Here is a 57,671-nt window from a genome sequence, read left to right as displayed (position 1 = left end):
GCTCAAGGGCCTTTTTTAGAACGAATTTAGTTTGTGGCATAGCTCCTTCATAAGCATCTACTACAAGTAAAACACTATCTACCATTTTAAGTACACGCTCAACTTCTCCACCAAAATCAGCATGGCCTGGAGTATCTATAATGTTTATTTTAACTCCATTATACATTACTGCAGTATTTTTTGAAAGAATAGTTATTCCTCTTTCTCTCTCTAAATCATTCGAGTCCATAACTCTCTCTTGCATTACTTCATTTTCTCTAAATACTTTACTCTGCTTTAAAAGCGCATCCACTAAAGTTGTCTTACCATGGTCAACGTGAGCTATTATAGCGATGTTTCTTATATCTTCTCTTGTATATAAATTCATATTTTTCCTCCAAAATTTTATTTTAATAATAAACCACAAAATAAAATTGGATACTTAAGTATCCAATTTAAATTAACTATTTCAATTCTAATATTATGTGGATAAAAAGTCAATGTTATTAAAACATTATTAAATCCCAATACAGAATAGATTTGTCATTAATTACTATTTGTGTAATCTTAACTTATAGCAATTAATGAAAAATGAAGCTTTTTAAACTTCCATAATTATAGGTAAAATCATTGGTCTTCTCTTAGTCTTTTCATAAAGGTACTCTCTAAGAGCTTCTCTAATTGTTGCTTTTATAGTAGGCCATTCAGTAATGTGTTTTTCTTCACAATGTGCAAGGGCCTCTTTAACAACTTCTCTAGCCTTTTCCATTAAATCCTCAGATTCTCTAACATAGACAAAGCCTCTTGAAATTATATCTGGACCTGCAATAACACTTCCAGTATCTTTACCCATGGTAACTACAACAGTTAGAATACCATCTTGTGATAGATGTTTTCTATCCCTTAGAACAATATTTCCTACATCTCCAACTCCAAGTCCATCTACAAAAACTTGCCCTGAAGCTACCGTACCTGCTTTTCTTATAGATGTTCTACTTACTTCAATAAGATCTCCATTTTCTCCTATATACACATTTTTTTCTGACAAACCTAACTTAACAGCTAGTTCACCATGTTGTTTTAAATGTCTATATTCCCCATGAACTGGGATGAAAAATCTCGGTTTTACTAAAGAATGCATAAGTTTTAACTCTTCCTGGCATGCATGACCTGATACGTGAACTTCTGCTAGTGATTCATATACTACTTCCGCCCCTTGTTTAAACAACTGGTTTATAACCTTAGAAACTAATTTTTCGTTTCCTGGTATAGGCGATGCAGATAATATTACTAGGTCTCCCTTTTGTATATTTACCTTCTTATGTTCAGAAGCTGCCATTCTTGAAAGAGCTGCCATAGGTTCTCCTTGACTTCCAGTAGTTATCATAACTATTTCATCATCACGATATTTTCCCATAGAATCTATACTTATTAATGCATCTTCTTCTATAGTAATATATCCAAGTTCTATAGCAACTGCGATTATATTTTCCATACTTCTACCAGAAAGTGCAACTTTTCTATTATACTTTCTAGCTGCTGTTATTATCTGTTGAACCCTATGAATATTAGAAGCAAAAGTTGCAACAATAACCCTTCCCTTAGCACCATGGAAAATCTTTTCGAAACTTTCTCCAACTATGCTTTCAGACATAGTGTATCCTGGTCTCTCTACGTTAGTACTGTCTGCTAAGAGTACAGTTACTCCTTTTTTCCCTAGCTCTGCAAATCTAGTTAAATCTGTAACCTTGCCATCTATAGGTGTAAAGTCAATCTTAAAATCTCCAGTATGAAGTACTACACCTAATGGTGTGTGTATAGCTATAGCTACCGAATCTGCTATACTGTGATTTGTTTTAATAAATTCTACAGATACACTAGTAAGCTTTATGATATCCTTTGGCTTAACTTCTCTTAAGTCAACCACTCCTAATAATGCATGCTCTCTTAATTTACTTTCCACAATTCCCAGTGTAAGTTTAGTCCCATAAACAGGAACATTAATTTGCTTTAATACATATGGTAAAGCACCAATATGATCTTCATGAGCATGGGTTAAAAATATTCCAGTTACTCTATCAACATTCTTAACTAGATAAGTAACATCTGGTATAACTACGTCAATTCCCAACATCTCATCATCTGGAAATTTCAATCCGCAATCGATAACAACTATATCATTCTTATATTCTATAGCAGTTAGATTTTTACCTATCTCATTTAATCCCCCTAAAGGAATTATTTTAATCTTCTCTTTTTCTTTTTTCAAAACCTACCCTCCTTTTCTACAAAATTTACTTTATGCTCTGCCTAACTTTATTAATATAAAAGATAAGGTTTTTGAGCATCTTAATCTAATCTGTACATATATGTATTTAATTTCTAACAGAAATTTTAATATCATATAGTATAGATTTATATAACATCTCTACTAATAATAAAGTTATTATTGTAAAGAACAATTATCACAAATTCCATAAAACTTTAAACTATGATTTTTTATTTTAAAGTTATACTTTTTTTCTATTCCCTGCTCTAACTCCTCTAAAAGATCTCCTTCAACCTCAATGACTTTACCACAATTTTGACAAATCAAATGATGATGTTGATGACTTTCATCTTCATCACAAAGTTCGTATCTACTGCATCCATCATCTAAATCAAGTTTATATAGCACTCCCATTTCTTCTAATAACTGAACAGTTCTATACACAGTTGCAAGTCCAATTTCCGGACAATTAACCTTTACTAAATCATATATTTCTTCTGTGGTTAAGTGGCTACCTTCATTTTTAATAATTTCATCAAGTATAGACCTTCTTTGAGGTGTCAATTTATAGCCCTTTTCTTTTAGAATAAGTTTTAAATTTTCAATTTTCTCATTAGACATAAATTAACACTACTCCTTTCACCACTAGGTGAAGTATATTTATTCTATAACGCCTTCATCATATAGAGTTTCAAAAGCATCATTAACCATGTTAAACTCTTCTTCATCCTCTACGGTTGCAAAGTATTCTTCTCCATCTTCATCCTTAAGAACCTTCAATGCAATAGCATCCTCATTTTCATCATCAATAGGGGCTACTATAAAATACTCTGTATCTTCTATTTCTAACTTGGTTATAACTTCAAACTCAACGTCATTACCTTCTTCGTCAGTTAATGTTATATTTTCTAAAAAATTTTCCATAAAAATTCCCTCCTTCTACATATTTGTAGTATTTTTCTATATAGAAATTATCTATATTATAATTCTATTCTGTAAGCTATAAGTGCCTATTTAAGTTTATACTATATATTATCTTATTCATGATAATATTATTTACTAAGACTATCTAGGTACCCTTGTAAAATATAAGTAGCAGCTATCTTATCAACCAAGCCTTTTCTTTTTTTTCTTGACATATCAGCTTCTAACATAGCCATATGTGCTGCCCTAGTAGTAAGTCTTTCATCCCAAAATTTAATTTCTATGTTTACGTGCTCCCTTAAAGCTTCACAAAATCTTTGTACCTTTTCTGCTTGCTCACCTATAGTACCATTCATATTCTTAGGTAGTCCTGAAATTATAGTATCAACATTATATTCGTTGCATATTTTTATAATTTCTTCTATATCTGCCTCTTCCTTTTTACGTCTTATGGTAGTAATTCCTTGAGCTGTGAAGCCTAGTGGGTCACTTATAGCTACTCCAATAGTTCTATCACCCACATCTAATCCAAGTACTCTCATGCTCTTCTCCTCACTGTATATTACAAATATAGGAGCTCCATTATGATAAACAGAGTTATTTACTCCCTCTGAAGGTTACTAACAGAATTCTTAGTATCAGTATTTTCGATACTTAGAATTCGTTGTCCTTTAGGGGAAATCGTTATCCAGGGTCGTAGCCGCTCTTTACTCCCACTTTGAAGAAGATGGGAGTAAAGAGCGGGTAGTCATCGGATAAACCTCTTCTTTATCCTTATATAGGTGCTCCTTATTCTGATCATTACAAATTAATAATTATATGCTATTATAATTAACACTAATGGATAAAATCAATTTATTATTCCAACACTATATACATCTTTAACGGACCATATTACACTTTTACCTATTACATATTATGTGTAATTTTAAAATAAAAATGCCTTAAAAGGCATTTTTATTTTATATCTAGATAAGATTTTAAAACTTCTTCTAATATCTCGTCTCTCTCTAGTTTACTTACTAATGCTCTTGCGCCATTATAGTTGGTTATATAAGTTGGGTCGCCAGATATAAGATAGCCTACTAACTGGTTAACTGGATTATAGCCCTTCTCAATTAGAGCATCATATACATCAGTTAGTATAACTTTTGTCATATCTTTCTTATCTTTCATTACATCAAACTGAACTGTATGTTGTTTATCCATTATATCACCTTCTCAACCTTACTTTATTTTCTATTATACCATCATTGGATGCAAAAAGTATACTATTTTACTAAAGTTTCTACTATTTGACTTACCTTTGAAATTGCTTCATCTAGTTTTTCTGGTTTCTTTCCACCTGCTTGTGCCATGTCAGGTCTTCCACCACCACCACCACCAGTGATGATAGCTACCTCTTTAATAATCTTTCCAGCATGAGCACCCTTTGCAACTGCTTCCTTACTAGCCATTACAACAAATTGAACCTTTCCAGCAACTCTACTCCCAAGAACTACAACTGCATCTGAAACCTTATTTCTAAGTTTATCACATAGATTTCTAAGTGCATCTCCTTCAATATCATCTAGTGCAGCTGCAATTACATTGATTCCTTTAATATTTTCAGCTTTATTAATTATTTCATCTTCAATACCACTAGCTAATTTTTCCTTTAATCCTTGTATTTCTTTTTCTTTTTCTTTTAAAGTAGTAAGTAATCCATTTAACTTATTTAATAAATCTTTTTCTCCACACTTTAAAGTTGCAGATATTTCTTTTAATAATTCCTCTTTTTCATTTACATAGCTTTCAGATTTAATACCTGTAACAGCTTCAATTCTCCTGATTCCTGCTGCTACTCCACTCTCACTTAGAATCTTAAACAGCCCTATTTCGCCAGAATTCTTAACATGAATTCCACCGCATAGTTCCTTGCTATATTCACCTACAGATACAACTCTAACATCCTCTTTATATTTATCATCGAATAAAGCCACAGCTCCCTTTTCTTTAGCTTCATCTATAGTCATAATCTCCGTGTTTACATCATAAGCCTTAAGAATTTCACTATTTAAACTTTCTTCTACTTCTTTAAGTTGTTCTGAAGTCATAGCTGAGAAATGGGTAAAGTCAAATCTTAATCTATCCCCATCTACATAAGATCCAGCTTGATTTACATGGTCTCCTAAGACTTCTTTTAAAGCTTCATGAAGCATATGAGTAGCAGTATGATTTTTGCATATATTACTTCTCACAGTGGAATCTACTAACAGTTCAACAATTTCATCTATCTTAAGTTCTCCTTTAATAGCTTCTACAAAGTGAAGTATATGACCTCTGGTACTTTTTTTACAATCAAAAACTTTTCCTTGGAATTTATCAGTGTATATAGTTCCAATGTCTCCTACTTGCCCCCCCATTTCTGCATAAAATGGAGTTTTTTCAGTAACAACTACAAATTTTTCCCCTTCTCCTACTTTGCTTACAAACTCATTATCTTTTATCATAGATAAAACTTTACCTTTACTACTTATAGTGCCATAGCCTAAAAACTCAGTAGTTATTTCCATTGGAATATTGTTTAAAGCACCTTCATCATTTCCCATGTAGTTTGATGTACCTCTTGCAGCTCTTGCTGTATTCCTTTGATTTTCCATTTCTTTATTGAAAGCATCAAAATCAATTTTCATTCCCTTTTCAACTAAAATTTCTTCGGTAAGTTCAACTGGAAATCCAAAAGTATCATAAAGTTTAAATGCTTTTTCTCCACTTAATACATTTATCTTTTCAGCATTCATTTCATCGATATAGGATTTTAATATATCCATACCTTGATCTATGGTTTCCGCAAATCTTTCTTCTTCTAAGCTAATGACTTTCTTAATATAGTCTTTTTTCTCTTCTAATTCTTCATAAGCTCCCTTTGAACTATCAATAACTACGTTACAAAGTTCATTTAGGAATGTACCTGTGATTCCTAAAATTCTTCCATGTCTTGCAGCTCTTCTAAGAAGTCTTCTTAATACATATCCTCTACCTTCGTTAGATGGTAATATTCCATCTCCAATCATAAAGGTAATACTTCTTACATGGTCAGTTATTATTCTTATAGACACATCTAAATCTTTATTTTCGCCATAAGTTTTTCCAGCTTTTTTACAAACTGCACTTAAAACATCCTTAATTGTATCTACTTCAAATATATTATCTACACCTTGCATTATAGTAGATATTCTCTCAAGTCCCATTCCTGTATCTATATTAGGATTTGCTAATCTCTCATATCCACCCTTACCATCTCCATCAAACTGTGTGAAAACTAAATTCCAAAATTCAATTACTCTATCTTCATCACCAGCTTTAATAAATTCTTCAGTAGTTTCTATTTGCGGAAGATCTGATTTTCTATCATAGTGAATTTCTGTACATGGACCACATGGACCAGCACCATGTTCCCAGAAGTTATCTTCTTTACCTAATCTAAAGATCCTACTTGGCTCTATATCAGTTTTCTTAGTCCAAATATCAAAAGCCTCATCATCTTCAAGATATATAGTTACATATAGTTTATCCTTAGATATTTTTAAAACCTCTGTTATATACTCCCAAGCCCATACTATAATTTCTTCTTTGAAATAATCTCCAAAAGAAAAATTTCCTAACATCTCAAAAAAAGTACCATGTCTTGAGGTTATTCCTACATTCTCAATATCACCAGTTCTTATACACTTTTGACAAGTTGTTACTCTTTTACTTGGTGGCGTCTGAATACCAGTAAAATATGGCTTCAATGGAGCCATCCCCGCATTTATTAGTAAAAGACTCTTATCATTCTTAGGCACTAAAGAAAAGCTATTAAGTCTTAAATGTTCTTTACTTTCAAAGAACTTTAAAAAGCTTTCTCTTATTTCATTTAAACCCATATTATTCATATTACATTCCTCCTAATTCTTTCTAATAACAATGACTTTTATTCAATTTTTCTAAAATAAAATAAAAAAAAACTTCCATCCCTGAAAAGGGACGAAAGTTTTCCGCGTTACCACCCTAATTATACTAGATTAACTAGTATCTCTTAATTAATTATAGCTCCAAGACAGCTTCAATATGTTTCACTGAAAGTTTTCACCTACCACTTTCTCTCTGAAAGCTTCCCATATCTACTAATTCTTATCATAACTTCATATTTAATTGAAACTCGACTCACTACGTTCGCTGAGTAAGTGATTCACACCAAATCATAGATTTGGGTTCTCTACTTAATTGAAACTCGACTCACTGCGTTCACTGAGTAAGTGATTCACACCAAATCATAGATTCTGGTTCTCTACTTATATGATAAATTATATTTAGCATTTCAGCAATTGTCAATAATTCTAAACTAAAATAAATAATAATCTATTTCTCCTACAACTATTTTAATCATTACCCATACTGGAATTACAATAATCATCCCTAAAATTCCACCTATACTACCACCTATTATAAGTAGTAATAATATGGTTACTGGATGAGAATCTACAGTTTCACCTAAAATTTTAGGGCATATAATATCTCCTTCTAGCTGTTGAATTACAAACAACCAAAATATAACAATAACAGCTTTCTTAGTAGATGTTAAAAGTGCTATTAAAATTATTGGAATAGCTCCTATAACCGGCCCAAAATATGGTATTATATTAAACACTGCATTTACTAAAGATAATATTAAAGCATATTTTATACCACTTACCTTTAGTGCTATAAAGGTCAATATACCAATTATTCCACACAATTCAAACTGAGTTATTATATATCTTTCCATTACCTTATCCATGTGATTTAAAGCTCTTCTAATGGCATATTTATTGCTAAAAGGCATATACTTCATGATTCCCTTTGAAATACTATCTCCGTCACTTAAAAAGAAATACACTAAAGTTGGTATTATAAATAACAATAACAAATTTTCAGCTATAGATACAATTTTTGATAAAAAATTCGATACAATTACCATAAGAGCGTCTTTGAATCTTTCATAGGAATTATATAATACTTCCTTAACGAAAGGACTATCAGTAACATATTTAATATCTCCAGTAATTCTTTCATAATAACTTTTCATCTCACCTATTACTTCAGCAAAATTAGAGCTTTCATTATATATCCATGGAACTAAAATAGAAAATATTATAACTACAAATAATATAATAGATAGAATTACTATTAAAGCACTTAACTTTCTATTAAGTCCCCTTTCCATAAAGAACTTATGAAAAGGTCTAATACTATATGAAATTATAAAGGATATTATCACTACTCCTAAAACCTCAGTAAAAATAGGAAACTTCCACAATAAAAATATTATTATACCTATAATTAATAGAGCTATTGCTAACCTACCTAAGTTACTCCAATTCCAATCAATCTTTTTCATAATATACATCCTTATTAGTAGCTTTTTTCTTTCCTACATTAGGCATACATTCCAAAGCTATATTAGTGTTTTCAGCTGTATATAATATATAATCATCTCCTAGTATCAAGTATGGTTTTAATAAAATACTTCTACTTTTAAACATGCTGAATATATTATAATCTTTTACTGCAAGTCCTTTTATTTTAAAGTCATCATCACCGAATATAACCTCACTTACTAAACCTAATATATTAGAACATTTATCTATGACATGCATATTCAGAATACTTGAGAATTCTAAGTATTTATCCTTAACTATATTGTTAATTACTAGCTGAGACTTATAATATACTATATTCTCTTTTAGTACGTTAAACTCCTTACCCAATAATCTATATGGACTAATTTTAAATCCTATCACTTCCCCCTTATTAAAATCAACTAATAAATCCTTTATATATCCTATCTTTTTTCCTTGGATATTCATTACATCCATATAGATGTAATCTCTACTTTTAGCCATAAAATAAACTCCCTTCATAGGAAATGATATTTCTATCCTTGCCTATTTAAAGAGAGTTTATACTAATATTAATGTGGACTAAGTTATATAACCAAAAACATCATCTATTCATTGTTATACTTATCCTTCCACTTTTCAAGTCCATGAGATTCTCTATAGTTATTAATAGCCTTGTGTATAGTTTGTTCTGCAAGTACGGAGCAATGAATTTTAGAAGATGGTAATCCATCTAAAGCTTCTATAACAGATTCATTAGTAAGATTCCAGGCTTCTTCTAGAGTCTTTCCAATAATAAGTTCTGTGGCAATACTGGATGATGCAATAGCAGATCCACAACCAAAGGTCATAAATTTAGCCTTTTTAATCACATTATCTTCTATAATTAAATATATCTTCATTACATCTCCACACCTTACATCTCCACATTCACCTATGCCATCAGCATCAGGTAAAGTACCTACATTTCTTGGTGAATAAAAATGTTCTAGAACTTTATCACTGTAATCCATAAAAACCCCTCCTAGAATGACTTCAAGGATTGTCTTAAAGATTGCTAAACTTATATCAATAAATCTAGCTGATTCTCTTTAAGACAACCCTAAAATATCATTCAATCTTTTTATTGTACTTTAAAATTATATTTAATTTACTATTTTATAACTCTTTCAATAATTCCTCCACCAACAACAAGGTCCCCTTGATAACAAACGACAGACTGACCCTTAGTTATAGCCCGTTGAGGGGTTTCAAAGTCTAACTTAATATGATTTTCATCTAATTGAGTTAGTTTTGCAAGAGCCGGTTTAGCTGAATATCTTACCTTAGCCTCAACCATAATCTCTCCTTCTATTTTATCCATAGGAATTAAATTTATGTTTTTAGCAATAAGCGTAGTATTAAAGATTTCTGATTCTTCGCCTAAAACTACTTCATTTCTTTCTGGGATTATGTTAGTTACAAATACAGGTTTTCCAAGAGCAATTCCAAGACCTTTTCTCTGACCTATAGTATAATATACTATGCCCTTATGCTTACCTAAAATTTTTCCAGTACTATCTACAAAATTTCCTGGTACAACTTCTCTTCCACTAAATCTAGAAAGATAATTACCATGATTGTTATCAGGTATAAAGCAAATTTCTTGAGAATCTTTCTTTCTAAATACTTCCAAACCTATTTTTTCAGCGATAGCCCTGATTTCTGTTTTAGAATAAGCTCCACAAGGCATCAAAGTATGTGCCAATTGATCTTGTGTTAGAGTATATAGCGCGTAGGTCTGGTCTTTTCTATCATCTTCCGAACGCTTTAATCTATATCTTCCATCTTTGAAATCTATAGTAGCATAATGCCCAGTAGCAATATAATCAGCGCCTAGCCCTTGAACTTTTCTCAAAAATTCTTCAAACTTAATTTTTCTATTACATTCTATACAAGGATTTGGGGTTCTCCCACTAAAATATTCCTCTATAAAATTGTCTACTACATGCTCTTTAAAAGGAGCTTTAAAATTCATAACATAGAAGGGTATATCTAAAACATCTGCTACTCGTCTTGCATCATTAACTGCTGAAAGAGAACAACAACCACCTTCATTTTCTGCATATTCAGGATTATCTGGAGATAACTTCATCATTATTCCAGTGACATCATATCCTTGTTCTTTTAAAAGATATGCTGCTACAGAACTGTCAACGCCTCCACTCATCCCTATTACAACTTTTTTCTTCATCTAAGTATCACACCTATTCTCCATGAACTTGATCATGTATATCATCATGTTCTTCGTAATCCCAAGGCTGTAATCCTTGTTTCTCTCTGTAATCATTTATAGCTTTATGAATAGCTTCTTCTGCAAGAACTGAGCAATGCATTTTAACTGGTGGAAGTCCATCTAAAGCTTCTGCTACAGCTACATTGGTAAGTGTCCATGCTTCATCTAAAGTTTTTCCTTTTATTAGCTCTGTAGCCATACTAGAAGATGCTATGGCAGATCCACATCCAAAAGTCTTAAATTTACAATCTACGATTTTCTCATCTTCAACTTTTAAATAAACCCTCATTATATCTCCACATTTAGCATTTCCAACTTCTCCAATTCCGCTAGCATTTTCTATTTCTCCAACGTTTCTTGGGTTTGTAAAATGATCCATTACTTTTTCACTATATATCATAATTATTTGTCCTCCTTGTTAAAAAAACTTTTAATTTTTCCATTTAAGAAACTGTCATATAATGGTGACATATCTCTAAGCCTTTGTACTATTGCAGGTACAGTTTCTATTACATAATCTACTTCTTCTTCAGTTGTTTTAGCACCCATCGTAAGTCTTAATGAACCATGGGCAACTTCATGAGGAAGTCCTATAGATAGCAATACGTGAGATGGATCTAAAGATCCAGATGTACAAGCACTTCCACTTGATGCACATATTCCTTTAGCATCAAGCATTAAAAGAACTGACTCTCCTTCTATAAATTCAAAACTAATATTTACGTTCCCTGGCAGTCTTTTATCTCCTACAGAACCATTAAGTTTAGAATATGGGATCTCTAGTAATCCCTTTATAAGCTTATCTCTTAAATAAGTTAATCTTTCTTTTTCTTCAGTTAAATTTTCCATAGCTAGCTCTATAGCCTTTCCTAATCCAACTATTCCAGCTACGTTCTCTGTTCCAGCTCTTCTATTTCTTTCTTGAGCTCCACCATGAACCAAGTTGTGAATTTTTATGCCTTTTCTTAGGTATAAAACTCCAACACCTTTAGGACCATAAATTTTATGTCCTGATAGAGATAGTGCATCTATATCCATATTTTTAACATCCATATCTATATGACCTATAGCTTGAACTGCATCTGTATGGAAGAAAACTTTTCTTTCTTTACATATAGCGCCTATTTCTTTAATAGGTTGTACAGTTCCAATCTCATTGTTGGCAGTCATTATAGTCACTAATATAGTACTTGGCTTTATAGCATTTTTTAGTTCTTCTAATCTAATAGACCCTTCTTCATCCACATCCAAATAAGTTACTTCAAATCCTTGTTTTTCAAGATATTCACAAGTGTGAAGTACAGCATGATGCTCTATTTTAGTAGTTATAATATGATTTCCTTTATTTTTGTTAGCAAGGGCTATTCCCTTAATTGCCCAGTTATCTGCTTCTGATCCACCACCAGTGAAATATATTTCTGCTGGATCTGCATTAATAGCTTTTGCTATTCTATTTCTTGCTTTATCTATAGCTTTTTTAGTTTCCCTTGAAATCGAATATATAGATGATGGGTTACCATAAAACTCCGTAAAGTAAGGTATCATATCCTCTAATACTTCTGGTTTTGTGTATGTTGTTGCCGCATAATCCATATAAACTGTTTTATTCATTTAGGTTCACTCCTTTAATTTTCAATATGTTAGAATAATCGTCTACAATATCCTGTAAAGTTATTGCCATTGTTACAGAATCAATGCTATCCTTAATTTTTTTCCATACTATTCTAGTTGCGCAACAATCAATATTATTGCAGCCATCACTATCTAAGCAGGTTGAAATTTCGATAGGTCCTTCTAGCACCTCTAATACTTGGTATACTGTAATTTCCTTTGGATCCTTGGCTAGAATGTATCCTCCATTGGCTCCTCTTATACTCTTTATTAGCTCTGCTTTTCTTAACACAGAAAATAACTGTTCAAGATAATATTCCGAAATATTTTGTCTACTTGAAATACTCTTAATAGATATAGGGCTTTTTCCGTAGTTAATAGCTAGGTCAACCATAGCTTTAACCCCGTATCTTCCCTTAGTTGATAACTTCATAAAAATCATTCCTTAATGTTGAGTACTTTACTATGGTTTAATAATATCAAATCAGAGTATTTATGTCAACTATTCTTTTAATATCTGCACCAATAAAATATATCTTTAATATTATATAATAACAACTATTTAATTAAGGAGGTAAAAAATGAGTAACTTTAGGGATAATCCATATCGAGACTTAGTTTATGGAGTAGATATTAAAGTCCCATTGATAGATAAATCATATTGCATAGGTATCAATTTCGATAATGCAGCTACAACGCCTCCATTAAAATCTGTAATTGATGAAGTAGTAAATTTTTCTCCTTATTACTCCTCAATACATCGAGGAGATGGATATAAATCTCAGTTATCCACCTATATGTATGAAACTTCAAGGGAAATTGTGAAATTTTTCATTAATGATTATAGTGATATGATGGATGTTATATATGTAAAAAACTGTACTGAAGCTATAAATAAGCTAGCTGGTATATTAGCTAATCAAGATAAGGAGTCAATTATTCTATCCACTTCTATGGAGCATCATTCTAATGATCTACCATGGAGAAAAAATTTTGAAGTGAAATATATAGAAGTAGATGATGAAGGTTATTTAGATATGGATGATTTAAAATCTAAACTAGAACAATATAGTGGAAGAATTTCTTTAGTTGCAATAACCGGAGCTTCAAATGTTACTGGCATTAAAAATCCTATATATACCATAGCAAATTTAGCTCATAGTTATGGAGCTAAAATTTTAGTGGACGGAGCTCAACTGATTCCTCATAGTAAATTTTCTATAGGCCTTCAACTCCCTTTAGGACCTATTGACTTTGTTGCTTTTTCAGCGCATAAGATGTATGCACCCTTTGGTTGCGGTGTATTAATTGGACCTAAAGATTTTTTTAATGAGTATGAACCTGACCATACCGGCGGAGGAACCATTAAATTCGTATCTCACGATAAAGTAATATGGACTGCTTCCCCTGATAAGGAAGAAGCTGGTTCCCCAAACCTTATTGGTTCAATAACTTTAGGTGCTGCTATAAATGAGCTTTCAAAAATTGGAATGTCTAATATAGATGAATATGAAAAATATTTAACTGTATATACTACAAAACATCTTCAATCTATACATTCAGTAAAAATATATAGTAATTATTCCGATTTTCAAAATAAAGTTAGTATTATTCCATTTAATATAGAAGGAATACACCATACTATAGTGGCTAAAATACTATCCTATGAATTTGGCATTGCTGTGAGAAGTGGATGTTTCTGTGCTCATCCATATCTACAAAGGCTTTTAAAAATTCCTAAATCTATGATAGAAGAAATGACTCTTGCATCTAAGGATATTCAGCCTGGTATGGTTAGAATTAGTTTTGGTATTTACAATACAATAGATGAAATTGATAAATTCTTATATGCCATAAAGAAAATTGTAGATAATAAGGGTTATTACACAAAAAAATATAGCTCAATGAGAGGTGGCTTAGCATAATTTATTAATGTTTTTGAAAATCAAAGACTCCTTAAACCCGCATGAATAAAACAACTATTTAAATAGTTTTATATTTACCTAGTTTCTATATAAATATTTATATAGGAAACTAGGTAAAGTTTTCATACTTTAAATAAAGGATTTTCAATTTAAATTAGATGATTAAACTTATAACAGTTAAAATCACACTAATTAAGAAGTTTATTTATAGCAGACACATCCTTATCCCCTCGACCTGAAAGATTTACTACTATGACTTCATTTTTCTGTAGGGTTTTTGCTAATTTAATAGTATAGGCAATGGCATGAGCACTTTCAATTGCAGGTATTATTCCCTCTAACTTTGATAAAAGCATAAAAGCTTTTATAGCTTCATCATCTGTAATATATTTATAGTTTGCTCTACCAATCTCACTTAAAAATGCATGTTCAGGTCCAACTCCTGGATAGTCAAGTCCAGGGGAAATAGAATAAGCTTCCTTAATATCTCCACTATCATCCTTTAATACAAGGGTATTCATACCGTGAATGATAGCCTCTTTTCCTTTTGTTATTGTAGCTGCATGCATTTCTGTTTCTACTCCAAAGCCTGCTGCCTCTACTCCAATAAGATTAACATCTTTATCTTCTAGGAAAGCTGTAAAAATTCCAATGGCATTACTTCCTCCCCCAACACATGCAACTACATGATTAGGAAGTTTGTTTTCCTTTTCTAATATTTGTTTTCTAGCCTCTTCACCAATTATTTTCTGAAATTCTTTAACAATTTTTGGATAAGGATGAGGTCCCACCGCGGAACCAAGGACATAAAAAGTATCTGAAATATTTTTTACCCATTTTTCTAAAGCTTCATTCACTGCATCATTTAATGTTTTAGTACCACTAGTTGCTGGAGTAATTTTTGCTCCTAATATTTTCATTCTAAATACATTGAGCTCTTGTCTTTTTATATCTTCCTCTCCCATTACAATTTCACATTCCATTCCAAATTTTGCAGCTAAAGTTGCTGTAGCTACTCCATGCTGACCAGCTCCCGTTTCTGCAATTACTTTATTTTTTCCCATTCTTTTAGCCAATAGAATTTGTCCTAAAACATTATTTATTTTATGTGCTCCTGTATGATTTAAATCTTCTCTTTTCAAATATACCTTAGGGCCTCCACAAAATTTTGTTAGGTTCTCAGCAAAATATAAGGGTGTTTCTCTGCCGCTATAATCCTTTAAATAGTAATTATACTCCCTCATAAACTCCTTATCTTCAATAGCTTTTTCAAAAGCTTCTTCTAACTCATTTAAAGCTTTTTTCACCTCATTTGAAACAAATGCTCCACCATACTTACCAAAATATCCTTTCATGATAAAATCTCCTTCTCGCCAAAATTATTTCTATAATTTTTATTAAATATATTAAGTTTTGCTTTTAATTCTTCGCACTTTCACTTCATACATACCACCACCTAAAACATTTCAAATACTTCCATACAACAATAAAAAAAATAAAAAAACTCCGTCCTATAAAAATAGGACGGAGATACTTCCGTGGTGCCACCTAAATTGCCATTGATAAATACACTAATACAAATTTATCAATATGCCTCTTAATTTCAAGTACTTACATACTCTATCTACTGTAACGTGTAGTCTACGATATCAGGTACTCTCACCAATAATTTCCCCTTATTTCTCAAAGGTCCATTCATCTAATTCCTTCATGCTAGGATTCCACCATCCCCAACTCTCTTTATCAAAGCTAAATTAAACTACTCTTCCTTATCATCAAATTAAATTATATTTATTTTTACCATTGTATGTTTTTACTATTATATATTTTATAAAGTGGCTATGTCAACACTATATTTAAAAGATTCTGTTGAAAATTACAGTGATAAAATATACAAGCTATGTTGATACACCTTTACATGATCCCATAAAACTATTTACTTTACTATACAAGTTATTATTCACATGAATTTTTTAACATAATGTGGATATATTCCTTTGTGAGGTGTTATTTTATGAATTTTATTAAATTTACAACTAAATCAGAAGTTACAACTTCAAAGCCTATCAGAAAAAAAGTACTCTTTATTCTTTTTTTAAATATTAATGATTTGCTTTTTACTTGGCTCTTTGTGGGTAAGTACAGTGGTATATTTTACGAGGCTAATGCTATTGCAAAAGTCATTGTGACTAATTTTCCTCTATGTTTCTTTTTAAAAATATCTATAGTATTATTAGTTATCCTTTACTGGAACTATAGGCTTAAAGGCGCAACCTTAAAAGGGCTTTTCATTTCAAATATCACTGCTAATTTAGTGCTTATAATGTATATATTAATCAATGCTCTTCACCTATTTAATCTCTTAGTTTTATTATATACAAAAGGATTACTATCATAAATGCACTTATAACTAATTATCCATTTTTCATTACCATCCTCTACTTTTTATTTTATCATTAAATTTTTCATATAATTTTATCATATTAGGCTCATTACTATGTTTGTGAATTTCATCAATAGGAAGCCATTTAACACCACTATTTTCATCTTCTTTAATTTTAACTTTTTCCTCTTCATCAGCTTCTAGCAGATATGCAAGAGATAAATGAAGATGGGCTGAGACGTATTTACCTCTTTTAAAATGTCCAATAACCTCTATTATATCTAGAGATAATAGCTCTGGAGTAATAGCCCTTATATCTTCTACTCCTGTTTCTTCCTTTGCTTCCTTTATTGCTACATGAAGTAAATCTTCATCCCCATCAGCATGTCCACCTGTCCAACACCAAGTTTTATAAATATTATGGTGAACCATTAAAACTTTAGTTCTATTTTTATTAACAATATATCCTGAACTGGTTACATGAATTAATGAATTTTCTCTAGTTAACAAATTATTAAATTTACTTATACTTAATAAAGCTACATTTTTATCCTGTGCCTCTTCCTCATTATGTGGAATATAATTTTTTATATCTTCAATCCATCCCATGATTAACTCTCCTTCATAACACGCTATGATTTTAAATTTATATACTTAATAGTAACATAAAGGTTCAATACAGTGTAGAAATACTGTATTGAACCTATTATTAATCTAATTTTATATGGCAATATCCATTAGGATTTTTCTTTAAATACTTTTGATGATATTCTTCTGCTCTATAATAATTTTCTAAAGTTTTTACTTCTGTAACTATTTTCTTTATATAATTTTTCTGTATTTTTTCTATATTTTTTCGAATTATTTCTTCATCTAATTTATCAACATAATAAACTCCAGTTCTATATTGACTTCCTATATCATTTCCCTGTCTATTCAGTGCGGTTGGGTCTATTATTCCCCAAAATTTATTCAGTATTTCCTCTAAGGAAATTATATTTTCATCATAATCTATCACACATACTTCTGCAAAATATGTATTCCCGTAGCACACATCTTCGTAGGTAGGATTTGTTGTTCTACCATTGGCATATCCTACTTCTGTATTTGTTACACCGTGAATTCTAGAAAAAAATTCTTCTACTCCCCAAAAGCATCCTCCTGCTAATACAATCCTTTTCATCTTGTTAACTCCTTTATATTTTTCTTTAATCTATATTTTATATTACCATTACATATGCCGTATATTATTATTAAAGTCTTCATATAGATTCAATATAGATTCTATATTTTCCTTTTTAGCATTTTCATTTTTCCCATATACTATTAATACCTTATATCCTACCTGTATCACATATTTATTATTAATAGCTATAAATTTATTAATCTCATCATCATTGTATTGAAGATTTCTCATATATAGTTTTTGACATAAAAGCGTAGAATGGATAATCAAATCCCTTATTTCATGAATCTGCTTATTACTTTGTAAAAATTCCATACTATCTTCTATAAGCTTTTTATTCAACCTAGCAATTTTATCTATAAGTTGTTCTACTCCATCCTTTAGTCTATATGGGAAAACAACTCTATTCACTATAACCACTACAACTACCCCTATAATCACGTATACTATTCTATATAAAATCAATATATTTATATTTTCTGTTAATGAGGCTATACATATAGATGCCATAGCTGCAAATAGTGATATTTTATAGTATTCCTTAAATGCGTAGATTAAATAAAGAGATATAACTAAAATTCCCAATGTAATTATTTGAGAATCTGCCACATTAATAAGTACACCTGTAAATAGAATTCCTAATATATTCCCTATAACTCTGTCTTTAGCCTTTTTAATGGTATCTTCATAATAAGGTTGCATAATAGACATTACTGTTATTGCTGCCCATATTATTTTATAAAATCCCAAAAACCCTCCTATTAGTAATGCTATAGTAAGAGTTATTGCCATTCTACTAGCAAATTTAAACCTTATAGTGTTAGGTCTGAAATATTCTTTAAAGGTTACTCTAGTTTTATCTATGTCAGCTCTAGCCCACTCTTTATATACCTTATTAGAACCTGTTTTTTCTATGGAGTTCAATTCCTTAATACTACCAAGAAGGTTTTCTAGTATTAGGGATATCTCTAAATGGTATTCCTCACCTTTACTCCATTGTCTTATAAAGTTATCAGTAGATTCTTTTATAGTTTGAAACTCTATATTCTCTTTGCATAACTCTATTATAGCTTCTACTATTTCTTTTAGCTTTTCTACATATTCCTTGGAAATACTTAGACTTTTAATACCTCCATACAGTTGAATCATATATAAATTAAAGTATTCTACATTAATAAATATTTGAAATTGAACCTTTCCTAAATTAGTGGTCAAATATCTTCTATGCCTTGTTACATATACTTTATAAGCAATATCTCTCATTATTTTAGAACATTTATCTTCTATGGTATGATCATACTCTTCCTTTAAGATATTTTTAAATTGATTATTTATTAAAATAAAGGCCTCTTGCATACTTTTTCCTAAAACAGATCTTTCATTTACTCTATTTATATAGCTTGCTCCTACTACTATTAAAACTCCAAAGATTACAGATAAAACTCTAAAGGGAAGTTCTCCTAATGATACCTGTGCATATTGAGTAAATACATATAACATTATAAAGGGTTTGTAAAAAGTTAAATCATAGGGTGATACGATAGTATACATTATAAGAAAAATTGCAAAAAAGTTTATAGGTATCCCCCAAAATATATTCATGGATGAAAAATATGCTGTTAAAACAATGATTAAATCAATAAGGATTATTTTAATTGCTTTATTAAAGGTCTTAACCTGAAAATTTTGTCTTCCCATAACTGTTGAAGTAAGAGCTATTGGAAAAGCAATCATTATATTCTTTACTCCAAATAATATACCTACTCCAAATAGAGTTATTACAGCTACAGATCCATGCTTTATCATGGAATATGTATTTATATTGAATTTCTTTACTAGTTTATTATACATGACACTAACATCCTTATAATAAATATTTATTTACTTATTATTAGCTAATTTAATTTAGGTATTCTATATAATATTGTTATAATATTAAAAAAGACATCCTAAAATTTAGAATGTCTTTTTACATAGTAATTAATTTAAATATGTATCTTCCAGTATTAAGCCCTAGAACTATAGCAGTTCTTAAAAATCCTATGGTAGCAATACCTGCAAAAATTCCAGTTATTAACCTTCTTATATTATTACTTGTCCAATAAGTATAAAATTGTCCTATGCCGTCAATAGCTAATGGCATGATAAGTAAAATCTCAATTAAAAGATGCGGTTTTTCAGAAAATATAATATATATAATTCCAAATAAATATCCTATAAGTATTCCAGTACATCTTGCACATATTGGAAACTGCTTTCCCTTATAAAAAAAAGATCTTTCAGGTATTCTATGACAGAAAAACATATAGTATAGCAACTTATCTATAGATTTCATTTGATTTTAATAGTAATACATTGCTTCTGATGCAAATCCTATAACAATGCATATAATATAGAATACTATATAAGCCACTAATCCACCTATCATCCAATAACAAAGTGTTTTAGCTGACTTAGGCTTTTCATCTTTCCATAAGAAATATAAAATTATTCCTACTACCGGAAAACAACATGATGCAACACCTGCTAAATGAGATGGTTTATCTACCGCTCCCGATTTAACTTCCTTTACTCTTACTCCACACAGTGGACAAATTTCTGCATTATTGTCTATTTCTTTTCCACAATTTTTACAAAACATCCTTTTTACCCCCATAATGTTTAATATTATTTTATTTTTTACATTTTCTATTAATATTATATAAATTTTTTATTAATATTGCAACAAAATTTTCCAAGTTATAGCATATACATTAGGAAATAGATTACTTCTTTGATGTCATTAAGCCCATAACTTCATCTTCAGTAAGATACCTCCACATACCTTCTTCTATTCCTTCTATATTTATAGAACAAATTCTTATTCTTTTTAAATCTACCACATTATATCCTAATGTCTTACTCATTCTCCTAATTTGTCTATTTAGTCCTTGAGTTAATATAATTTTAAATGTACATTCATCTACTTTTATGATGCTACAAGGTCTAGTTCTTTCTCCTAGTATATATACTCCTGCAGACATATTCCTAAGAAAATTATCATCTATAGGTTTATCTACTTTTACTTCATATTCCTTTTCGTGGTAATTATCTGAATTTAATATTTTATTCGCTAGTTCACCATCATTAGTCATGAGAATTAATCCATGAGATTCTTTATCTAATCTTCCTACTGGAAATATATATTCTTCATAGTTTATAAAATCAATGATGTTATTTTCCACATCACTAGCTGCAGTGCATGTAACTCTCATGGGCTTATTAAAAGCTATGTAAATTTTCTTTTTAGCTACGATAGGCTTATCATCAATTAAAATTTCATCCTCTAGTTCTACCCACTGCCCAGGAATAGACAGTTCTCCATTTACTTTTACTCTTCCTTCTTCTATAAGCCTATTAGTATCTTTTCTTGAGCAAATTCCAAGATTACTAAATAATTTATTTATCCTCATATGTTATCCATTCCTTTGTTATACTAATATTTATTAAATAGACCAAATAAAAAAATATGATTACTATATATTTAGTATAGCAATCATATTTAAACAATTATATCATTTTATATTTATATTTTTCTAAAGTTTTTTAATGAAATATCGAAGGCTTTTACAGAATGCGTTAATTCTCCAGAGGAAATATAATCTACTCCTGTTTTGCCGTAGTCTGTAACAGTATCTAAGGTGATATTTCCTGAGCACTCTGTTAATGCTCTTCCATTAATTAGTTTAACCATATCCCTTGCTAAGTCTGGACTCATATTATCAAGCATAATTATATCCGCTCCTGCTTCTAGAGCCTCTAAAACCTGATCTTTAGTTTCAGTTTCAACTTCTATTTTTCTTACAAAAGAAGAATTCTTTTTAGCAAGCTCAATAGCTTCCTTTATACCACCTGCATATCCAATGTGATTATCTTTAATTAGTATTCCATCGGATAAGGAAAATCTATGATTTACTCCTCCTCCAATTTTAACTGCATACTTTTCAAGAGCTCTTAAATTAGGTGTAGTTTTTCTAGTATCTAGTATTTTTGTATTAAGTCCCTCTAGCTTCTTTACATATTTGTTAGTTAAAGTAGCAATACCACTCATTCTTTGAAGTAAATTGAGGGCTATTCTTTCTCCTACTAATATATTGCCGGCGTTTCCTGTTACTTTACCGATAACCATAGTATTCTTAACTAAGTCTCCATCTTTAACAAACAGATTCACTTCAACTTCTCCTAAGATTTCAAATACCCTTTTAAAAATATCCAATCCACAAATTATTCCATCCTCTTTAGCTATTAAATCAACCTCAGCTCTTTCTAGAGGAGAAACTATAGCTGATACAGTTACATCCCCATAGGGACTATCTTCTTTTAAAGCCCTCTTAATAATATCATCAACAATTAAAAAGTTTAACATATTCACCATTTACCTTTCCCTTCAAATAACTAATAAACTTATACTTATATTCTTCATTTGCATTTTTAACATCACTTATAGCCTTAAGATTAATTCTTTCAACTAATTCTCCACGTAGTTTATCATCACCTTCATCTACAAGTAAATTAATATGCTGTGCTGCCTTTCTACTGAAAACTAAGCCCTCTAATAAAGAATTACTAGCTAGTCTATTGTTACCATGTACCCCAGTACAACTAACTTCTCCTATAGCATATAAATCTTTCATAGACGTTTTTGAATTCAAATCAACTTGAATTCCTCCCATACAATAATGATGAGCTGGAGCAATTGGTAATAAATCCTTCTCCATCCTATAACCACGTTTTAAACATTGCTCATAAATGTATGGGAATCTATTTATTAAAAACTCCTTAGATTTATTAGTCATATCTAAAAAAACATAGGGTGTTTGTGGAGTCTTACATATTTCCTTTAAAATCTCTCTTGAAACTATATCTCTAGGTAGTAAAGGGTTTACAAATTTCTCTCCCAATGCATTTCTTATTACTCCCCCTTCTCCTCTAAGAGATTCTGATAGTAATAACTTTCGCCCCCTTACTTCTTCTTCATATAATGCAGTGGGATGAAGTTGAAGATAGGATATATCCTTCATAAGAATATTATGCTTTAATGCAATACTAAGTCCATCACCTGTGATAGTTTCTATATTTGTTGTAGAATTAAAAATCCCCCCAATGCCACCAGTAGCTAATACTGTAGCCTTAGCATTAATAGTTATAATCTCACTTGAGCGTTCTATAATTCCACCTATACATCTATTTTTATATTGAATTATATCTAGTAATGTAGTGTCTTCCAATATAGTTATATTTTCTTTACTAGAAACATAATTTATTAGTTTTTCAATTACTTCCTTACCTGTTTCATCTTTAGAATGCACTATTCTAAACTTACTATGACCACCTTCTCTAGTATAGTTTAATTCATCAATATCCTTATCAAAATCTACTCCCAAACTCAATAATCTATTAATATTATCAGTAGAATTTTCAACTATCTGGGTAACAGCCTCCAATTTATTTTTATAATTGCCAGCTTTTAAAGTATCCTCTATAAAAGCTTCCTTGTCTCCAATATCCCTTAGGGTTGAAATGCCACCTTGAGCTAAATAACTATTGCAATCTCTTAACTTATTTTTAGTTATTATTAAAACTCTAAGATTATCCTTCAAATTACAAGCAGTGTAAAGTCCTGCAATACCTGTACCTATAATTAATACATCATATTTTTTATTCATTTTACTTATTAGATAGAAGATGCATATTTTCTAAAGATTTATGAGCTTTCAATCTTAGCTCCTCTTCAATATGCACTTCAAACTCCTCATTAATTAAGCAATTATATAAATCTTTCATTGATATTTTTTTCATATTGGGACAAATCATTCCGTTGTCAATAGGGATAAAGGTTTTATTGGGACTTTTTTCTTTCATCTGATAAAGAACGCCTTCCTCTGTTACTACTATAAATCCATTAGTTCCATCTTGAACACTATAATCTATAATTTCAGAAGTACTTCCTATAAAATCTCCCAAATCTCTTACTTTTTTAGAGCACTCTGGATGAACTAGCACCTTAAAATTTGGATATCTATTCTTTAAAGTTAAAACCTCTTCCTCTTCAACTCTCTCATGAACTGGACAAAACCCATCATAAAGTATAAACTTCTTGTTCTGTATATTTTCTTGCAAATAACTACCTAGATTTCTATCTGGAAGGAATATTATTTCTTCTTCCTCTATGTTATTTAAAATTGCCTTAGCAGAGGATGATGTAACACAAACATCAGATAACGCTTTAATATCTCCATTTGAATTTATATATGTTACTACCTTTGCTTTAGGATTTCTTAATTTCATAGCTTTTAATTTATCTACTGTAGCCATATCTGCCATTGGACATGTAGTATCATTTACTGGAATTAATATTCTTTTATTAGGTGATAATATTTTGGCACTCTCAGCCATAAATTTTACTCCACAAAATACTATTATATCTTTAGAACTTTCCATAGCTTTCTTGCTTAAAAAATATGAGTCTCCTACTATGTCTGCAACTTCCTGTATTTCTGCTTTTTCATAAAGATGAGCTAAAACTAAAGCATTCTTCTCTTTTTTTAACTTTAATATGTCTTCTTTTAAACCCAAATTTTACACACCTCCGTCATGTAACTATACATCTGTATATACACCTAGTATAGCACCATCTTGGAGCTTGTCAATAATATGTGAAGTTATATTAGAAAATATTTATATGAATTTTCCTATCCCTAGTGTTTCTTATAATAATTGAATAACCTAGTTTTATTTATGAATATGTTATATACTATTAATACATTTCTAATTGTTGTAAAAATATAGATATATTTGAAAGTGGAACGGAGGAATAACTTTGAGTACTCAAATTATAATTGTTTTAGTTTTGAATTTTATAATTGCCATAATAGGAACATTAGCTTACTCTGTAAGACTTGTAGGTGTTAGAACAGGTAAAATCGCAATAACCTTTGCTGTATTTAATATATTATCTTTAGTATCAAGAACAGCCTTAACTTTTCAAGCTCCTCTATTAACAAAGTTTGTTGAGAATAGTACAGGTGGAAGTGATGTATTAAACCTTTTTAAGTTAATTATAATAGTTTCTGGTATAGCTACCCTGGTAGGTGCCTTTCTAATTCCTACTTTTCAAAGATTATTTTATAAAGGTGTCATCCGATTTTCTATTGATAAATCTATACCTAAGCTGATTATTCACAGTTTTTCAAAGGCAGGTGTCCATTATATGAGGGACTGCATTTCAATTCCAGTGAAAGAAAGTGTGACTAAGATCAATTTTAAAAAGTTACCTTTAAAAATAATAATTTATAATATAATTGCAGTTGCAATATTAACTGTAGGAGCCTTAGCACCAATTTATGCTGGTACCATAGTTCCTGATTTAAGGGCAACTTGTATAACCTTATCCTCAGTAATAAATGGATTTGCTACAATCCTAATGTCTATTTTTATAGATCCACAACTATCCATTATGACCGATGATGTAATAGATGGTAATTGTCCTGAAGAAGATTTTCGTAGCTGTGTTATTGCCATGATAGGAAGTAAAACTATTGGAACCTTCGCTGCTCTTCCACTGCTTATACCAGCTTCTTATATAATAGTATTAGTAGCTAAAATTCTTTAATTTCTCAATGTAAAAATAGCTAGGCTTGTATGAATACAACCCTAGCTACTTTTACATTTTTAGAGAATTCATTTTATTTAGGTAATTTGTTATTTCATCACTTAATTCTAGTCTAAAAATATCCAGCATCTTATCTTCATAAAAATCTTCTAGGGGTATTTTATGAATTTTAGAAGATACAAGATAAGCTTCATTTAAAAATTCTAATACCTGATTTAAATAATCAGGGTTTTCTTTTAACTTATCATAATCAATTGCAATTAATTTAGAAACAAATCCCTCTATTGGTCTATTAAATTTTTTATTAATAATTCCATAATCTAAACTCTCACTACACAAATTTATCTTCAATATTGTTCTTTTTACAGTATCAATCTTGCTATTAACATTATCTTCATTATAGATTTTTTTATTATAATCTTCCAGAATATAATGGATACTATCCAATCCATAATTAAAATTTTTAAAAATATGCACATTTTCTCTATGCTTCATGTTGATTAAGGAATAAATTAAAAATATGCACACTATAGATAATATAATTGTACTAAACTTATAGGATTTTATTATTTTTTTATCTTCATAAAATACCTCCTACTTCGTACCATAAGATATAAGTATACATGGCGTTTGAATAATATATGCACTATCTTTATTACTCATAACATATTCACTTATTTTTGACTCACCATCTACGAATATTTTAGCTTCCTGCTCACTTAAACCTCTATCTATAAGAGCGTTTATATAACCTACCTTCTCATTCTCTGATAGCTGTTTATTCCAATTCCAAGCAGCAGTAATTGCATCAAATTGTTTAGCATGTTCTTCTTTATTACCATGAGGATTAATAAATTTAACCCTATCATTCATTCGCACATCAACATTATGTAACCCTAACTCTTGCATAATTTCAGGAATTTTAACACCAACTCTATAATCTCTACCTCCATTTTCTAATTCCTTCTTATACATTTTTCGATGTAAATGTATAATTCCAAGTTCAGTGTAATCTAGTCCACTAAAATATTGACCTGTCTTTTCTATTTCTAGGTCTGCTTCCATACAAACAACTAAACCACCACTTACAACTGATTGTATCATTTTATCAAGAATATTCTTTGTATTTGGAATATGTCTTAATACTGCTTGCGATATAGCTATATCATAATCTTCAGTTGGTATATACTCATTCAAGTCTGCCTTTATAAATTTTGTTATATAGCCTGAATTTGCAAAAATGTCTTTTGCATCATCTAAGAGAGTATCACTAATATCAATACCTGTATATGTACTTCCTTTAGGTAATATGGGCAATAATAGTAATCCAACATATCCAAAGCCACAACCAAAATCAATTATATTTACAGGTTTACTAATTTTCCAAACCTTCTCTACAAGGAATTCTATATAATCATTATTACACCATCCTGTACGTATAGCTTTTAAAAAATCCAATCTCCCATTCCAATATGATTCATTCACAATTTTCCCCTCCCTAATAGAATAAAGATAATATTCCCTGTTCTTTCTACTCAACAAGCTACTCAAATTATTTCTTTTAAAAAAGATTTTCTATTACATATAATTGAATTTTATAGCTTATATGGTAACATATTCTATTGTAAATATCTACACATTAAAAAGAAACTACTTCAAATTCTATTTAATTTGAAGTAGTTTACTATACTATATATTATAAATTTTAAACTTTTTACTAGTTTCCTTTAATCATTTTTTTACTTCCAGAATAGGTGGCTAAGAAGTATCCACCATAAACTATTACTAATACCACCGATGCAACTACTATATGATCCACCATGCTTGCACCTCCAAATATAGCTACTATATCTGAAGCCAATTTTAATCCTACTATAGAGTGAACTATAGCTAAAGATAAGGGCATCATAAAGTAAATTGCTACTTGGGTTAATACAGAGTGATTTATCATCGATTCATCTACTCCAACCTTTCTTAGAAGATTGTATCTTTCTGTGTTATCTGCAGATTCTGATAACTGTTGAAGGGCTAATACCGCTGCTGAAGTAATTAGGAATATGATTCCCATGTATATGGCAAGGTATGATGCTAAAGCTCCTAATCCTGTAGACTGCTCCTTAATTTCTTCCTTAGTAATATATCTAGTATTTAAATCATCATTGCCATTATATTCTCTAATATTAACATCTAAAGCTTCTCTTATCTCACTACCATCTCCACTATAGTTTAAATTCAAATATCCCCTAGTGGGAGTTAGTCCCTCTACTATAGAATCCTCTACTAAAAATACACAAATATTTTGCTTCATCATAGAAGAATAAGTTACCGCCTCTAAAACATTACCATGATATGGTTTTAGTTTATTATCACCTATAGTAATTTCTTTTCCACTATCTACAGTTTCTTGTAAATTTTTAATCATATCGCTTATATCACCAAAGACCGCATATTCTCCAACCTTAAGTTTTACTTCTTCTCTATTTAACATTTTCATTATTTTATTAAAATCCGATACCTTCATAACACTAATTGGTAAATTCTTAAATACAGGATAATAGTTATTTCCATCTTCTAAGCCTTTTTCACTTAAAAAATCTCTATAGCTAACTCCACTATCATATTCCTTATAGCTTACATAGTTATCTTCATATTTTGATATATCTACATTATATTTTTTTAATACAGTGTCTATATCTTCTCCTTCATTGTCCCAAAAGCTCATATCGAATTGAGTTAAATCCTCAATTTCAGTATTCATAGCGGTACTAATTCCAAGTCCTCCTGAAAGAGTACATATAGCTACAAATAGCATCAAACATATAAAGGTCATAGATATAAATGTAGTGTTAATTTTACTATTTATTTGTCTTAACACAAACATATTTAAATTTCTTAAATAAAACTTCTTACTACTTTGAACTACCTTAAGTAAGAATCCTGCAAGGGAAAAGAAAAATAGAAAAGTTCCTACAGCTCCAAGTGCAATGGCTATTAATATATTTTTATCAAAACTAGATATTCCATTTTTAAGCACTATGTAATATCCACTTCCTATAGTTATTACACTAATTATAAATACAACTACAGAGGTCCATATGTTTTTTATTTTCATCTTTTCATTAAACTTAGCAGAAGTTAATAGATTTATTAGTTTTACTTTTCTTACAATAATGGAGTTAAAAATAAGAATTATAAGGTATATAACGCCGAAGCAAAGAATAGTTTTTATAAAGGCATCCATAGAAAATATAAATCTAAACCCTGTTAAATCCACTTTAAAAAGTTTTGCTGTAACTACAGATAGTCCTTGTGATAAAAATATTCCTAATATAAGACCTAATGCTAAAGAAATTACTCCTATCATCATAGTCTCTATAAATAATAAGGAGGATAATCTAGAGTTTTCCATACCTAAGGTCATATAAACTCCAAATTCCTTTTTTCTTCTTTTAATTAAGTAATTATTGGCATAGACTATCAAAAATCCTAATATAAATGAAATAAATATTGATGCTACTCCCATAATTTCACTTATTAGGTGAAACATATTTTTATGCATTTCACTAACTTCCATTAAAATACTTTGAGCTTCAATGGAGTTAAAGGTGTAAAAAATACATACTCCAAATACTAGAGTTAAGAAATATATAGTATAATCCTTAAAACTTCTTTTTAAATTCCTAGCAGCTAATTTAAAATACATCTCTTTGGTCACCTCCAAGTAGAGTTACCACTTCAATTATCTTATTAAAGAATTCCTTCCTTGAATCCTTTCCTCTAATTAACTCATTAAATATCTTACCATCCTTTATAAATAGAATTCTACTAGCATAGCTAGCTGTAAAGGCGTCATGAGTTACCATCATAATAGTAGCTCCTAAATTAGTATTAAGCTCCTCCAAGCTTTCTAGTAACATCTTTGCTGATTTTGAATCTAAAGCACCTGTAGGCTCATCTGCAAGAACTAAAGATGGATTTGTAATTATAGCTCTAGCTGATGCTACTCTTTGTTTTTGACCACCTGACATTTCATAGGGATATTTATTTAAGACTTCCTCTATATTTAAACTCTTAGCAACCTCTTCAACTCTTCTATTAATCTCTTTGTGATTTACCTTTCCAATAGTTAGTGCTAATGCAATATTCTCATAGGCAGTTAAGGTATCTAAAAGATTAAAATCTTGAAATATAAAACCTAAATTTTCTCGTCTAAATCTAGCTAATCCCTTAGAATTTATTGAAGTTACATCCTTTCCTTCAATATGAATATGACCACTAGTTACCTTATCTATGGTAGATATACAGTTTAACAAAGTTGTTTTTCCACTACCGGAAGCCCCCATTATTCCTATGAATTCTCCTTCTTCCACAGAGAAACTAATATTATTTATGGCCTTAGTTATATTACCATTACTTCCATAGTACTTTTCTATATTACTTACTTTTAATACTTCTTTATTCATTTTCTTTCCTCCTGTTCTCTATACCTATATATTACATGTATAGAAAATATCCATCCATAGAAAAACCTAACAGAAATCTTACGTTTTTGTTAGGTTAATCTTTTAATATGAACATTTTATTTATAGGAAACAAGATAGATACTGTAGTACCTTTATAAGCTTTAGACCTTATCTTTATACCAAGCCCTAATTTTTCACAGAGATTTTTACAAAGGTATAAGCCTATTCCTGTGGATTTTCCAAAGATTCTTCCATTTTCTCCAGTATATCCTTTTTCAAATACTTTACCAATGGAACTTTCGCCAATACCTATACCATTATCTTCTATGTTTAGAATAATGTCCTCTGCCTTTTCTATGCAATATATTTTAATAGTGTCTTGTTTTTTATTCTCTTTATCTATTGAGTTTTTTCTAACACTTTTAGGGAATTTCATATATTTAATAGAATTTGATAAAATCTGATTTAATATAAATTCTACCCATTTACTATCCGCATAAACGGTTTTATCTACATTATCAATTTCAATTTTAATTCCTTTCTCAATAAGAACTCTAGCATTCCTTTTTATTGTTGCATTAATACAGTTTTTAAGACTTATTTCTCTAATCATATAGTCCTTCTCTATATTATTACTTCTAGTATAAAAAAGAGCTTGCTCTATATAATTTTCTACCTTGTCTAAATCTTCCTCTATACTCTTTGTAATGGGAGATGGGTTATTCTCTATGGTTAATCTACTAGATGCAATAGGTGTTTTAATTTCATGAACCCACAACTCTATATAATCTTTATATTCACTATTTTTAATGGTTAATGTAGATATTTCATCATTCATAGCCTTATCTGTCTCTTGAATTACTTCGTATAAAATTCTTCCCTCTAAGAAGTTAGGCTCCTCTATAACTTCAGAAATAAGATATTTCTTATCTAGATTATTTAAGCCTTGTAAAAGATTATTATAAAATTTTCTTTTTGTAAAATAATCAAATATATAAAACAGTGATGAGCCTATAAAATTCAGAACCTCCACAAAAAAAATGGCATATATATCTACCTTTAATGCTTTTAACAATATTCCTGTAAATAGAAAAATTATTGAATTTATAATCAAAAAAACTATTTTTTCTTTTATATATTCTTTAATATTCATTAAAATTTCCTTCCTTTAGGTTTAAATTATTTTAATGTTTTAACCTAAAATATACCCCTGTCCTCTTTTAGTTTGTAAATATCCAACAGCTCCTATTTCATCTAGTTTTTTTCTTAGCCTATTTATGTTTACAGTTAAGGTATTATCATCTACAAACTCATCAGATTGCCATAGACATTTCATAAGTTCATCTCTAGATACTATTTTTTCTTTGTTTTTAATTAATGTATATAGAATTTTACTTTCATTTTTAGTTAATTCTTGTTTTTTATCATCAAACTCTATTTCACTGGTAGAAATATTATATTTAAGTTCTCTACAAGGAAAAATCTCCATATCATTACTTCTATAAGTTCTTCTAATAATTGATGCAATCCTAGCTAATAATATTTCAGTGTTATATGGTTTAGTAATAAAATCATCAGCCCCTAGATTCATACTCATTAATTCGTCCATATCACTATCTCTACTAGTTACAACAATAATAGGCACACTAGAGGTTTTTCTTATTTCTCTACAGATATAGTATCCATCATAATATGGTAAATTAATATCTAATAATATTAAATTAGGTTCTGCCTCTAAAGCCTCCTCTACTATGTTCTCAAAATTATCAGAGGTTACAATGTCATATCCATATCTATTTAAAAAAGTACCTAGTTCTCTTCTAATCTTTTCTTCATCTTCAATAATAAAAATCTTTTCTTTCATAAGTTAACCACCTCATCTATAATTATATGTAATTTGGTTTCTTTTAACAAAATCTATTATGTTTCTTCAAAGAAAATTTTTATCTTATTCTAAGCCTTCCATACTCTCTTAATATCTACTATACTTTTTATATCATTAGTTTCAAATCTCAATAAATATACATCTGGATTACTTAAGTTCTTCCAAAAATCAAAACCTGAAACCTTATCAAAGTACCTCATTATTAAAGAAAATAACTCTCCATGGGTTACTATTGCTACACTTTCCTCTTCTAGCTTTAAAATATCAGTTAAAGCTTCAATAGCCCTTTTAGTAGCTTCATTTGAAGATTCTCCTCCATGAAAGGTTATATCCATATCTTCATATGCTGCTAATAAATAAGGTGTGTAATCATCTACCACATAAGGTATCAATAACTTTTCTCTTACTCTTTCATCAATATTTACTTCTAACCCTAAATGCTTTGCAAAGGGTGTTATTGTCTTTATAGCCCTTACATAGGGACTAGATACAATATAATTAATACTATACTTTAGTAAATAGTCCTTTAATTCTAGCGCTTGATCTATACCAACCTCTGTTAACTCTGCCTCAGCTGGCTGTCCATATGCCTTACAATGTCTAATTAAATAAATGTTCTTCATGCTATCTCTCCTATATTGTCATTTAAAATTACTTATTCTCATCTATTAAAATTTGAATTTGTCCTAAAGCTTTTTCTTCTTTATCTATTCCGCATCTTGTCATTATGTATATCTCGTAAAAACTTCCACTAACTATTATATTATTTTTTTCAATATACTCAACTAACTTTCTGTAATATTTACTTGTATCTTTATAATCATCATCAAAATTTATTGTAATATAATTTCCTGATTTTAGTGTAATTACTTTCTTTTCATCTATATCCATGCTTTCATTTATACTTATCATTAAATTATTATAAGTTAACTTTTCTTGATTTTTAAAGTCTTCATAAGATGTTGGAAAAACTAACTCTTTATTAGTGCTTCCATACTTTTTTTCAATATATCCTAAGGTTTTAGATAGATTTATTTCAAATTCTTCTGTATATCTATGGGTATTACTATATTTTATAAATTTTCTTTCAGTACAATATTTTATGAAAGGCTCATTTATTCCCTCTTTTAATACTGTTTGAATTCTATCCTCTAAAAAACATATATTATTTTTTATGCTATCTAACTCTTTTATCTTTTCTTCTACTATTTCTTTTTGCTTTGTTATTATATCTAAAATGGAGTTAATGGAAGTGTAATTATTCACTAGTATTTTTATTTCATCTAGAGATAACCCCATAGCTTTACATTGTTTTATCAAATCTAAAATTATAAAGTGTTTTACTGAGTAGTATCTATACTTACTCTTTTCATTTACATAGGCCGGCTTTAACAATCCAATTTTGTCATAATGCCTTAATGTTTGTATAGAAATATTATGTAATTTAGATACTTCACCAATTGAAAATCTTGTATCCATATACTCTCACCCCATTATTATTATATCCTAAATTTCAAAAATAGGCTGCCCAAAATCCTTAAATTTTGGGCAGCCCTCTACTATTCTAAATTTTATGCACTTAATACTTCTTTAGTAGATACTCTTATATTAGCCACTATACTTATAGTTATAAATGTAAGGCTTTCCGATAATATTGTACCTGCCCAAATTCCATTCGCTCCAAAGACTTTATAAAGTATCATTAGTGAAATTGGCAAGTAAATAACAGACCTTAAAAGACAACTTAAATTTGAGTATTTTGGCATCTCTAAGGCTTGGAAATAAACTAATGTATTTAAATTTATTCCAACGGCAAAATAACTTACACTTGCTATTCTAAGCGCTATATATGCAAGATTTGCAATTACAGGATCTGCTGTAAATATACCTATAAGTGCTGGACCAAATATAAAACATATTATAACAGAGAAACCACTAATTATTGTTGAAGATATACATGTTATCTTGAAAAATCCTAGCATTTGTTCTCCATCTTTTTTACCAAAATTATAGCTAATAAGAGGTTGTACTCCTAAAGTCAAGCCATAAAGAACCATATATATATTTGTTGTTATATAGTTAATTATACTATAGGCTGAAATTCCTTTTTCTCCAATAAACATAACTAAAACAATATTATGTATTAATACCATTATTGAATAACTTCCTTGAGCAAAAAAAGACGGAAATCCTATTAAACAAAATTCTTTTAAATCCCTTTTATTTATTTTTACATTACCAAAGGTTAAATAACCTTTCTTCATAATAAAATGTGGCAATAACACAGATACTGTAATAATTTGACCAAGGCCTGTAGCTATTGCAGCTCCCTTTATGCCTAATCCAAATTTAAATATAAATATATAATCTAAGATAATATTAGTTACTGCTCCTGCAATTGTTGATATCATGGCAAGCTTTGGCCTTCCATCATTTCTTACAAAACTACTTAGTACTATTCCTATCAAGTTAGGGATACAAAAGATTGCATAAAATCTTAAATATTCCACTGCTAATCCTTTCAAACTAGTTGTTGCTCCTAAAATAGTTACTATTTGTTCTGTGAATATAATACATATAATACTTATAATGCCGCTAGTTATTAAAAGAAACTTAAATACTTGTCTAAAAATAATTACTGCTCTATCTATATTATTTGCACCTATGTTTTTCGATACTAACGTTCCTCCACCTATGGCAAACATTGAAGCAAGTCCAAATAACATCACGGTAAAGGGAAGTACAATATTTACTGCTGCCAATGCTAAATCACCAACACCTTGACCAACAAATATTCCATCTACTACTGTATATAAAGATGATATGAACATGGCAAGGGCAGAAGGCACTGCATATTTAAAAAACTCTTTCAATCTATTCTCTTTTTCCATACTTTATTCTCCTTTGTTTTTTATACTACCTTATACATAATAAAGTCTATCCTTAGTATAGAGTCAATAGTTTTTTTCATATATATCCATAAATTATATATCTATCTAATGAATAGATTGTTATTATCTTTGTAAATATTTCACACCCACGTATATGCTAATTAGATAAAATAAGGATCTAAATAAAAATAATTAAATTTATTATTGCAATTTATATTTTATTTATGATAATATTGCTTCTTGTATATCAAAAAAGGAGAGAAGTAGAATGAATAAAAAGAATGTATTAACAAAAACCATATTATTTATTGCTATTATCTTATTCATTAATGTTTTTATTGGTATTTTTGGTGATGCCAATAAACTTCTTGGAGTTGGAATAATAACAGTAGCCTTATGTTTATTAGAAAGAGATTTAACAACATGCCTATGGGCTAGTTTAAGTAAATTATTAGTTATAAATTTAATTTTAGGAATATCCGCATTTTTATCATCTGGTAATATATGGATAGGTTTAATTGTAAATTTTCTAGTACTATTTACCCTAGTATATCTATTCAGTTATAATTTAAGAAAATCTATTGTTGTACCTTTTGGACTTCAATACTTATTTATGCTATATACTCCAGTGCATGGTAATAACTTTTTAAAGAGAATATTAGCATTAGCTTTTGGAGCATTGTTTACCATGGCCATTCAATTGTTAGCTAATAAAGATAAAATGTCCAAAGTAGGTATGAAAAAAGTAGACAACATTTTAGAAAATGTATTATTAAAACTTAATCTATTAAAAGAAAACTTAGATTTAAACACTATCAACTTAAGTATAGAAGAATCTATAAAAACTTTAAAAAAGATGGTGTATGATAAAAGAGTAAAGAACTTTTATTTAACTAATGATGGAAAAATTATAACTAATATAATATGTACAATAGAACGATTTAATATTTTATTAGATAAATTAAAACTTGAAAATAAAAACGAAAACTATATATATTTTTTAGGAGATTTATACACTTCCTTGAAAAATATAAAAGATAAAAACTATAATTCTAATAATTTATGTGTAAATTACTTAAATATTGACTCAAATATGCTATATGTACAAGAATTTAAAAACATAATAGAAACACTAAGCAGCCTAATGTGCGAAATGGAAAATTTAAATAAAAAAAATAAAATTTCTATAGACTATAATGAGAGAATACCAAATCACTTTCAAAATTTACATATTCAAAAAAGAAATTTTAGTATAAGGGACTTAAGAGTATCCTATGGAGTAAAATTAGGTATTGCTGGTGCTTTAACAGCTTTTATAACTGAATATTTTAAGCTACCAGAAGGAAGATGGCTTACTTATACTATATTTGCCTTAATTCAACCATACTCAGAGAACTGTAAGATAAAATCAAGGCAAAGAATAGAAGGAACATTAATAGGAGCTTTATTAATAATTATTTTATTTACTTTAATAAAAAATCCTAATGCTAGATTTTTAATAATTCTTTTAACTGGATATTTAAATCCTTTTGCAACAAATTACAAATACTTAGTTATATGCATTACAGTATCATCAATAGCTACAATTGCATTATCTGGTGCTCTTGTTAAAATTACTTTGATAAGAATAATGTTTGTTATAATAGGAACTGGAATAGCATTATTAGTTAATAAGTACATACTCCCTTATAAAATTAAGGATGGTAGTGAAAAGTTAATAAAAAGCTATAATGAACTTGTTAATCAAATGATTAAAGATATAAAGGATAGCGAAAGCGAACATGGCATAATGAATCTATTTTTATTACCTGCCTTTATACAAGATAGAATGGAACTAATTAACTTTGGAAAAGACTGCAGTAAAGAAAAAAATTTCATAAATAATCAAAGAATATTAGTAAACAGCATATATTATAATCACTTATCATTTAATATGAAAAAATGCATTAGTGAACTTTAATATAGTTGATAATTTTCTAAACACATAATAGCAATTTTTATATTGCAATAAAAAATAAAGATGATTTTAAAGTAATTATGTACTTTAAAATCATCTTTATTTACTATTATCACCTAAAAAATCTTAATATATTTTAATTCACTTTCCAATATTCCAAGTATAATTTTTCTTATAATTCTTTTTCAAGCATAGCCAAAAGTTCATCAAATCTATTAATAGTATCTTCTAAAGGCTTTGGTGTAGTCATATCTACCCCAGCTTTTTTTTAGTATTTCAATTGGATAGTCACTACATCCAGCTTTTAAGAAGCCTTTATATTTTTCAACTGCCTCTTCGCCTTCATTAAGAATTTTTTCATAGAAAGAGTTAGCTGCTGCAAAACCTGTTACATATTGATATACATAAAAATCTCTATAGAAATGAGGAATTCTTGCCCATTCAATGTCAATTTCACTATCCACTACCATAGTATCTCCAAAGTAGTTAACATTTAAGTCATGATAAATCTTACATAAATCATCACTAGATAAAGCTTCTCCATGCTCCATTTTTTCATGGACAATCATTTCAAACTCTGCAAACATGGTCTGTCTGAATACAGTAGTTCTAATTCCTTCAAGTTGTTGATTTATTAAATATAGTCTTTTAGCTTTATCTTTTTCATTTTTTATTAAATAGTCTATCAATAAACACTCATTAGTAGTAGATGCCACTTCAGCACAGAATAATTCATAATCAGCATAGGTATATGGTTGATTATTTCTTGAATAATATGAGTGTATGCTATGCCCCATTTCATGAATTAAGGTAGACACATCATTCACTTGATTTTTATAGTTTAATAAGATATATGGCATAGAGGTATAGCTACCACTAGAGTAAGCTCCTCCTCTTTTTCCCTTGTTCTCATAAACATCAATCCAACCTTCTTTAACACCTTTACTAAAGATATCAATATACTCTTTCCCCATTGGTTCTAGAGCTTTTTCACAAAGAGCTACTCCTTCTTCAAAAGTTATATTAAACTTTGGTGCATCAATAATTGGCACATATAAATCATACATATGAATTTCATCTAAGTTAAGTAATTTCTTTTTTAACTCTACATATCTGTGAAGGGAATCTATTCTTTTATTCACTGTGTTTACTACATTTTTATATACTTCCACAGGAATTTTATTAGGTTTTAAAGATGCTTCAAGACAAGAGTTATATTTTCTAATTTTACTTTCAAAAATAAAGTTCTTAACAGAAGCAGTATAAGAAGTTGACACGGTGTTTTCATAATTTTTATAAGTTTTAAATAGTACCTCAAAGGCTTCTTTTCTGACTTTTCTGTCTTTACTTGTGATAAATACTGAATAGTTTGAAGCAGTAAGCTCTACTTCGTTACCATCTTCATCCTTTATTTTTGGAAAGGTTATATCAGCATTAGTAAGCATAGTGAATATATTACTTGGCGCACTTAGACAATCACTAACATTTGCTAATATATTCTCTTCTGCTTCACTTAAAATATGAGGTTTACCTTCAAATATATTTGTAATATATCTTTCATAATGTTTCAATCCAGAAGTATTTTCTATAAGCTTCTTAATATCTTCCACTTCCATAGTTAACAATTCTGGAAGGAAAAATGAAATTAATCCACTAAATTCAGCTCCAAAAGTAGATATTTTATCCATCATAACTTGATATTTAGAGTTAGATTTATTTTCATCACTTCTTAAGTGAGCATATACTACTAAATCCTCATATAAACTTGCCATCTCTTCATATTGATGTAAGTAATCTAATAGTTTAGCTCCTATACTAAGGTGTCCCTTAAATTCTAAAAGACTTGGAGATTTTTCCTTTAATTTTTTAAAATCTTCTTCCCACTTTTCATCAGTGGCGTACATTTTATCTACTTTCCATTTATATTTTTCTTCGACTTCTTCTCTTGTCTTTATCTTTTCCATTGTTGCCATATTGCACCTCCATATTACTATTTAATGATAAAATTTTCCTTAATCACTATTATACCCTAATACATATTTTTTTGTAAAATATCTACTTCTTTTTACATAAGGCTCTAGTGTTTTCAATAACAGCTGCTCTAATTTTCTCCTTTATGTATGGATTATTATATATATGATCAGAGTTAAATTTACAACTATTCATTAATGAAATAAAAGTAATTCTTCTATTTCCTTTATTTAATCTAGCTATAGCTCTATCTATTTTTTTATCTATAACTTGAATTTCCTTTTCAAACTTTATTTTTTCTAAAATATATCCTCTTAATTCAGGATACTTAAAAACAGTAATATTAGTAATATCAGCTACCTTTACTACACTGGCAAAAACTAATCTATCTTCCTTAGAAATTATAGTTTTTATTGCTTCATCTATATCTAATTTATACTTATTTAAATTATCTGCATTCTCCACATCATTATAAAATTCATTATCTTTAGTTATGTAGTTTTCCATCTTAAGCTCCTTTTTAATCCTCTTATGTGTTTGCTTTTTAACTTATCATACTAATGAAAAGAACTAACAATATAGCTATTAGCTCTTCATATTTTAGCATGTTTTTAATGCTCTACTTAAATGACAAACCCCTGAAACCCGCATGAACAGAACAACTATTTAAATAGTTATATATTTATATAGTTTCCTATTTAAATAGGTATATTTTAAAATAGATTCATATTTAAATAGCTTAAATTATCATTACTAATAATCATTATAACTTATTTTATTAACACTTTAAAACCTAAATTAAATTGTAAGCTTAATATAAAAGGATATCTTAGCTTATTAACTTTAATAGCTTTAAGATATCCTTTTTATTTTTTTGATTTCCCTCATTTATATTATAATCTTACTTGCAAGGCAAATTTTTTTCACCCCACAAAACCATTTGCTCAATAGTTGGGAGTAAGGACTTCCCCTTAGGTGTAAGATAATAAACTGACTCTACTTGATTGTTGTTTATCTCTTTTTCATTATCTATGATCTCGCTGTTTATAAGAATTTCTAGCTGCTGAGATAGCATTTTCTTACTACAACCCTTCATTCGACGATTTAATTCTCCAAATCTTTTACTATCCTTACTTAGTGACCAAATTATATTAGCTACCCACTTCTTACCTAAAATATTTGCTAAAGCTTCTACTGGACAGTGATATTCTTCATTATTTGCTACAAACATAACTTCTCTCCTTTAGTATATACCTCTAAAAACTTTTATATAATTAAATAAGTATACGCTACTAAGTCTATATTATACCTGTATCATTTTTCTTTAGCTACTCTTAATACACTTTTTTCACTAATTATTAATAGTTTTATCTATTTCTTAATCCTCTCTATCATAGCCTCTAAAAATTCTTCATTGACTATCCCAATTCTTTCCATAGTAATGAATCCTTCCTTATCGATAAAAACAGTTCTTGGTATACTTGCAACATTGTATTTATTAGCAAAATCTAAATCCTTATCATATAAAGTGAGCATATCATATTCATTATCTACCATGAACTTTTTAGCACTTTCTGCAGTTTCTCTTTGTCCATCTGTCATATTTATCATTAATATTTTAACATTGTCTCCATATTTATTATTTGCTTCTTTGAATAGCGGCATTTCACTCTGGCAAGGTCCACACCAACTAGCCCAATAGTTTAGTACCACTGGCGTGCCCTTATAATCTGATAGTTTAACTTCCTTTCCATCTTCATCATATACTGTAAAATCTACAGCTTTGGCCTTTGTATCCTCTGTCTTACCTTCCTCACCAGTGATAAGACTATCACTTATTCCTTTATTGCTATTTTTCTCATTTTCATTATATCGAGATGATAGTTCATTATATCCTAGATAAACCAATATAAAAAATATAATGAAACCTATAATCCATATAATTATATTCTTATTTTTCATAACTGCCTCCTAAAAACTTAAAATTGAAAGTATTTTATTTAAATATCCTGTCATCATTGCAATTCCAATAACTACAAGAATTAGTCCAGAAATCCTATTAATTATTTTATAATTTCTTTTTATAAAATCTAAGGTTTCCTTTAGCTTCCCTATCAAAATAGCAGATATAATAAAAGGGATTCCTAATCCTATACTATAAACAAATAGCATTAAAGTGCCCTTTAAAACTTGCTGACTATTAGCAGCAATCATCAGGCTGATCCTAAAAATGTACCTACACATGGCGTCCATCCGATGGCAAAAACTACTCCAAATAAAATTGAAGAAATAAATTTTAGAGACTTAATCTTCATATCCATCTTAAAACTTCTCTCTAAAAATGAAATTCTAAGTAAACCCATGTAGTTTAGACCAAATATAACTATTATTGTTCCACCTATTATATTAAGTAGTGTATAGTAATTTCTAATAAAGCTTCCAAAAGTCCCTGCTAAGGTTCCTAACAGTGTAAATATTATTGTAAAACCAATTACAAATCCTAAAGCATTTATTAAAGTATTATTTTTCTTTCCATCTTCTAAATTATTATCTCCAGCAAAGTAAGAAATATATATAGGCAACATTGGTAAAATACATGGAGATATGAAGGTTATAATTCCTTCTAAAAATAATAAAATATATTCCATATCTTACTCCTTTCAAAGTTATTTACACTAAATATATCAATATACACTTAACCTTTCAATTGGTCACCTTTTAGTAACCTTTATTATGATATACCTATATGTAATAATTAATTCTTAATAATGTTAAACTTTATAAATTCATTGAAACATATTAAATAAACTTAAATACACTAATATTAAGTAATGAATAGGAGAGTATTTATGAGTGATTTCAAAGAATCTTGCGTAGATTTATATCCAGCTCTAACAAATACACAAAAAGGAAGCCTATATGGATATATTAATTCTAAAGGAAATTTTATTATATCACCTAGCTTTTCTACAGCATCAAGCTTCAATGAAAATAGATTAGCTATAGTTTGCAAATATAATAATTGTGGTGTTATTAACATTAATGGGGAATATGTAATTCCACCTATATATAATTCTATAGAACCCTTTGTTGAATCTAGAGCTGTATATGTACAAGGAGACATTATGGGTGTTATAGATGAAGGTGGAAAAATAATTACTAAAAATCCATATACCTTTATCTCTAGCTATAGTGATTCTCTAGCCCTTGTTAGTATTAAAACTTCTTCAGATGACCAACTCTATGGTTATATAGATATGGATGGTAATGAAGTACTACCACCAAGTTATTTGGAAGGTAGTGACTTTAAAAATAACTATGCACTAGTTAAATCTCGTGATGGTACCTATCAAGTCATTGATAAAAGTGGAACTGTTATTACAACCTTTCCTTATAAATTTGTAGGTAATTATAATGAAGGTGTATTTACTTTTTCCGAAAGCCTAGGAGGGCTTATTGGTTATGTAGACATATATGGTCGTGTTCTTATAAAGCCTAAATTTACATCTGCTTCTCCTGTAAATGATGGATACATGGTAGTAAGCACCGCACCTAATTATAAAGGTAATTATGGAGTTGTAACTTTATCTGATCATATTCTATATCCTTTCATTTATGACGACATAAGATATGTTGGAGATAATAGATTTGCCCTAGGCATTTATCGTGGTAATAATGTTAATACTTCTTTTAATAGTATCTACGCGTTAGGAGACAACAAGGGCAATACCCTTACAGATTTTAAATTTTTAGATATTCAAAAATTTAAAAATGGATTAGCCTCTGCTTATAATCTTGAAAATAGTTTCTTTATAGACCTTAGTGGTAGAATTGTTAGAAACCTACCTGTAGTTAAAGGAACTGGCACCTTAGAGCTTCAATGTGACATTGTTTATGCCGATATAGACTATATTCCTTATTACCTGAATAGGAAGGGTGATATAATCTATAAACCCAATAATCGAATTAAATTAAATAATAAATATACTATACTAAAACTAAAATATAAGCCTAATGTAGATTATTTAGTATATTATCCTCAAATTAATCAGTCTACTCCATCTACAGTAATTGAAAATATAAATTCAAAATTAAGGGAATTATGTGCTCTTAAGATAGTTGATAGTAATGAAGTCTTAGATTATAATCTATATGGAAATTTTGAAACCTTATTCTTTAAAAAAGACTTATACATTCCAGAAATAAATACCTATTATTATCCTTTTGGAGCTGCTCATGGAATGACAGCTAGAAGCACACCAAATATTAACTTAAAAACTGGAGAGTTTTATTCCTTATCTGATTTATTTGATTGTACTACTCGTTGGATAGATGAAATAAATAAAATCATAGAAAATATGATAGAAACTGACCCTCAATATTCTTATGTATATGAAGATGGATTTAAAGGTATTACTAGTAACCAGAATTTTTATGTAGATGAAGATAATCTATATATATTTTTTGCACCTTATGAGATTGCACCTTATGCTGCTGGTTTTGTTACCTTCAAAATTCCTTTTGCAGATATAGATTCTCTACTTTGTAAAAAGGGAAGTTTTTATAACTCATTTAATTGATAAATAAGGGTGTCTCCAAAGCCTTACCTTAAGTTTATTTTAGTAAACTTATACTTTGGAGACACCCTTTCATATCCTTAAATTTTAATGTTTATATTAATATTTATCAGTTCCTGTATATATGAATATAGCATCCCTTAAAAAAGCTGCCATTCCTGGTTGTTTAGCATCATAATATGCTGTAAATCTTTCATCATCCACATACATTTGGGCAAGTCCTGCATGGGCTTCTTTACTGTAACTGCTCCAGTAATATTCTATCCATTTGCGATGTAATTCTGCTGTTTTCTGAGCTAGTTCTCCAGCTGGATTACCTGTTTTAAAAGCTGCTGATAAAGTATTCATAATTTCTTCTGCAAGGTTTGTTACTTCCTCATATTCTTTTTCTGACATAGCTTTTACTTTTGCATTAGATTTATTTACTTCCTCATCACCATATTTTTCTCTTATTTCTTTACCGTATTTCTTCTCATTTTTATCTATTAGTTTTTGTTTGAACCCTTCAAACTTTTCTTTATTACTCATCTTAATTCCTCCTTTTTTGTTAGCTATGGTCTTTTCAACATTAGCTATTAACAAATCTATTTGTTTTCTTTTTTCAAGGAGTTTAAGGCGATGTTCTATAAGTGCATTAATCCCATCAAAGGAAGGTTCATTTATTATATTTTTTATATCTATTAAACTAACCCCTAATTCTCTATAAAACAGTATTTGTTGCAGTCTATCAAGTTCTGCTTGCCCATAAATTCTATATCCTGATGAATTAATTCTTGCCGGCTTAAGAATTCCTATTTCATCATAGTATCTAAGGGTTCTTGTACTTATCCCTGCTAACTTACCTAAATTTTGCACTGTATATTCCATATTCTAACTCCTCCTAATATTTAATATACAGCTTTACGTAACGTGAATGTCAACAGTTTTATTAAAATTATTCCCCTTATAATTTTAATATACTTATCCCATGCCTTTCTTCTAGGTTATGTTGGAAATTATAGTTATAGAGTATTTTTATAATTCACTTACTTTACTATAGCTTATTTTTTCTTCAACTAACTTGTATACAGTTCCCAATACTATACCAATTAGCGCTGGCACCACCCATCCTAATCCTTTAGAATAGAGCGGTAACTTGCTAAATAAATTCACAATAAAGTTCCATTGTATTCCAACTTGCCCTAATGCATCAGCTACACTTACAATTCCCGTAAACAATATTGTTAATCCATATACCACTGTACTTCCATTAAAAAACTTATCTAGCATTGCAAGGACTATAAGCATTATTGCTATTGGATAAATTGCATTTAATACTGGTACTGATATAGCAAGAATTTTTGTTAATCCCATATTGGCAAGAATCATACTGGAAAGTGATAATATTCTAACCCAATTTTTATATGATAATTTACTATTTAATGCGGAAAAGTATTGACTACAGGAAGTTATAAGTCCAACACAGGTTGTAAGACAAGCTAATGTAAATATCACTGCTAACAGTACAGCACCTGGTTTTCCAAATATATAAGTCATGATATTTGTTAAAGTTTGTGCTCCATTTTCAGTAGTTCCAAATCTTCCTCCACTAGTTGCTCCTAGATGTGCCAGTATAGAATAAACTACTATTAATAATCCGCCTGCGCCTACACCAGCCTTTACAGATGTAGAGATAATTGCTTTTTCATCCTTAATTCCTTTAGATTTTATAGCTAAAGCTATAACTATTCCAAAATTTAAAGCGGCTATGGTATCCATAGTTAAGTATCCATCTAAAAAGCCTTTAACAAAAGGTGAATTTACATACTCTTCTGTGGCTACCCCATAACTACCTAATGGTCTGAAAATTGATGCTATAAAAATTAGTGAAATTAGTACTAATAGGATTGGTGTCAAAAACTTACCCATACGATCCACTAATTTAGCAGGGGTTAATGAAAGCCAATAAGCTACTGAAAAGAATATTAAAGTAAAAATAAAAAGTGCCCAGATTTTTGATATACTTTCTGGCAAATATGGTGCTACAGCCATTTCAAAAGGTAAACTTCCAGCTCTTGGAATACCTAAACAAGGTCCAATAGATAAATATATAAGTACTGTAAATACCCCTGCAAATAACGGATTAACTCTTTTAGCCAAATTATGTAGTCCCCCTGATTTAGCCACTGCAACTACTCCTAAAACAGGAAATCCTACTGCAGTTATAAAAAATCCTGCCATAGAAATCCAAGTTGCTCCCCCTGCTAATTGTCCTAGAAATGGTGGAAATATTAAATTTCCGGCTCCAAAGAATAATGAGAAAAGCATTAAGCTTATTAATACTAAATCTTTTTTTGATAAGTTGTTCATTTTTTATTCCCCCTCGTTTATGCTGTGAATTTTCTACTAGCTAATAATATCACCTTGAATATCCATAATGTTCCCCCTTTTCAGTTTATTAGTGCCTTAGTTCTATTCTTTTAGCACTGATATACATCCAAAAGATCTTCTATGCCTTTACTTATTTACATTTTCAAATTTTAATGTAAAATAAAAAACCCGTCCCTTGAAAAACAAGGGACGGGTTAAACCGCGTTACCACCCTAATTCTGTAAACAAATCTAAAAACAATACATTAATAGATTCAATTACAACACTTAGATACGTATCTAACAATACGCTTTTCTTTTAACGGTGAAAGACTCCGGCAAAACCTACTAAAATATTTCGGCGTTGCTTCTCAGAGATGATTTTCAGTTGTATATTGAACATTGGCTTTCAGCAAAATGCCAACTCTCTTTGGAACAAAAATACTACTTACTTTTTCTCTTCATAGAATTTCTTGAATTTATATGCTATTAATATTATATGCATATTGAACTTCTGTCAATACTTTTTAATATTTTTTAATTATTTTTAATTTAGCCTATTACATATTCCCTATATTTTTCATAATCTATATTGGAACACTCAATAGATAACTCAGCACCATCATTTCTATATTTTCTATCTATAACTCTTGCATTATCATTTAAATAAGATAACAAATTTCCTTTATCATAAGGTATAAACATATTACAATTTATATAATTATTAAATACCTTAGTAGATATAGTTTCTACAAGTTTATCTATACCTAAATTTTTCTTTGCTGATATATAAACTCCATTTTTTTCAGTTAAATAATCATCTACTAAGTCAATCTTATTATAAACATAAATCATAGGAACTGATTCTGCTCCTATCTCTTTTAATGTTTCATTTGTTACTTTAAGATGATGTTTATAATCTGGATTAGAAATATCTACAACATGGAGTAATAAGTCAGCTTCACAAACTTCCTCTAGGGTAGATCTGAAAGCCTTTATTAAATTGTGTGGTAAGTTACTTACAAACCCTACTGTATCTGACAATAAAAATTTTTTATTATCATCTAACTTTATACTTCTTATAGACGTTTCTAAGGTTGCAAACAGCATATCTTTTTCAAAAACCTTTTTTTCTTCACTATCTTTAAATGTATCTATCATACTATTCATAATTGATGATTTCCCTGCATTAGTATATCCAACTAAGGCTATTTGGGGCACACTAGACTTTCTTCTTAAGTTACGCTGTGTTTCTCTTTGATGTTTTAACTCTTCAAGTTCCTTGTTTAAGGCAGCTATTTTGGCCTCAATCTTTCTGCGATCAAGCTCTAACTTTTTCTCTCCAGCACCTTTGTTTTTTGTTCCTACACCTCCACTTTGACGACCTAAATTTTCATTAGCCCCAATTAGTCTTGGTAATAAATACTGAAGTCTTGCTACCTCTACCTGAAGTTTTGCTTCTCTAGTTTTTGCTCTTTCAGCAAATATACTTAGTATTAGTGCAGTTCTATCAATAACTTCACATTCAATAGCCTTTTCTATATTTCTTAATTGTGATGACGATAGCTCATTATTAAAAATTACTATGTCTACTTCTTCACTATTTACTAATGATTTTAATTCATCTAGCTTTCCACTTCCAATATAATGTGCCTTATTAATTTGTTTTGAATTTTGTACAAGCTCTCCTATAGCTTCAATATCACAGGCCATACATAAGTTCTTAAGTTCAACCATAGATTCTTCAAATCCATTTTCATTATTTATATTTATTCCTACTACTATTCCTTTTCTTTCCATTTCCATAATCTCCTTTAATCATACTATTTAAACTACTATAGTACGGATTCATGATTATAGAATTTTAACTTTAAAGTTTACTTCTTTAAAGAAATCTCCATGATATATACGGAGTAAATTCTACTATCTAAATCATATGTTTAGATAGCCACATTTAAGGCAACTCATAAATCCACCTTTTAGCCTCTTAATCTAACACTAAAAATTCCACTCTTAATTCTCATCTTACACGCCTCCATAACCTTGAATTATTTAATAAAAAAATACCTTGGCATAGAAAATTATCCATTTCTCTGCTCAAGGTATTATAATTACTTAATTAAAAAATATTATAAATTACATAAATAAAGCCTTAAATAACCCTATTATTATAAGCAGTATGGATTTTATTAAATTTCTTTAAAACTATAAATAATTTTTTCATTTCATACCGCTCCTTTTCTTTGTAATCATTTACCAATAATATAGCATACATTACTTAAGTTGTAAACATTATAATAAATTATTTTATTTCTTAGGTCTACAAAATTTATATTTTATATTTCTTACTGATAATCATTTTAATTAATTATTAATTGCAAATCACTTTCATTTTATGTATAATACATGTTAAATAACCATAAACTTACCTAGAGGAGGTAATAAAATGTCTGTATATCAAATAACTTATTATATAGCTGAAACTCATAATCATGAATGTGACCATGATCACCAGCATGATGAGAATTGCAACCACGACCATCATCACCACCATAGTAATCTGCCTAGAAAAATTAAATCTTTAGGGGCTTGGGCAAACATTATGCCAACCACATTTCTTTTACATACTGAAATGAATTCTAAGGATATAAAGCTAGCTTTAGATGAAGTAAAAGAAGATAATGAAATATTTTTCATTTCTCAAGTTACTTTAGATAATGATGGTTCTATGCATCCAGGTGCCCTAGCTTGGATTGAATCTCGTCTTAAATAAAAGAAATATATACTAAATTAAGAGGTCCACTAGAATATTAATTTTAGTGGACCTCTTTTAATAGTTACATATTGGCTTAATTATATATTTATTTTTTCAATTACATTTCCATGAACATTTTCATATCATCTTCTACGTTAGTTATTCCACCTATTCCAAAGTTTTCAACTAAAACATTAGCTACATTTGGAGATAGGAATGCTGGAAGCGTTGGTCCTAAGTGAATGTTTTTTACTCCTAAGTGTAGTAGAGATAATAAAACTATTACAGCCTTTTGCTCATACCATGCAATGTTAAATGCGATTGGTAATTCATTTATATCTTCTAACTCAAATACTTCTTTTAATTTTAAAGCAATTAATGCTAGTGAGTATGAATCATTACATTGACCTGCATCAAGTACTCTTGGAATTCCTCCAATATCACCTAAGTCTAACTTGTTATATTTATATTTCGCACATCCTGCAGTTAAGATTACTGTATCTTGTGGTAATGCCTTTGCAAAGTCAGTGTAGTATTCTCTTTTCTTTTGTCTACCATCACAACCTGCCATCACAAAGAATTTCTTTATAGCTCCAGTTTTTACTGCTTCTACAATTTTATCAGCCAAGGCTAATACTTGATTGTGTGCAAAACCTCCAATGATTTCACCATGTTCAATTTCTATTGGAGCTTCACAAGTTTTAGCTAATTCTATCAATGCTGAAAAATCTTTATTTCCTTTTTCATCAGCTGCAATATGTGTACATCCTGTATATCCTGCAGCACCTGTAGTAAACACTCTTGCTTTGTAGCTATCTTTAGGTGGTACAATACAGTTTGTAGTCATAAGAATTGGTCCATTAAAGCTCTCAAATTCTTCTGTTTGCTTCCACCATGCATTTCCATAGTTTCCTATGAAGTGTGAGTACTTTTTAAATGCTGGATAGTAGTGAGCTGGTAACATCTCTGAGTGAGTGTATACATCTACTCCTGTACCCTCTGTTTGAATTAATAATTGCTCTAAGTCTTTTAAGTCGTGTCCAGACACAAGAATTCCAGGCTTATTACTTACTCCAATATTTACTTTTGTAATTTCTGGATGTCCATAGCTTTCAGTATTAGCTTTATCAAGTAATGCCATACCGTCTACTCCAACTTTACCAGTTTCTAATGTTAATGCTATATATTCATCTATTGTTATCTTATTATCTGCTGTTGCAGCTAAAGCTTTTTGCATAAATGCACATATGGCTTCATCATCATATCCTAATGCATTAGCATGTTTAACATATGCAGCTAATCCTTTCAATCCATAAGTTATCATTTCTCTTAAACTTCTAATATCTTCATTATCAGTAGACAGTACTCCTACTAAACCAGCTTTACTATCCATTTCAGCTTCTGTTTTAGCTGTCCATAATGCAGCGTCACTTAAATCTTCTTTATTGCTTAATTTTGAAAGTAATTCTTCCTTAAGATTTAAAGTTTCTTTAACCATTTTATAGAATACTGCGTCATCAAAATTTGCATTTGTAATTGTAGTGAAAAGATTCATAGTCACAGCTCTATTTATTATATTAGAAACAGTTACTCCTTCTTCCCTAGCTCTTGTAGCTACTTCTGATAATCCTCTTGAACTGTATATTAATAAGTCTTGAAGTTTTGCAAGATCAGGGGTCTTACCACAAACTCCTCTTACAGTACATCCGCTGCAACCAGCTGCTTCTTGACATTGAAAACAAAACATCTTATTCTCCATATTTAACTCCCCTTTATTTCTTAATAATATTTTTTACTTTGTTGATTTAATAATTGAATTCATTTGAACTATGGTCTTATTGTACATAAAATAAATACAGGAGTCCGTAACCTATGTTACCAACTCCTGTAATAATATATTTTTTTAAATGTTTTTATTTACATTGTTTGTATTCCATATTTATTAATACTTATCTTTTATATAATGTTTAATTAAACATTTCTTCTTCTAAAGCTTCTATATCTAATATTTTTATATTACTTCTATCAAAATCTATATATCCCATATCCCTAAGATTTATTAGCTCCCTTGACAATGAAGGTCTTGGTATTCCTAAAGCTGCAGCAATACTTTCTTTACTTTCTTTTAATTTAATTGTACTATTCTTCTGTAGTTTCATAGTTTCTAATATGTAATTTATAACTCTATGCCTTATATTCTTAAAAGATATATTTTTAATTTTAGAATTTAGCATTAGCACTTTATTACTAAGAAGTTCTAAAAAATTCTCAAGAATTCTTTTTTCTCTTGAAAATAGTTCTAACATATCTACCTTATCAATGTATAATATACTGCATTGATTTAGTGCAATAACTGTAGCTGGATAGTTCTCCTGCTTTGAAAATATTATGGCTTCTCCAAATACATCACCAAGGGTAAGTTTATTTAAAACTATATATTTACCACTTGGATATATCCTTTGAAGTTCAATGGTTCCTTCTAATATAAGTCCTATAGTACTGCATTCTTCTTCTTCATGGGCAATAATTTCCCCTTTGTCATATTTATTAATATGATATCTTGTTTCCTCATAAATTTTTTTTAGATTCTCAGAATCAATTCCTTTAAAAAGGAAATTGTTTTGTAGTAATTTTAATATATCTTTCATTATTCATCCTCTTCTTTTATTGTATTAACTTATTTTATTCTCGTATATGATTACCTAATTTATTTGACCTTAATACTACTCTTCCTACCCATAGAATTACTCCAATAATCCAAGGTATTATAAAGTAATATAGTCTAAATAAAAGCGTTATAGATAAAGCTGAGTTAGGCGAAAACCCCAGAGTCTTTAGTCCTATTATAGCTACTAAATCAAAGGACCCTACACCTCCTGGTATAAAGCTTATAAGTGCAGCAATACATGCTAATATATTTACTCCTGTAACCGATACAAAGCTTGCATCACCTTTAAAATATTTAGCTATGGTAAAAAACATCATACTTCTCACTATCCACTCACAGGTAGATAGAAGGGTTAATCTGACCTTTAAATTTATGCTTCCTTCAAAGTATAAATTAAATTTTTCAAGTTTATTGCTTAACCAAGTGAACCTATCTAAAAAATAATATATAGGTAGAAAAGCACAAAATATTAATATTACTATCCAAAGCCACTTTTGGCTATGTAATAATGGATATATTTTAAATACGTCTAATACACCTAAATAGCACATAACTGATAAGCCCACTATAGTTGTAGGTATTAGTATCATATTAAAATTTATCATGTCCTTAGTATCAATATTTTCATCTTTAAATAAAACAGTTCTAAGTGTAGCTCCTGTAAGCCCTCCAAACCCTATTATGTCATTAAAGCTATGAGCAATCCATGCAACTACAAATACCTTAAACTTATTTATATTGTATCTATAATGATCAGCTAGTACTACATCATAAAAGCATAAAAACGATATAGATATAATTGTAGATATTAAGAATATTACAAGATATGTATTAGGTATATTTCTTAATATATCTAGAACCTGATTTATATCTATCTCCTTGAATATACTCCTAGCTTCATAAATTACAAAAAGCATAATTATTATTGGAATTAAAATCTTTCCTCCACTTTTCACTTTGCTTTTTCCTTGATTACCACTCACATTATGTCCCCCTAATCCAATTTAAAAGCTAAATAAAATATATATATTTTACTTAGCTTATATTTTCAACATATTACCATTCTACTACTTATATGCATTAAAATCTATATTTTAGATTATATAGATACTTTTATTTATTTTATCTCCTTGGAGGAGAGACTTTAGATCTCTCCAACTTTTGTTTTACTCGAGGATTTTTCTTAGTATTGCATGATACTCATTTAAAACCACATCGAGTTTTTGGCTTGCGATGATTACTTCTGGATCTAGTAAATTAGTTTTTTCACTAATTAACTTTTGTAAATTTTGTCTCATTTCACAAACCCTTTTATCCATTTCATCAATTTTTACCATATCGCCCCTCCTTTCGCTATAATTATAGCAATAAGAGGGTTAATAACTTGAATATAAAGTTAATTTTAACACTTATTTAAAATTAATTATTTTATAGGGTTATAAATGTTAAAACAAATAAAGCAAATCTACTTATTTATAAAGTAAATTTGCTTTCCCCTAGATATAATAATTTCAATATATTAATCTTCTAATGTGTTATAAAGATATCCTTCTCCCTTTTCTATGGAATTTTCTATAGACTCCTTGTTCCTCTTTGTATTAGCTTCACTCTTTAATTCATTATCACTAACCTTATTTCTTACTTCCCTTCCAAGATCTCTTTCTATAGTTCCTGGATTATTATTTAATAAAGAATGATGTTCACTTTTTAAATTCATAATCTTACCTCCTAAAATGTAATTTATATTATTATCTTCATTAAGTAAGATTCATATACTTATTTATATAATGGAAAAACTCAATTATTATCTATTCTTCATAAATTATTTTCAATATAAAAAATTAAAGGACTTAGCTATAATAGCTAAATCCTTCAATACAATATGGTAGCCTGTAGGGGGATCGAACCCCTGTTTCCACCGTGAGAGGGTGGCGTCTTGACCACTTGACCAACAAGCCTTATTAACAGTTTGATTACTTATTTTCTCTACCTGTTAATAATATCATACAATTTAATTTAATTCCATATTATGAATTATTTTATTATACAATAGATTTCTTAATATCTATTCAGTTTTATAATTGAATAACTTTTTTAAAATTTGTAGTTTTACACTAATGCAATTTCCTTATCTATATCACTATTAATATCTTTAGGATTGATATTAAGTTCCTTATGATCTAGTTGTTCCTTTGCAATGGCAAGCATAAGTTTAATTCTATTTTCCTGATTTACTCTAGTAGCACCAGGGTCATAATCTATAGGTACGATATTAACATCATGATGAATGTTTTTTATTTTTCGTACCATTCCCTTACCTACTATATGATTTGGCAAACATCCAAAGGGTTGAGTGCATATAATATTTTTATATCCTAAATTATTCAACTCTAACATTTCTGCTGTAAGAAGCCATCCCTCTCCCATATTATTACCATATCCAACTACACCCTTTGCTAACTTTTTAGTTTCTTTAAAGGATGATGGTGGTATAAAATCTGAATTTTCCTTTACTGAAGATATAAGTAAACTCTCAATTTTCAATAGGTAATTCATAAATTTTTGAACAATAAACTTAACTACCTTACTTCCACCATAAAGATTTATATTGTCTATTCTTTCATCTGTACAATAAAATACAAATCCAAGAATTCCTGGTATCATAACTTCACAATTCTGTGTAGCTAAAAATGCTTCTAAATCATTATTCCCTAAGCTTGCATATTTAATATATATCTCTCCCACTATACCCACTTTTACTTTAGGAGTTTTTTCAATTTTTATATTTGCAAAGTCTTTTGTTATGTTATCCATATTGGTCTTAATTTTTTTTAGAGAATAAGCCTTATTATTTTTAAATTGCAAAGTTAACTCTTCAATCCATTTTTTTATTACTTTATCACTTTCACCTTTACTTATTTCATAAGGTCTCACTTGATTTCTCAAATGCATCAAAAGATCTCCATAAATGACTCCTGATAACATTTTATGAACCATAGGCAATGTTATTTTAAAGCCACTATCTTTTTCCATTCCGGCTAAATTAAAAGAAATAACAGGAACCTGTCCATATCCAGCCTTTTTTAATGCCTTTCTAAGTAAGTATATATAGTTTGATGCTCTGCATCCTCCTCCAGTTTGAGTGATAATTAAAGCTGTTTTATTAATATCATACTTTCCACTATTTAAAGCATCTATCATTTGACCTATAACCAGTAAAGCTGGATAGCAAGTATCGTTATGAACATATTTTAGTCCTGTTTGTACTACTGATTCACCTTTATTAGTTAATAGTTCTATGTGATATTTACTATTTAGGAATACATTTTTTAAAATTTCAAAATGTATGGGTGCCATCATAGGCATTAATATAGTATAATCTTTACTCATTTCTTTAGTAAAGGTTACTTTATTTTCATTATCCATTACTTATTCACCCTCCCCTTGATGGATTGCTGCAAATAAACTACGAAGTCTTATTTGTATCGCTCCTAAATTAGTAATTTCATCTATCTTAATTTGGGTGTATATCTTATTTGACTCTTCTAAAATTTCTCTTACCTCATCGGTAGTTATTGCATCCACACCACAACCAAAGGAAACTAACTGAACTAAATTCATGTTAGGCTTGTCTGCTATATACTTAGCCGCCTTATATAATCTAGCATGATATGTCCATTGATTTAACACCTGAAGGTCTACCTTATCTACATTATGAGAAATCACATCTTCAGATATAACTGCAGCTCCATAGCTATTAATATACTTATCAATTCCATGATTAATTTCACTATCTATATGATAAGGTCTACCAGCAAGGACAATTATATCTTTCCCCTCCTTTTCTGCTTTCTCAATAATTTCTTCACCCTTTATCCTTACTTTTTTTAAATATCTATCATATTCTTTGTAAGCAAGAGTAGTTGCTTCCTTAACTTCTTTTAAAGATATGTCCATAAAATATTTCACCAATATGTTATGCATCTTCTTTGGAAAATCCTTAGGTCTATGAATTCCTATATAATCATAAATATAGGTTACCTTTGAAACATCTGGCATATTTCCTTGAATTACTTCAGAGTAATATGCAACTACTGGGCAGTTATAACAGTTATCAGCTGAACTATCTTGTATATTATAGGTCATGCATGGATAAAAAATTGTATCTACTCCACCATCTATTAGTGACTGTACATGTCCGTGAATTAGCTTTGCTGGAAAGCATACTGTATCTGATGGTATAGTTGTTTGCCCTTTAAGATAAATTTCTCTTGAAGATGGTTCAGATTTTTCTACTTCAAACTGTAAGGTTGTAAAAAATTTATACCAAAATGGGTATAATTCATACATGTTTAATCCCATAGGAATTCCAATTTTTCCTCTTTTACCTGAAATATTAGGATAACTATCTAGTAAGCTTCTCTTATACTCATATATGTTGGACACTTCTCCATGATTTTTATTACTTATAGGTCTATCACATCGATTTCCACCAATATACTTTCTACTTTCTCCAAAGGTATTTATAGTTAATCTACAATGATTATTGCAAAGCCCACAGTTAGTCATTTTTACTTCATGATTAAAATTCTCTAATTCACTCTTATTAAGAATAGTACTTTTATCATTATTTTTTCCATGAGCATACAAAGCTGCTCCATAAGCACCCATAAGCCCAGAAATTGTAGGTCTAAGGACTTGTACATTTAATTCTTGTTCAAAGGCACGAAGTACAGCATCATTTAGGAAAGTTCCTCCTTGAACTACAATATTTTTTCCTAGAGACTCTGCATTACTGGCACGAATTACTTTATATAGTGCATTTTTAACTACACTAACAGATAATCCTGCTGATATATCTTCTATGGTAGCTCCATCCTTCTGCACCTGCTTTACAGAAGAATTCATAAATACAGTGCATCTAGAACCTAAATCTACTGGATTTTTAGAGAATAATCCTAAGTTAGCAAATTCTTCAACTGAATATCCTAATGCATTAGCAAAGGTCTGCAAGAAAGAGCCACAACCTGATGAACAAGCTTCATTTAAAAATATATTATCTATAGCTCCATTATGTATTTTAAAACATTTTATATCTTGTCCTCCTATATCAATAATAAAGTCAACATTATTCATAAAATGTTTGGCTGCAGTAAAATGAGCTACCGTTTCTACCATACCATAATCTACCTTAAAGGCATTTTTTATTAATTGTTCACCATATCCTGTTGCTGCAACTGCTGAAATTTTAACTTTTGGATATGTGTTATATATATTTTCTAAGTATTCCTTAACTACCTCTACAGCATTTCCACTATTAGGTCTATAAATTGAAGATACAATTTCTTTATTTTCATTAATAGCAACAATTTTTATAGTTGTAGAACCAGAATCTATTCCTATTGTTATTGGTGATGCAGCATCAATTTCATCCTTGATAAGAACCTTACTTTTCTCATGTCTAAGCTTAAATTCATCATACTCTTCTTTTGTTTTAAATAGTGGTGGTGCCATAGAATAAGTTTCATCTTCACGATAATTATTTAAAGTAATAATCAAGTTATCTATATCTATCTTTTCACTAGCATAATAGGCTGCCCCTAAAGCTACATAATATAGTGAGTTATCTGGACACTTTCCTGTTAAATTTAAAGTTTTGTCAAAGGCTTTTCTCAATTCTGAGTTAAAGCTTAGTGGTCCTCCAAGATATAATACATTACCTTTTATAACTCTACCTTGAGCTAATCCTGCAATAGTTTGATTTACAACAGCAAAGAAAATACTTGCTGATAAATCACTTTTTACAACTCCTTGATTTAAAAGAGGTTGAATATCTGACTTAGCAAAAACTCCACATCTAGAGGCAATAGTATAAATCTTTTTATAATCCTTAGCAGCCTCATTCATTTCTTCTAAGGACATATTTAACAAAGTAGCCATTTGGTCTATAAATGCTCCTGTTCCACCTGCACATGAGCCATTCATCCTTACTTCCATACCATCCTTTAAAAATAGTATTTTAGCATCTTCTCCCCCTAATTCAATGATAACATCCACATCATCTTCTAAAGTAGTTGCAGCAATCCTTGTTGCATAAACCTCTTGTACAAAGGGTACCTTCCATTTTTCGGCCATGCCCATAGCAGCAGATCCAGAAATGCTTAGTTCCATGGACTTCTCTCTTGGATACTTGTCTCTAATTTTCTTTAGCAGTTCTGAAGTCTTTTCTTTTATTTTACAATAATGACGTTCATATGATTGATAAATAACTTCTCCAAAGTTATTTAAAACAACAGATTTAATTGTGGTTGAGCCCACATCAATTCCTATTTTCATAGTAAATCCTCCTAAATAAATGCCATACTATATAGCTTTTACCCTCTTAAAAATAACAATTAAAGATTTAGTTTTATAAATCTTCTACATATTATCTAAACACCATATTATACCATATTATTTACTAAATAACATATATTTAACTATTATTTAACATACTGTAAACAACTATTTCTCTATCTTTAGAAATTATAGTTTTTCAATTTAATAAATAT

The 57,671-nt window shown here is 29.3% G+C and carries 52 protein-coding genes, 1 tRNA gene, 2 pseudogenes and 2 other annotated features (1 of these 57 running past the window's edge); of the genes and pseudogenes, 6 read left to right on the top strand and 49 right to left on the bottom strand.

The window, feature by feature from the left end; genetic code table 11:
* The 14 genes from typA to IO99_RS10710 all read right to left on the bottom strand — a co-directional run.
* Positions 1-367: the beginning of a translational GTPase TypA gene (typA, locus tag IO99_RS10775; RefSeq protein ID WP_035133259.1), read on the bottom strand. The gene continues 1,457 nt to the left of window position 1, outside the view; the window shows 367 of its 1,824 coding nt (coding positions 1-367); its start codon is at positions 365-367; its stop codon lies beyond the left edge, outside the window.
* A gap of 213 nt (positions 368-580) precedes the next feature.
* Positions 581-2,248 (bottom strand): ribonuclease J, encoded by a 1,668-nt coding sequence (locus tag IO99_RS10770; protein WP_035133258.1) that lies wholly within the window; start codon positions 2,246-2,248, stop codon positions 581-583.
* Positions 2,249-2,425: 177 nt separating this feature from the next.
* A complete protein-coding gene (locus IO99_RS10765) occupies positions 2,426-2,869 on the bottom strand; it encodes a Fur family transcriptional regulator (protein WP_035133257.1) in 444 nt (147 codons plus the stop codon).
* Between the two features lie 39 nt (positions 2,870-2,908).
* Positions 2,909-3,172 carry a DUF1292 domain-containing protein gene (locus tag IO99_RS10760; protein ID WP_035133255.1) on the bottom strand — a complete coding sequence of 88 codons (264 nt, stop codon included), beginning with the start codon at positions 3,170-3,172 and terminating at the stop codon, positions 2,909-2,911.
* 128 nt (positions 3,173-3,300) lie between these two features.
* Positions 3,301-3,714 carry a Holliday junction resolvase RuvX gene (ruvX, locus tag IO99_RS10755; protein WP_035133253.1) on the bottom strand — a complete coding sequence of 138 codons (414 nt, stop codon included), beginning with the start codon at positions 3,712-3,714 and terminating at the stop codon, positions 3,301-3,303.
* A gap of 415 nt (positions 3,715-4,129) precedes the next feature.
* Positions 4,130-4,381, bottom strand: coding sequence for an IreB family regulatory phosphoprotein (locus tag IO99_RS10750; protein ID WP_035133250.1), 252 nt, complete (start codon positions 4,379-4,381; stop codon positions 4,130-4,132).
* A gap of 62 nt (positions 4,382-4,443) precedes the next feature.
* Positions 4,444-7,089, bottom strand: coding sequence for an alanine--tRNA ligase (gene alaS, locus IO99_RS10745; protein ID WP_035133248.1), 2,646 nt, complete (start codon positions 7,087-7,089; stop codon positions 4,444-4,446).
* A gap of 84 nt (positions 7,090-7,173) precedes the next feature.
* Positions 7,174-7,343 (bottom strand) — a binding site (T-box leader).
* 195 nt (positions 7,344-7,538) lie between these two features.
* Positions 7,539-8,573, bottom strand: a complete 1,035-nt coding sequence (locus IO99_RS10740) for an AI-2E family transporter (RefSeq protein WP_035133246.1) — start codon at positions 8,571-8,573, stop codon at positions 7,539-7,541.
* Positions 8,560-9,078 (bottom strand): PRC-barrel domain-containing protein, encoded by a 519-nt coding sequence (locus IO99_RS10735; RefSeq protein WP_035133245.1) that lies wholly within the window; start codon positions 9,076-9,078, stop codon positions 8,560-8,562. Before IO99_RS10735 ends, IO99_RS10740 begins: the two co-directional genes overlap by 14 nt.
* Positions 9,079-9,182: 104 nt before the next feature.
* Positions 9,183-9,587: a Fe-S cluster assembly scaffold protein NifU gene (gene nifU, locus IO99_RS10730; RefSeq protein WP_035133243.1), complete on the bottom strand. Its 405-nt coding sequence runs from the start codon at positions 9,585-9,587 to the stop codon at positions 9,183-9,185.
* Positions 9,588-9,727: 140 nt separating this feature from the next.
* Positions 9,728-10,807 carry a tRNA 2-thiouridine(34) synthase MnmA gene (mnmA, locus tag IO99_RS10725; protein WP_035133242.1) on the bottom strand — a complete coding sequence of 360 codons (1,080 nt, stop codon included), beginning with the start codon at positions 10,805-10,807 and terminating at the stop codon, positions 9,728-9,730.
* 13 nt (positions 10,808-10,820) lie between these two features.
* Complete coding sequence (nifU, locus tag IO99_RS10720) at positions 10,821-11,249, bottom strand: Fe-S cluster assembly scaffold protein NifU (protein WP_035133240.1); 429 nt, start codon at positions 11,247-11,249, stop codon at positions 10,821-10,823.
* Between the two features lie 2 nt (positions 11,250-11,251).
* Entirely contained in the window at positions 11,252-12,460 is a 1,209-nt protein-coding gene (gene nifS / locus IO99_RS10715) for a cysteine desulfurase NifS (protein ID WP_035133238.1), read from the bottom strand.
* The gene (locus IO99_RS10710) at positions 12,453-12,893 is read right to left on the bottom strand and encodes an RrF2 family transcriptional regulator (protein ID WP_035133236.1); all 441 of its coding nucleotides are present in this window, start codon (positions 12,891-12,893) and stop codon (positions 12,453-12,455) included. The genes nifS and IO99_RS10710 overlap by 8 nt, the downstream gene beginning before the upstream one ends.
* Positions 12,894-13,041: 148 nt before the next feature.
* Here IO99_RS10710 and IO99_RS10705 point away from each other — a divergent pair, with 148 nt between their 5' ends.
* Positions 13,042-14,385, top strand: a complete 1,344-nt coding sequence (locus IO99_RS10705; protein ID WP_035133234.1) for an aminotransferase class V-fold PLP-dependent enzyme — start codon at positions 13,042-13,044, stop codon at positions 14,383-14,385.
* Between the two features lie 188 nt (positions 14,386-14,573).
* Here IO99_RS10705 and trpB read toward each other — a convergent pair whose 3' ends face one another.
* Positions 14,574-15,740 (bottom strand): tryptophan synthase subunit beta, encoded by a 1,167-nt coding sequence (gene trpB, locus IO99_RS10700; RefSeq protein WP_035133233.1) that lies wholly within the window; start codon positions 15,738-15,740, stop codon positions 14,574-14,576.
* Positions 15,741-16,399: 659 nt separating this feature from the next.
* Here trpB and IO99_RS10695 point away from each other — a divergent pair.
* Complete coding sequence (locus tag IO99_RS10695; protein WP_035133232.1) at positions 16,400-16,783, top strand: DUF5658 family protein; 384 nt, start codon at positions 16,400-16,402, stop codon at positions 16,781-16,783.
* Between the two features lie 30 nt (positions 16,784-16,813).
* Here the strand turns inward: IO99_RS10695 and IO99_RS10690 are convergent, their stop codons facing one another.
* The 9 genes from IO99_RS10690 to nadA form a co-directional block, all read right to left on the bottom strand.
* Positions 16,814-17,377, bottom strand: a complete 564-nt coding sequence (locus IO99_RS10690; protein ID WP_035133231.1) for an NUDIX hydrolase — start codon at positions 17,375-17,377, stop codon at positions 16,814-16,816.
* Positions 17,378-17,477: 100 nt separating this feature from the next.
* Positions 17,478-17,951: a peptide-methionine (S)-S-oxide reductase MsrA gene (gene msrA / locus IO99_RS10685; RefSeq protein ID WP_035133230.1), complete on the bottom strand. Its 474-nt coding sequence runs from the start codon at positions 17,949-17,951 to the stop codon at positions 17,478-17,480.
* Between the two features lie 48 nt (positions 17,952-17,999).
* On the bottom strand, positions 18,000-19,805 hold the full coding sequence (locus tag IO99_RS10680; RefSeq protein WP_035133229.1) for an FUSC family protein: 1,806 nt from the start codon (positions 19,803-19,805) through the stop codon (positions 18,000-18,002).
* A 118-nt stretch (positions 19,806-19,923) separates the two neighbouring features.
* Complete coding sequence (locus IO99_RS10675) at positions 19,924-20,259, bottom strand: DUF2085 domain-containing protein (RefSeq protein WP_242844118.1); 336 nt, start codon at positions 20,257-20,259, stop codon at positions 19,924-19,926.
* Between the two features lie 36 nt (positions 20,260-20,295).
* On the bottom strand, positions 20,296-20,595 hold the full coding sequence (locus IO99_RS10670) for a zinc-ribbon domain-containing protein (protein WP_035133227.1): 300 nt from the start codon (positions 20,593-20,595) through the stop codon (positions 20,296-20,298).
* Between the two features lie 124 nt (positions 20,596-20,719).
* Positions 20,720-21,406: a pseudouridine synthase gene (locus tag IO99_RS10665; RefSeq protein WP_035133226.1), complete on the bottom strand. Its 687-nt coding sequence runs from the start codon at positions 21,404-21,406 to the stop codon at positions 20,720-20,722.
* Positions 21,407-21,519: 113 nt separating this feature from the next.
* On the bottom strand, positions 21,520-22,359 hold the full coding sequence (gene nadC, locus IO99_RS10660; protein ID WP_035133273.1) for a carboxylating nicotinate-nucleotide diphosphorylase: 840 nt from the start codon (positions 22,357-22,359) through the stop codon (positions 21,520-21,522).
* Positions 22,337-23,659, bottom strand: coding sequence for an L-aspartate oxidase (locus IO99_RS10655; protein WP_035133224.1), 1,323 nt, complete (start codon positions 23,657-23,659; stop codon positions 22,337-22,339). The genes nadC and IO99_RS10655 overlap by 23 nt, the downstream gene beginning before the upstream one ends.
* Before the next feature lies 1 nt (position 23,660).
* Entirely contained in the window at positions 23,661-24,569 is a 909-nt protein-coding gene (nadA, locus tag IO99_RS10650; RefSeq protein ID WP_035133222.1) for a quinolinate synthase NadA, read from the bottom strand.
* 244 nt (positions 24,570-24,813) lie between these two features.
* On the opposite strand from nadA, the gene IO99_RS10645 reads away from it, so the two are divergent.
* Positions 24,814-25,605, top strand: a complete 792-nt coding sequence (locus IO99_RS10645) for a lipid II flippase Amj family protein (RefSeq protein ID WP_035133221.1) — start codon at positions 24,814-24,816, stop codon at positions 25,603-25,605.
* Positions 25,606-25,656: 51 nt separating this feature from the next.
* Here IO99_RS10645 and IO99_RS10640 read toward each other — a convergent pair whose 3' ends face one another.
* The 9 genes from IO99_RS10640 to IO99_RS10600 all read right to left on the bottom strand — a co-directional run bounded on the left by IO99_RS10640 (position 25,657) and on the right by IO99_RS10600 (position 34,844).
* Positions 25,657-26,082: a hypothetical protein gene (locus IO99_RS10640; protein ID WP_035133219.1), complete on the bottom strand. Its 426-nt coding sequence runs from the start codon at positions 26,080-26,082 to the stop codon at positions 25,657-25,659.
* Between the two features lie 117 nt (positions 26,083-26,199).
* Complete coding sequence (locus tag IO99_RS10635) at positions 26,200-27,090, bottom strand: class I SAM-dependent methyltransferase (protein WP_035133217.1); 891 nt, start codon at positions 27,088-27,090, stop codon at positions 26,200-26,202.
* Between the two features lie 232 nt (positions 27,091-27,322).
* Positions 27,323-29,308, bottom strand: coding sequence for an ABC transporter permease (locus IO99_RS10630; RefSeq protein ID WP_035133215.1), 1,986 nt, complete (start codon positions 29,306-29,308; stop codon positions 27,323-27,325).
* Complete coding sequence (locus tag IO99_RS10625; RefSeq protein ID WP_035133213.1) at positions 29,298-30,068, bottom strand: ABC transporter ATP-binding protein; 771 nt, start codon at positions 30,066-30,068, stop codon at positions 29,298-29,300. The genes IO99_RS10630 and IO99_RS10625 overlap by 11 nt, the downstream gene beginning before the upstream one ends.
* A 94-nt stretch (positions 30,069-30,162) precedes the next feature.
* Complete coding sequence (locus IO99_RS10620; protein WP_035133211.1) at positions 30,163-31,221, bottom strand: sensor histidine kinase; 1,059 nt, start codon at positions 31,219-31,221, stop codon at positions 30,163-30,165.
* 39 nt (positions 31,222-31,260) lie between these two features.
* Positions 31,261-31,932: a response regulator transcription factor gene (locus IO99_RS10615; RefSeq protein ID WP_035133209.1), complete on the bottom strand. Its 672-nt coding sequence runs from the start codon at positions 31,930-31,932 to the stop codon at positions 31,261-31,263.
* A gap of 89 nt (positions 31,933-32,021) precedes the next feature.
* Positions 32,022-32,576 (bottom strand): histidine phosphatase family protein, encoded by a 555-nt coding sequence (locus tag IO99_RS10610; RefSeq protein WP_035133208.1) that lies wholly within the window; start codon positions 32,574-32,576, stop codon positions 32,022-32,024.
* A gap of 28 nt (positions 32,577-32,604) precedes the next feature.
* Entirely contained in the window at positions 32,605-33,432 is an 828-nt protein-coding gene (locus IO99_RS10605; protein ID WP_035133207.1) for a MerR family transcriptional regulator, read from the bottom strand.
* A gap of 92 nt (positions 33,433-33,524) precedes the next feature.
* Positions 33,525-34,844 (bottom strand): MATE family efflux transporter, encoded by a 1,320-nt coding sequence (locus IO99_RS10600; RefSeq protein ID WP_035133206.1) that lies wholly within the window; start codon positions 34,842-34,844, stop codon positions 33,525-33,527.
* A 268-nt stretch (positions 34,845-35,112) separates the two neighbouring features.
* Between IO99_RS10600 and IO99_RS10595 the strand changes: the two genes are divergently transcribed.
* Complete coding sequence (locus tag IO99_RS10595; RefSeq protein ID WP_051824052.1) at positions 35,113-36,804, top strand: FUSC family protein; 1,692 nt, start codon at positions 35,113-35,115, stop codon at positions 36,802-36,804.
* Between the two features lie 169 nt (positions 36,805-36,973).
* On the opposite strand, the pseudogene pepF reads toward IO99_RS10595, so the two are convergent.
* From pepF to IO99_RS10570, 5 genes and pseudogenes are all read right to left on the bottom strand, one after another.
* Positions 36,974-38,774, bottom strand: a pseudogene (gene pepF, locus IO99_RS10590) (oligoendopeptidase F).
* A gap of 82 nt (positions 38,775-38,856) precedes the next feature.
* Positions 38,857-39,279: a hypothetical protein gene (locus tag IO99_RS10585; protein ID WP_242844117.1), complete on the bottom strand. Its 423-nt coding sequence runs from the start codon at positions 39,277-39,279 to the stop codon at positions 38,857-38,859.
* 394 nt (positions 39,280-39,673) lie between these two features.
* A complete protein-coding gene (locus IO99_RS10580) occupies positions 39,674-40,003 on the bottom strand; it encodes a winged helix-turn-helix transcriptional regulator (protein WP_035133205.1) in 330 nt (109 codons plus the stop codon).
* A 140-nt stretch (positions 40,004-40,143) separates the two neighbouring features.
* A complete protein-coding gene (locus tag IO99_RS10575; protein WP_035133204.1) occupies positions 40,144-40,734 on the bottom strand; it encodes a TlpA family protein disulfide reductase in 591 nt (196 codons plus the stop codon).
* A gap of 9 nt (positions 40,735-40,743) precedes the next feature.
* Positions 40,744-41,420 (bottom strand): annotated as a pseudogene (locus IO99_RS10570) (cytochrome c biogenesis CcdA family protein).
* A gap of 201 nt (positions 41,421-41,621) precedes the next feature.
* Between IO99_RS10570 and IO99_RS10565 the strand changes: the two are divergent.
* Positions 41,622-43,352: a WG repeat-containing protein gene (locus IO99_RS10565; RefSeq protein ID WP_051824051.1), complete on the top strand. Its 1,731-nt coding sequence runs from the start codon at positions 41,622-41,624 to the stop codon at positions 43,350-43,352.
* A gap of 96 nt (positions 43,353-43,448) precedes the next feature.
* On the opposite strand, the gene IO99_RS10560 is transcribed toward IO99_RS10565, so the two are convergent.
* The 3 genes from IO99_RS10560 to hflX form a co-directional block, all read right to left on the bottom strand.
* Entirely contained in the window at positions 43,449-44,216 is a 768-nt protein-coding gene (locus IO99_RS10560; protein WP_035133202.1) for a MerR family transcriptional regulator, read from the bottom strand.
* Positions 44,217-44,363: 147 nt separating this feature from the next.
* Positions 44,364-45,698, bottom strand: coding sequence for a branched-chain amino acid transport system II carrier protein (brnQ, locus tag IO99_RS10555; protein WP_035133199.1), 1,335 nt, complete (start codon positions 45,696-45,698; stop codon positions 44,364-44,366).
* A gap of 203 nt (positions 45,699-45,901) precedes the next feature.
* Positions 45,902-46,171: a binding site (T-box leader), on the bottom strand.
* 78 nt (positions 46,172-46,249) lie between these two features.
* Positions 46,250-47,497 carry a GTPase HflX gene (hflX, locus tag IO99_RS10550; RefSeq protein ID WP_423219425.1) on the bottom strand — a complete coding sequence of 416 codons (1,248 nt, stop codon included), beginning with the start codon at positions 47,495-47,497 and terminating at the stop codon, positions 46,250-46,252.
* Positions 47,498-48,143: 646 nt separating this feature from the next.
* Here hflX and IO99_RS10545 point away from each other — a divergent pair.
* Positions 48,144-48,470 (top strand): hypothetical protein, encoded by a 327-nt coding sequence (locus tag IO99_RS10545; protein ID WP_035133196.1) that lies wholly within the window; start codon positions 48,144-48,146, stop codon positions 48,468-48,470.
* A gap of 100 nt (positions 48,471-48,570) precedes the next feature.
* Here IO99_RS10545 and hcp read toward each other — a convergent pair whose 3' ends face one another.
* The 8 genes from hcp to IO99_RS10505 all read right to left on the bottom strand — a co-directional run bounded on the left by hcp (position 48,571) and on the right by IO99_RS10505 (position 57,456).
* Positions 48,571-50,211 carry a hydroxylamine reductase gene (hcp, locus tag IO99_RS10540; protein WP_035133194.1) on the bottom strand — a complete coding sequence of 547 codons (1,641 nt, stop codon included), beginning with the start codon at positions 50,209-50,211 and terminating at the stop codon, positions 48,571-48,573.
* Between the two features lie 208 nt (positions 50,212-50,419).
* On the bottom strand, positions 50,420-51,100 hold the full coding sequence (locus tag IO99_RS10535; protein WP_035133191.1) for a Crp/Fnr family transcriptional regulator: 681 nt from the start codon (positions 51,098-51,100) through the stop codon (positions 50,420-50,422).
* Positions 51,101-51,134: 34 nt separating this feature from the next.
* On the bottom strand, positions 51,135-52,103 hold the full coding sequence (locus tag IO99_RS10530) for a lysylphosphatidylglycerol synthase domain-containing protein (RefSeq protein WP_035133189.1): 969 nt from the start codon (positions 52,101-52,103) through the stop codon (positions 51,135-51,137).
* Positions 52,104-52,286: 183 nt separating this feature from the next.
* Positions 52,287-52,457, bottom strand: a complete 171-nt coding sequence (locus tag IO99_RS10525; protein WP_035133187.1) for an aspartyl-phosphate phosphatase Spo0E family protein — start codon at positions 52,455-52,457, stop codon at positions 52,287-52,289.
* 182 nt (positions 52,458-52,639) lie between these two features.
* Complete coding sequence (locus IO99_RS10520; protein ID WP_035133185.1) at positions 52,640-52,837, bottom strand: hypothetical protein; 198 nt, start codon at positions 52,835-52,837, stop codon at positions 52,640-52,642.
* 166 nt (positions 52,838-53,003) lie between these two features.
* Positions 53,004-53,078: transfer RNA gene (locus IO99_RS10515), tRNA-Glu, on the bottom strand.
* 151 nt (positions 53,079-53,229) lie between these two features.
* A complete protein-coding gene (locus IO99_RS19745) occupies positions 53,230-54,546 on the bottom strand; it encodes a 2-hydroxyacyl-CoA dehydratase (RefSeq protein WP_051824050.1) in 1,317 nt (438 codons plus the stop codon).
* 3 nt (positions 54,547-54,549) lie between these two features.
* Entirely contained in the window at positions 54,550-57,456 is a 2,907-nt protein-coding gene (locus tag IO99_RS10505; RefSeq protein WP_035133183.1) for an acyl-CoA dehydratase activase, read from the bottom strand.
* Positions 57,457-57,671: the final 215 nt, after the last annotated feature.

The organism is Clostridium sulfidigenes, assembly GCF_000732635.1.
Taxonomy (GTDB): Bacteria; Bacillota; Clostridia; order Clostridiales; family Clostridiaceae; genus Clostridium_J; species Clostridium_J sulfidigenes.
The sequence above is the reverse complement of the archived record's forward strand: the minus strand, read 5'-3'. Positions and strand labels throughout refer to the sequence as shown.

What these genes read in the sequence shown, in the direction of transcription:
- msrA (WP_035133230.1), bottom strand. Translation starts at nt 17,951, where the DNA reads ATGAAAAGGATTGTATTAGCAGGAGGATGCTTTTGGGGAGTAGAAGAA.
- hflX (WP_423219425.1), bottom strand. Translation starts at nt 47,497, where the DNA reads ATGGAAAGAAAAGGAATAGTAGTAGGAATAAATATAAATAATGAAAAT.
- IO99_RS10565 (WP_051824051.1), top strand. Translation starts at nt 41,622, where the DNA reads ATGAGTGATTTCAAAGAATCTTGCGTAGATTTATATCCAGCTCTAACA.
- IO99_RS10670 (WP_035133227.1), bottom strand. Translation starts at nt 20,595, where the DNA reads ATGTTTTGTAAAAATTGTGGAAAAGAAATAGACAATAATGCAGAAATT.
- IO99_RS10680 (WP_035133229.1), bottom strand. Translation starts at nt 19,805, where the DNA reads ATGTATAATAAACTAGTAAAGAAATTCAATATAAATACATATTCCATG.
- IO99_RS10750 (WP_035133250.1), bottom strand. Translation starts at nt 4,381, where the DNA reads ATGGATAAACAACATACAGTTCAGTTTGATGTAATGAAAGATAAGAAA.
- IO99_RS10505 (WP_035133183.1), bottom strand. Translation starts at nt 57,456, where the DNA reads ATGAAAATAGGAATTGATGTGGGCTCAACCACAATTAAATCTGTTGTT.
- IO99_RS10560 (WP_035133202.1), bottom strand. Translation starts at nt 44,216, where the DNA reads ATGGAATATACAGTGCAAAATTTAGGTAAGTTAGCAGGGATAAGTACA.
- ruvX (WP_035133253.1), bottom strand. Translation starts at nt 3,714, where the DNA reads ATGAGAGTACTTGGATTAGATGTGGGTGATAGAACTATTGGAGTAGCT.
- IO99_RS10600 (WP_035133206.1), bottom strand. Translation starts at nt 34,844, where the DNA reads ATGGAAAAAGAGAATAGATTGAAAGAGTTTTTTAAATATGCAGTGCCT.
- IO99_RS10710 (WP_035133236.1), bottom strand. Translation starts at nt 12,893, where the DNA reads ATGAAGTTATCAACTAAGGGAAGATACGGGGTTAAAGCTATGGTTGAC.
- IO99_RS10665 (WP_035133226.1), bottom strand. Translation starts at nt 21,406, where the DNA reads ATGAGGATAAATAAATTATTTAGTAATCTTGGAATTTGCTCAAGAAAA.
- IO99_RS10620 (WP_035133211.1), bottom strand. Translation starts at nt 31,221, where the DNA reads ATGAATATTAAAGAATATATAAAAGAAAAAATAGTTTTTTTGATTATA.
- IO99_RS10525 (WP_035133187.1), bottom strand. Translation starts at nt 52,457, where the DNA reads ATGGTAAAAATTGATGAAATGGATAAAAGGGTTTGTGAAATGAGACAA.
- IO99_RS10675 (WP_242844118.1), bottom strand. Translation starts at nt 20,259, where the DNA reads ATGTTTTTCTGTCATAGAATACCTGAAAGATCTTTTTTTTATAAGGGA.
- IO99_RS10765 (WP_035133257.1), bottom strand. Translation starts at nt 2,869, where the DNA reads ATGTCTAATGAGAAAATTGAAAATTTAAAACTTATTCTAAAAGAAAAG.
- IO99_RS10545 (WP_035133196.1), top strand. Translation starts at nt 48,144, where the DNA reads ATGTCTGTATATCAAATAACTTATTATATAGCTGAAACTCATAATCAT.
- nifS (WP_035133238.1), bottom strand. Translation starts at nt 12,460, where the DNA reads ATGAATAAAACAGTTTATATGGATTATGCGGCAACAACATACACAAAA.
- IO99_RS10595 (WP_051824052.1), top strand. Translation starts at nt 35,113, where the DNA reads ATGAATAAAAAGAATGTATTAACAAAAACCATATTATTTATTGCTATT.
- IO99_RS10615 (WP_035133209.1), bottom strand. Translation starts at nt 31,932, where the DNA reads ATGAAAGAAAAGATTTTTATTATTGAAGATGAAGAAAAGATTAGAAGA.
- IO99_RS10655 (WP_035133224.1), bottom strand. Translation starts at nt 23,659, where the DNA reads ATGAATAAAAAATATGATGTATTAATTATAGGTACAGGTATTGCAGGA.
- IO99_RS10605 (WP_035133207.1), bottom strand. Translation starts at nt 33,432, where the DNA reads ATGGATACAAGATTTTCAATTGGTGAAGTATCTAAATTACATAATATT.
- IO99_RS10760 (WP_035133255.1), bottom strand. Translation starts at nt 3,172, where the DNA reads ATGGAAAATTTTTTAGAAAATATAACATTAACTGACGAAGAAGGTAAT.
- IO99_RS10625 (WP_035133213.1), bottom strand. Translation starts at nt 30,068, where the DNA reads ATGAATAAAGAAGTATTAAAAGTAAGTAATATAGAAAAGTACTATGGA.
- IO99_RS10535 (WP_035133191.1), bottom strand. Translation starts at nt 51,100, where the DNA reads ATGAAAGATATATTAAAATTACTACAAAACAATTTCCTTTTTAAAGGA.
- mnmA (WP_035133242.1), bottom strand. Translation starts at nt 10,807, where the DNA reads ATGAAGAAAAAAGTTGTAATAGGGATGAGTGGAGGCGTTGACAGTTCT.
- IO99_RS10630 (WP_035133215.1), bottom strand. Translation starts at nt 29,308, where the DNA reads ATGTATTTTAAATTAGCTGCTAGGAATTTAAAAAGAAGTTTTAAGGAT.
- IO99_RS10705 (WP_035133234.1), top strand. Translation starts at nt 13,042, where the DNA reads ATGAGTAACTTTAGGGATAATCCATATCGAGACTTAGTTTATGGAGTA.
- nifU (WP_035133243.1), bottom strand. Translation starts at nt 9,587, where the DNA reads ATGGATTACAGTGATAAAGTTCTAGAACATTTTTATTCACCAAGAAAT.
- IO99_RS10735 (WP_035133245.1), bottom strand. Translation starts at nt 9,078, where the DNA reads ATGGCTAAAAGTAGAGATTACATCTATATGGATGTAATGAATATCCAA.
- IO99_RS10690 (WP_035133231.1), bottom strand. Translation starts at nt 17,377, where the DNA reads ATGGGATGGATTGAAGATATAAAAAATTATATTCCACATAATGAGGAA.
- IO99_RS10580 (WP_035133205.1), bottom strand. Translation starts at nt 40,003, where the DNA reads ATGTTTGTAGCAAATAATGAAGAATATCACTGTCCAGTAGAAGCTTTA.
- IO99_RS10610 (WP_035133208.1), bottom strand. Translation starts at nt 32,576, where the DNA reads ATGAAGAACATTTATTTAATTAGACATTGTAAGGCATATGGACAGCCA.
- hcp (WP_035133194.1), bottom strand. Translation starts at nt 50,211, where the DNA reads ATGGAGAATAAGATGTTTTGTTTTCAATGTCAAGAAGCAGCTGGTTGC.
- IO99_RS19745 (WP_051824050.1), bottom strand. Translation starts at nt 54,546, where the DNA reads ATGGATAATGAAAATAAAGTAACCTTTACTAAAGAAATGAGTAAAGAT.
- trpB (WP_035133233.1), bottom strand. Translation starts at nt 15,740, where the DNA reads ATGAAAGGATATTTTGGTAAGTATGGTGGAGCATTTGTTTCAAATGAG.
- nifU (WP_035133240.1), bottom strand. Translation starts at nt 11,249, where the DNA reads ATGATATATAGTGAAAAAGTAATGGATCATTTTACAAACCCAAGAAAC.
- alaS (WP_035133248.1), bottom strand. Translation starts at nt 7,089, where the DNA reads ATGAATAATATGGGTTTAAATGAAATAAGAGAAAGCTTTTTAAAGTTC.
- IO99_RS10740 (WP_035133246.1), bottom strand. Translation starts at nt 8,573, where the DNA reads ATGAAAAAGATTGATTGGAATTGGAGTAACTTAGGTAGGTTAGCAATA.
- nadC (WP_035133273.1), bottom strand. Translation starts at nt 22,359, where the DNA reads ATGTTAAACTTTTTAATTGTTGATGATATTATTAAGAGGGCTTTAAAA.
- IO99_RS10695 (WP_035133232.1), top strand. Translation starts at nt 16,400, where the DNA reads ATGAATTTTATTAAATTTACAACTAAATCAGAAGTTACAACTTCAAAG.
- IO99_RS10585 (WP_242844117.1), bottom strand. Translation starts at nt 39,279, where the DNA reads ATGGAAAACTACATAACTAAAGATAATGAATTTTATAATGATGTGGAG.
- IO99_RS10575 (WP_035133204.1), bottom strand. Translation starts at nt 40,734, where the DNA reads ATGAAAAATAAGAATATAATTATATGGATTATAGGTTTCATTATATTT.
- brnQ (WP_035133199.1), bottom strand. Translation starts at nt 45,698, where the DNA reads ATGAACAACTTATCAAAAAAAGATTTAGTATTAATAAGCTTAATGCTT.
- IO99_RS10520 (WP_035133185.1), bottom strand. Translation starts at nt 52,837, where the DNA reads ATGAATTTAAAAAGTGAACATCATTCTTTATTAAATAATAATCCAGGA.